The organism is Undibacterium sp. SXout7W, assembly GCF_049339385.1.
Classification (GTDB): domain Bacteria; phylum Pseudomonadota; class Gammaproteobacteria; order Burkholderiales; family Burkholderiaceae_D; genus Undibacterium.
On sequence record NZ_JBMPPF010000007.1, the window covers coordinates 57,672 to 115,342 of the forward strand.

At 47.3% G+C, this 57,671-nt stretch carries 51 protein-coding genes and 1 pseudogene (1 of these 52 only partly in view); 18 read left to right on the forward strand and 34 right to left on the reverse strand.

Annotated elements, in window-relative coordinates:
• Positions 1-118: 118 nt before the first annotated feature.
• Complete coding sequence (glnE, locus tag ACO0LB_RS08625; RefSeq protein ID WP_423048487.1) at positions 119-2,851, forward strand: bifunctional [glutamate--ammonia ligase]-adenylyl-L-tyrosine phosphorylase/[glutamate--ammonia-ligase] adenylyltransferase; 2,733 nt, start codon at positions 119-121, stop codon at positions 2,849-2,851.
• Between the two features lie 124 nt (positions 2,852-2,975).
• Here the strand turns inward: glnE and pbpG are convergent, their stop codons facing one another.
• From pbpG to ACO0LB_RS08640, 3 genes are all read right to left on the reverse strand, one after another.
• Positions 2,976-4,004 carry a D-alanyl-D-alanine endopeptidase gene (pbpG, locus tag ACO0LB_RS08630; protein ID WP_423048489.1) on the reverse strand — a complete coding sequence of 343 codons (1,029 nt, stop codon included), beginning with the start codon at positions 4,002-4,004 and terminating at the stop codon, positions 2,976-2,978.
• 208 nt (positions 4,005-4,212) lie between these two features.
• A complete protein-coding gene (locus ACO0LB_RS08635) occupies positions 4,213-4,908 on the reverse strand; it encodes a nitroreductase (protein WP_423048491.1) in 696 nt (231 codons plus the stop codon).
• Positions 4,905-5,345, reverse strand: coding sequence for an acyl-CoA thioesterase (locus ACO0LB_RS08640; RefSeq protein WP_423048493.1), 441 nt, complete (start codon positions 5,343-5,345; stop codon positions 4,905-4,907). The genes ACO0LB_RS08635 and ACO0LB_RS08640 overlap by 4 nt, the downstream gene beginning before the upstream one ends.
• Before the next feature lie 346 nt (positions 5,346-5,691).
• Between ACO0LB_RS08640 and ACO0LB_RS08645 the strand changes: the two genes are divergently transcribed.
• Entirely contained in the window at positions 5,692-6,261 is a 570-nt protein-coding gene (locus ACO0LB_RS08645) for a phasin family protein (protein ID WP_423048495.1), read from the forward strand.
• A gap of 73 nt (positions 6,262-6,334) precedes the next feature.
• Here ACO0LB_RS08645 and ACO0LB_RS08650 read toward each other — a convergent pair whose 3' ends face one another.
• The 6 genes from ACO0LB_RS08650 to ACO0LB_RS08675 all read right to left on the reverse strand — a co-directional run bounded on the left by ACO0LB_RS08650 (position 6,335) and on the right by ACO0LB_RS08675 (position 11,883).
• Complete coding sequence (locus ACO0LB_RS08650; protein WP_423048497.1) at positions 6,335-7,057, reverse strand: ABC transporter ATP-binding protein; 723 nt, start codon at positions 7,055-7,057, stop codon at positions 6,335-6,337.
• Positions 7,057-7,827, reverse strand: a complete 771-nt coding sequence (locus tag ACO0LB_RS08655; RefSeq protein ID WP_423048499.1) for an ABC transporter ATP-binding protein — start codon at positions 7,825-7,827, stop codon at positions 7,057-7,059. The genes ACO0LB_RS08650 and ACO0LB_RS08655 overlap by 1 nt, the downstream gene beginning before the upstream one ends.
• Positions 7,828-7,838: 11 nt before the next feature.
• Complete coding sequence (locus tag ACO0LB_RS08660) at positions 7,839-9,029, reverse strand: ABC transporter permease subunit (RefSeq protein WP_423048501.1); 1,191 nt, start codon at positions 9,027-9,029, stop codon at positions 7,839-7,841.
• A gap of 11 nt (positions 9,030-9,040) precedes the next feature.
• Positions 9,041-9,970 (reverse strand): branched-chain amino acid ABC transporter permease, encoded by a 930-nt coding sequence (locus tag ACO0LB_RS08665; RefSeq protein ID WP_423048503.1) that lies wholly within the window; start codon positions 9,968-9,970, stop codon positions 9,041-9,043.
• Between the two features lie 521 nt (positions 9,971-10,491).
• Complete coding sequence (ispH, locus tag ACO0LB_RS08670; RefSeq protein WP_423048505.1) at positions 10,492-11,418, reverse strand: 4-hydroxy-3-methylbut-2-enyl diphosphate reductase; 927 nt, start codon at positions 11,416-11,418, stop codon at positions 10,492-10,494.
• Positions 11,419-11,427: 9 nt separating this feature from the next.
• Positions 11,428-11,883, reverse strand: a complete 456-nt coding sequence (locus tag ACO0LB_RS08675; RefSeq protein ID WP_423048507.1) for an FKBP-type peptidyl-prolyl cis-trans isomerase — start codon at positions 11,881-11,883, stop codon at positions 11,428-11,430.
• A gap of 95 nt (positions 11,884-11,978) precedes the next feature.
• On the opposite strand from ACO0LB_RS08675, the gene radC reads away from it, so the two are divergent.
• The 3 genes from radC to rpmG all read left to right on the forward strand — a co-directional run bounded on the left by radC (position 11,979) and on the right by rpmG (position 13,209).
• Positions 11,979-12,653 (forward strand): RadC family protein, encoded by a 675-nt coding sequence (gene radC / locus ACO0LB_RS08680; protein WP_423048509.1) that lies wholly within the window; start codon positions 11,979-11,981, stop codon positions 12,651-12,653.
• A gap of 126 nt (positions 12,654-12,779) precedes the next feature.
• The gene (gene rpmB, locus ACO0LB_RS08685) at positions 12,780-13,016 is read left to right on the forward strand and encodes a 50S ribosomal protein L28 (protein WP_162021243.1); all 237 of its coding nucleotides are present in this window, start codon (positions 12,780-12,782) and stop codon (positions 13,014-13,016) included.
• A gap of 25 nt (positions 13,017-13,041) precedes the next feature.
• Complete coding sequence (gene rpmG / locus ACO0LB_RS08690) at positions 13,042-13,209, forward strand: 50S ribosomal protein L33 (RefSeq protein WP_110257750.1); 168 nt, start codon at positions 13,042-13,044, stop codon at positions 13,207-13,209.
• 267 nt (positions 13,210-13,476) lie between these two features.
• Here rpmG and ACO0LB_RS08695 read toward each other — a convergent pair whose 3' ends face one another.
• The 15 genes and pseudogenes from ACO0LB_RS08695 to ACO0LB_RS08765 all read right to left on the reverse strand — a co-directional run bounded on the left by ACO0LB_RS08695 (position 13,477) and on the right by ACO0LB_RS08765 (position 28,238).
• The gene (locus tag ACO0LB_RS08695) at positions 13,477-14,679 is read right to left on the reverse strand and encodes a DesA family fatty acid desaturase (protein WP_423048511.1); all 1,203 of its coding nucleotides are present in this window, start codon (positions 14,677-14,679) and stop codon (positions 13,477-13,479) included.
• A gap of 114 nt (positions 14,680-14,793) precedes the next feature.
• Entirely contained in the window at positions 14,794-16,110 is a 1,317-nt protein-coding gene (locus ACO0LB_RS08700) for a mechanosensitive ion channel family protein (RefSeq protein ID WP_423048513.1), read from the reverse strand.
• A gap of 63 nt (positions 16,111-16,173) precedes the next feature.
• A complete protein-coding gene (locus tag ACO0LB_RS08705; RefSeq protein WP_423048514.1) occupies positions 16,174-17,430 on the reverse strand; it encodes an RsmB/NOP family class I SAM-dependent RNA methyltransferase in 1,257 nt (418 codons plus the stop codon).
• A 44-nt stretch (positions 17,431-17,474) separates the two neighbouring features.
• On the reverse strand, positions 17,475-18,080 hold the full coding sequence (gene purN / locus ACO0LB_RS08710; RefSeq protein WP_423048516.1) for a phosphoribosylglycinamide formyltransferase: 606 nt from the start codon (positions 18,078-18,080) through the stop codon (positions 17,475-17,477).
• A gap of 90 nt (positions 18,081-18,170) precedes the next feature.
• Positions 18,171-18,590: pseudogene (locus ACO0LB_RS08715) on the reverse strand (barstar family protein); the annotation flags it as partial.
• A 2-nt stretch (positions 18,591-18,592) separates the two neighbouring features.
• Positions 18,593-18,973 carry a ribonuclease domain-containing protein gene (locus tag ACO0LB_RS08720; protein ID WP_423048518.1) on the reverse strand — a complete coding sequence of 127 codons (381 nt, stop codon included), beginning with the start codon at positions 18,971-18,973 and terminating at the stop codon, positions 18,593-18,595.
• Positions 18,974-19,074: 101 nt separating this feature from the next.
• Complete coding sequence (locus tag ACO0LB_RS08725; protein WP_423048520.1) at positions 19,075-20,253, reverse strand: patatin-like phospholipase family protein; 1,179 nt, start codon at positions 20,251-20,253, stop codon at positions 19,075-19,077.
• Positions 20,254-20,356: 103 nt separating this feature from the next.
• The gene (locus tag ACO0LB_RS08730) at positions 20,357-21,115 is read right to left on the reverse strand and encodes a 3-hydroxyacyl-CoA dehydrogenase (protein ID WP_423048522.1); all 759 of its coding nucleotides are present in this window, start codon (positions 21,113-21,115) and stop codon (positions 20,357-20,359) included.
• Positions 21,116-21,607: 492 nt separating this feature from the next.
• Positions 21,608-23,767: a sodium-translocating pyrophosphatase gene (locus ACO0LB_RS08735; protein WP_423048524.1), complete on the reverse strand. Its 2,160-nt coding sequence runs from the start codon at positions 23,765-23,767 to the stop codon at positions 21,608-21,610.
• A 311-nt stretch (positions 23,768-24,078) separates the two neighbouring features.
• The gene (gene adk / locus ACO0LB_RS08740) at positions 24,079-24,735 is read right to left on the reverse strand and encodes an adenylate kinase (RefSeq protein ID WP_423048526.1); all 657 of its coding nucleotides are present in this window, start codon (positions 24,733-24,735) and stop codon (positions 24,079-24,081) included.
• 240 nt (positions 24,736-24,975) lie between these two features.
• Positions 24,976-25,734 (reverse strand): 3-deoxy-manno-octulosonate cytidylyltransferase, encoded by a 759-nt coding sequence (kdsB, locus tag ACO0LB_RS08745; RefSeq protein WP_423048528.1) that lies wholly within the window; start codon positions 25,732-25,734, stop codon positions 24,976-24,978.
• A 21-nt stretch (positions 25,735-25,755) separates the two neighbouring features.
• The gene (locus ACO0LB_RS08750) at positions 25,756-25,941 is read right to left on the reverse strand and encodes a Trm112 family protein (RefSeq protein ID WP_423048530.1); all 186 of its coding nucleotides are present in this window, start codon (positions 25,939-25,941) and stop codon (positions 25,756-25,758) included.
• Entirely contained in the window at positions 25,922-26,965 is a 1,044-nt protein-coding gene (gene lpxK, locus ACO0LB_RS08755) for a tetraacyldisaccharide 4'-kinase (RefSeq protein ID WP_423048532.1), read from the reverse strand. The genes ACO0LB_RS08750 and lpxK overlap by 20 nt, the downstream gene beginning before the upstream one ends.
• Positions 26,966-27,183: 218 nt before the next feature.
• Positions 27,184-27,630 (reverse strand): ExbD/TolR family protein, encoded by a 447-nt coding sequence (locus ACO0LB_RS08760; protein ID WP_423048534.1) that lies wholly within the window; start codon positions 27,628-27,630, stop codon positions 27,184-27,186.
• A gap of 2 nt (positions 27,631-27,632) precedes the next feature.
• Positions 27,633-28,238: a MotA/TolQ/ExbB proton channel family protein gene (locus ACO0LB_RS08765; RefSeq protein WP_423048536.1), complete on the reverse strand. Its 606-nt coding sequence runs from the start codon at positions 28,236-28,238 to the stop codon at positions 27,633-27,635.
• Positions 28,239-29,396: 1,158 nt separating this feature from the next.
• Here ACO0LB_RS08765 and xseA point away from each other — a divergent pair.
• On the forward strand, positions 29,397-30,761 hold the full coding sequence (gene xseA, locus ACO0LB_RS08770; protein WP_423048538.1) for an exodeoxyribonuclease VII large subunit: 1,365 nt from the start codon (positions 29,397-29,399) through the stop codon (positions 30,759-30,761).
• Between the two features lie 229 nt (positions 30,762-30,990).
• On the opposite strand, the gene ACO0LB_RS08775 is transcribed toward xseA, so the two are convergent.
• Positions 30,991-31,521: a DUF3455 domain-containing protein gene (locus ACO0LB_RS08775; RefSeq protein WP_423048540.1), complete on the reverse strand. Its 531-nt coding sequence runs from the start codon at positions 31,519-31,521 to the stop codon at positions 30,991-30,993.
• A 294-nt stretch (positions 31,522-31,815) separates the two neighbouring features.
• On the opposite strand from ACO0LB_RS08775, the gene sodB reads away from it, so the two are divergent.
• From sodB to ACO0LB_RS08790, 3 genes are all read left to right on the forward strand, one after another.
• Complete coding sequence (gene sodB, locus ACO0LB_RS08780) at positions 31,816-32,394, forward strand: superoxide dismutase [Fe] (RefSeq protein ID WP_423048542.1); 579 nt, start codon at positions 31,816-31,818, stop codon at positions 32,392-32,394.
• 441 nt (positions 32,395-32,835) lie between these two features.
• Positions 32,836-33,708 (forward strand): DMT family transporter, encoded by an 873-nt coding sequence (locus ACO0LB_RS08785; RefSeq protein ID WP_423048544.1) that lies wholly within the window; start codon positions 32,836-32,838, stop codon positions 33,706-33,708.
• Between the two features lie 217 nt (positions 33,709-33,925).
• Positions 33,926-36,589: a S9 family peptidase gene (locus tag ACO0LB_RS08790; protein ID WP_423048546.1), complete on the forward strand. Its 2,664-nt coding sequence runs from the start codon at positions 33,926-33,928 to the stop codon at positions 36,587-36,589.
• 114 nt (positions 36,590-36,703) lie between these two features.
• Here ACO0LB_RS08790 and ACO0LB_RS08795 read toward each other — a convergent pair whose 3' ends face one another.
• On the reverse strand, positions 36,704-36,895 hold the full coding sequence (locus ACO0LB_RS08795) for a hypothetical protein (protein WP_423048547.1): 192 nt from the start codon (positions 36,893-36,895) through the stop codon (positions 36,704-36,706).
• A 92-nt stretch (positions 36,896-36,987) separates the two neighbouring features.
• On the opposite strand from ACO0LB_RS08795, the gene ACO0LB_RS08800 reads away from it, so the two are divergent.
• Complete coding sequence (locus ACO0LB_RS08800) at positions 36,988-37,890, forward strand: LysR family transcriptional regulator (protein WP_423048549.1); 903 nt, start codon at positions 36,988-36,990, stop codon at positions 37,888-37,890.
• 109 nt (positions 37,891-37,999) lie between these two features.
• Here the strand turns inward: ACO0LB_RS08800 and ACO0LB_RS08805 are convergent, their stop codons facing one another.
• The 3 genes from ACO0LB_RS08805 to ACO0LB_RS08815 all read right to left on the reverse strand — a co-directional run bounded on the left by ACO0LB_RS08805 (position 38,000) and on the right by ACO0LB_RS08815 (position 41,827).
• Positions 38,000-39,973: a peptidase U32 family protein gene (locus tag ACO0LB_RS08805; protein ID WP_423048551.1), complete on the reverse strand. Its 1,974-nt coding sequence runs from the start codon at positions 39,971-39,973 to the stop codon at positions 38,000-38,002.
• 266 nt (positions 39,974-40,239) lie between these two features.
• Positions 40,240-40,674: a phosphate ABC transporter substrate-binding protein gene (locus ACO0LB_RS08810; RefSeq protein ID WP_423048553.1), complete on the reverse strand. Its 435-nt coding sequence runs from the start codon at positions 40,672-40,674 to the stop codon at positions 40,240-40,242.
• A 10-nt stretch (positions 40,675-40,684) separates the two neighbouring features.
• Positions 40,685-41,827, reverse strand: coding sequence for a porin (locus ACO0LB_RS08815; RefSeq protein ID WP_423048554.1), 1,143 nt, complete (start codon positions 41,825-41,827; stop codon positions 40,685-40,687).
• Between the two features lie 239 nt (positions 41,828-42,066).
• Here ACO0LB_RS08815 and ACO0LB_RS08820 point away from each other — a divergent pair, with 239 nt between their 5' ends.
• Both ACO0LB_RS08820 and dacB read left to right on the forward strand, forming a co-directional pair.
• A complete protein-coding gene (locus ACO0LB_RS08820) occupies positions 42,067-44,100 on the forward strand; it encodes an ATP-binding protein (RefSeq protein WP_423048556.1) in 2,034 nt (677 codons plus the stop codon).
• Between the two features lie 237 nt (positions 44,101-44,337).
• Positions 44,338-45,822, forward strand: a complete 1,485-nt coding sequence (gene dacB / locus ACO0LB_RS08825) for a D-alanyl-D-alanine carboxypeptidase/D-alanyl-D-alanine endopeptidase (protein WP_423048559.1) — start codon at positions 44,338-44,340, stop codon at positions 45,820-45,822.
• Between the two features lie 155 nt (positions 45,823-45,977).
• On the opposite strand, the gene ACO0LB_RS08830 is transcribed toward dacB, so the two are convergent.
• Positions 45,978-47,414: a PLP-dependent aminotransferase family protein gene (locus ACO0LB_RS08830; RefSeq protein WP_423048561.1), complete on the reverse strand. Its 1,437-nt coding sequence runs from the start codon at positions 47,412-47,414 to the stop codon at positions 45,978-45,980.
• 88 nt (positions 47,415-47,502) lie between these two features.
• Between ACO0LB_RS08830 and ACO0LB_RS08835 the strand changes: the two genes are divergently transcribed.
• Complete coding sequence (locus ACO0LB_RS08835; protein ID WP_423048563.1) at positions 47,503-48,753, forward strand: benzoate/H(+) symporter BenE family transporter; 1,251 nt, start codon at positions 47,503-47,505, stop codon at positions 48,751-48,753.
• A gap of 35 nt (positions 48,754-48,788) precedes the next feature.
• On the opposite strand, the gene ACO0LB_RS08840 is transcribed toward ACO0LB_RS08835, so the two are convergent.
• Positions 48,789-49,220: a nucleotide pyrophosphohydrolase gene (locus tag ACO0LB_RS08840; protein WP_423048565.1), complete on the reverse strand. Its 432-nt coding sequence runs from the start codon at positions 49,218-49,220 to the stop codon at positions 48,789-48,791.
• Positions 49,221-49,569: 349 nt separating this feature from the next.
• On the opposite strand from ACO0LB_RS08840, the gene ACO0LB_RS08845 reads away from it, so the two are divergent.
• Together ACO0LB_RS08845 and ACO0LB_RS08850 are read left to right on the forward strand one after the other, a co-directional pair.
• Positions 49,570-50,604, forward strand: coding sequence for a phasin family protein (locus tag ACO0LB_RS08845; RefSeq protein WP_423048567.1), 1,035 nt, complete (start codon positions 49,570-49,572; stop codon positions 50,602-50,604).
• 462 nt (positions 50,605-51,066) lie between these two features.
• Positions 51,067-51,816: a transporter substrate-binding domain-containing protein gene (locus ACO0LB_RS08850; RefSeq protein WP_423048569.1), complete on the forward strand. Its 750-nt coding sequence runs from the start codon at positions 51,067-51,069 to the stop codon at positions 51,814-51,816.
• A gap of 144 nt (positions 51,817-51,960) precedes the next feature.
• Here ACO0LB_RS08850 and ACO0LB_RS08855 read toward each other — a convergent pair whose 3' ends face one another.
• Positions 51,961-52,566 (reverse strand): LysE/ArgO family amino acid transporter, encoded by a 606-nt coding sequence (locus ACO0LB_RS08855; protein WP_423048571.1) that lies wholly within the window; start codon positions 52,564-52,566, stop codon positions 51,961-51,963.
• Positions 52,567-52,953: 387 nt separating this feature from the next.
• On the opposite strand from ACO0LB_RS08855, the gene argP reads away from it, so the two are divergent.
• Positions 52,954-53,877, forward strand: coding sequence for an HTH-type transcriptional regulator ArgP (argP, locus tag ACO0LB_RS08860; protein WP_423048573.1), 924 nt, complete (start codon positions 52,954-52,956; stop codon positions 53,875-53,877).
• Positions 53,878-53,893: 16 nt separating this feature from the next.
• Here the strand turns inward: argP and ACO0LB_RS08865 are convergent, their stop codons facing one another.
• Both ACO0LB_RS08865 and ACO0LB_RS08870 read right to left on the reverse strand, forming a co-directional pair.
• Positions 53,894-55,180, reverse strand: coding sequence for a GGDEF domain-containing protein (locus tag ACO0LB_RS08865; protein WP_423048575.1), 1,287 nt, complete (start codon positions 55,178-55,180; stop codon positions 53,894-53,896).
• The gene (locus tag ACO0LB_RS08870; protein WP_423048577.1) at positions 55,177-56,304 is read right to left on the reverse strand and encodes an ABC transporter substrate-binding protein; all 1,128 of its coding nucleotides are present in this window, start codon (positions 56,302-56,304) and stop codon (positions 55,177-55,179) included. The genes ACO0LB_RS08865 and ACO0LB_RS08870 overlap by 4 nt, the downstream gene beginning before the upstream one ends.
• 635 nt (positions 56,305-56,939) lie before the next feature.
• Between ACO0LB_RS08870 and groES the strand changes: the two genes are divergently transcribed.
• Positions 56,940-57,230 carry a co-chaperone GroES gene (gene groES, locus ACO0LB_RS08875; RefSeq protein WP_423048579.1) on the forward strand — a complete coding sequence of 97 codons (291 nt, stop codon included), beginning with the start codon at positions 56,940-56,942 and terminating at the stop codon, positions 57,228-57,230.
• A gap of 34 nt (positions 57,231-57,264) precedes the next feature.
• Positions 57,265-57,671, forward strand: partial view of a chaperonin GroEL gene (gene groL, locus ACO0LB_RS08880; protein ID WP_186883079.1) — the 5' end (the start) only. The gene runs 1,243 nt beyond the window's last position; 407 of the gene's 1,650 nt are visible here — the first part of the coding sequence; the start codon lies at positions 57,265-57,267; the stop codon falls past the right edge of the window.

A 57,671-nucleotide genomic window follows, 5' to 3' on the forward strand; every position in this document is an offset into this window, starting at 1 on the left:
ATTCTCTCTATTGCATACTTCAATGCACCACTTCAATGCGCTACATCATGAACAATATCGTCGCGGATGACTTAAAATCAAATCATTGTTTATCTTTTTCAGCCAGGCACATCCGCATATGAGCGATCACTCCACGTCCAGCCCACAAATTCTTCAGGCATCCCGTTTTCTTCATCGCTGGTTACTGGGTGATCCGCTACGTCAGGCGCGACTGGATCAAATATCAGGATTATCCTTGAGCCAGACAATTTTTGCTGAGATTTTACAAAAAGACATAGCTGCTGGTGCCAGTCTTAACAAAGCCATGCGGCAATTGCGTAATCTTGTCATCTGCACACTAATTTCACGTGATCTGCGGGGACAGGCAGATATGCATGAAGTCGTCACGACCATCAGTGAATTTGCAGATTTCGTTGTCCAGCAACACCTGGCTGCACTGAACCTAGAAATGCAGGCCTTATACGGCATACCGATCGGGCAAGATAGTGGAACAGAACAGGCAATGATCGTTCTGGGAATGGGAAAACTTGGTGGCTACGAGTTAAATGTGTCGTCCGATATTGATCTGATTTTTTGTTACGCTGAAGACGGTGACACCCAGACCAGCGAAAGCAGTCAGCGCGGCCTGTCGAATCATGAATACTTCAGCCGACTGGGGAAAAAATTGATTGCCGCCATTTCTGAGGTGACGGAGGACGGCTTTAGCTTTCGCGTTGATATGGCTTTGCGTCCCAATGGTGCCTCTGGCCCCCTGGTTGCCAGTTTCGGCATGATTGAAGAGTATTTCCTGATTCAAGGTCGTGAATGGGAGCGCTATGCCTGGGTCAAAGCACGCGCAATGACAGGAAAAGCCGACGATATTGAGACTCTTGAGAAAATCATTACTCCTTTTGTCTACCGGCGCTATCTGGATTATGGTTCGATTGACTCGCTTCGCTCCATGCATGCACAAATCCGTGCCGAAGTCGTCCGGCAAGAAACCAAGCATCCGGAACGCAGCAATAATGTCAAACTAGGACGCGGCGGCATACGCGAAGTAGAGTTTCTGGCACAGGTATTTCAATTGATTCGTGGTGGACGCGACCTTAGTCTGCGTGACCGCTCTACACGTAACACACTCAATACACTGGCGGATAAAGGTATATTGGAACACGCGACCGTCACTAAACTATTAGATTCCTACGCGTTTTTGCGCAATGTGGAGCACAGGCTACAGTATCTTGACGACGCCCAGACACATACTTTCCCAGCCAGACAAGAAGATCAGCTCCTGATTGCACAAATGATGAACTGCGCCAGCGTTGATGAGCTATTACAGCAGCTGACCCATCACCGGCAATTCGTTGCTGAACAATTTGACGCGATCTTCAAAGAAAAAGCCAATGATGCTGGCGACAACAGCAAAGATACTCTGGAAGCAAGTTTATCCTGCAACGATCAGGATGAATTAATGAAAGCCCATCTGATATCAATCGGATTCGCTGACGTCAGCGGTGCCGCTCAGCGCCTGCTGGCCACCTGGCAATCAGCAAGGATTCAGTCGCTGTCCGAAGCAAGCCGCAAAAAAATGCTAACACTGGTAAACAATGCACTTGGCCTGATTGCGCGTCAGGGCGGTAACCAGCTCAGAACATTGAATTTGTTGCTGGATTTCCTGGAAGCGATCGTGCGTCGTTCTGCTTATTTGTCCTTGCTGATCGAATACCCCCATGCGCTCGCGCGGGTAGTACGAATGATGGAAGCCAGCGACTGGGCTGCCAAATTTCTCACCCGGCACCCTATTCTGCTTGACGAGTTGCTGGACGAGTCCTCATTGCATCGGCGTCCGGACTGGGCAGAAGCGCGGGCAGACCTGCAGGCGCAGTTAGCTCAGCATCAGGGCGATACTGAACGTCAGATGGAAACCCTGCGCGAATTTCATCATGCATTGCAGTTCCGGCTGCTGGCACAGGATCTGGAAGGTCAACTGAGCGTTGAGCATCTGGCGGACGAGTTATCACAACTGGCAGATCTGATGGTCGCAGCTACCATACAGGCAGTCTGGGAAACAATCGCCAGTCGTCATCGGCCCGAGCCGAGCTTTGCCGTCATTGCCTACGGAAAACTGGGCGGCAAAGAACTAGGCTACGCCTCCGATCTGGATGTGATTTTCCTGTATGACGATGAGGATCAGGAAGCACCTGCCAATTATGCCAAACTGGCGCAGCGCTTTATCACCTGGATGACCAGCCATACTCCGGCGGGAATTTTGTTTGACATCGATATTGCCTTGCGCCCCGATGGTGCGAGTGGGTTATTGGTTTCGTCCGTACCATCCTTCGCTCGTTATCAAGAAAAATCCGCTTGGTTATGGGAACATCAGGCGCTGACGCGAGCCCGTTTCTGTGCCGGAAATCCGACTATAGGGCAGAAGTTTGAAGCGATACGCGAAGAAATGTTACGCAAACCGCGTGATACCGATGCGCTTTGCAACGAAGTGGTCAGTATGCGTAAAAAAATGCATGATGCACACGTCAATCGCAGTGCGCTGTTTGATCTCAAACACGATGCTGGCGGCATGATTGATATTGAGTTTATAGTGCAGTATCTGGTGCTGAAACACGCACATCTGCATCCTCAGCTCACTGCCAACATCGGCAATATCGCGCTATTAAAACTTTGTGGAGAACTCGGATTGATTGATGCAGAACTAGCGCAACAAACCGCGATTGCCTATCGCCGCTTCCGCAAACTACAACACAACATCCGCCTGCACGGTGAAGACCGCGCCAGAGTAGAGGCAGATAGTGTAGCGAAAGAGTCTGATTTCACTAAGCGCTTATGGGCAAGTCTGTTCTCCAGGCAGGCATAGAGTCATCGACTGACGTAGACGACATCCCCCAAAATCACAAAGCCGGCCAAGTATATACTTGAGCCGGCTTTGTTATGCATGACAAGCAATGAACACGCTCACTCACGCGGATTGAATCTCATGGTCAAACCTGAGGTTTCACACTTTCCAGCCACTTCTTGATTCGTCCGGCATCTGCCAATCGGGAGTATTTCCCTTTGGAGTCCAGAAACACCATCACAATGGCACGCCCTTCTATCATTGCCTGCATTACCAGACATCGTCCCGCCTCGGCGATATAACCGGTTTTCTGCAAGCCAATTTCCCATGAAGGGTTTGCTACCAACTTATTGGAAGTACCGTATTCCAAAGGACGGCTACCTGCAGGTGCTACAACATATTTGGAATCTGTTGAATACTGACGAATGACAGGATGCTGATAGGCTGCATTGACTAAGCGAACAAGGTCTCTGGCGCTGGCACGGTTCTGACTGGATAAACCACTGGAATCAACATAGTGCGTTTCTGTCATGCCTAATTGTCTGGCCTTGGCATTCATTGCATTCACAAATGCGGGCAAACCACCTGGGTAATTACGACCCAATGCGGATGCAGCACGGTTTTCTGAACTCATCAACGCAATATGCAACATATCTGCACGAGAGAGCTTGGAACCGATTTTCAGACGTGAACCCGTTCCTTTTTCTTTATCGATGTCATCATTGGTGACTTCGATGGTTTCCTCCATGTCCTGCTGCGCCTCGACCACCACCAGACTGGTCATCAGTTTAGTGATAGATGCAATCGGCAAAGAGACATTCGAATTTTTCTCAAATAAAACTTTAGAACTAGTCTGATCTACAACATAGGCGACGTTGGATTTAAGATCCAGCGGATCCTGCGTATGCTGTAAGCCAGCAATATCTCCCATACTTTGCTTTTCCACAACATCATGGACAACTGCGACACGCTCGGTAATCACTTTGCGCTTGCCATGAACCAGTATGGATCGTTTGATCAGTTTGCTTGAAGATGCGTTAGCGGCAACTTTTTTATGGATGATATGTTTTTTTGCTGTGTGATGCTTATGTGCAGCAGATGCTGCCATTGCACCAGTTGCAGGCAACATCGCTGCAATAGAAATGATTAATGCTTGACGGGCAAATTTCACCATCAATGACTCCCTGAAAAATATGCCGAAAAAAATTTTATGCAGTGTAGCAAAATCAGATAATTCCGCAAAGTAATTAATAACTTAGCGCAATGTAGTGAAGTACTTACTGAATAACACTACTCTCAATTCCTTTCGGCAACAAGCACGAATCAATCAATATGCATGATTGATTCGTGCAGGATCAGGAATACATCATCAGAAGCTGAATTTATTCAACAAATTGAACAAATTCATCAACGCTTGCACGATCCGTCAGCAAGGTATTCTCGATTTTTGAGGTATCTGCATAACCAAGTGACATGCCGCAGACCAACATTTCGTTACCCGGCAAGGACAGCACTTCTGAGATCAATTGATGATATTGAGTAAATGCTGCCTGCGGACAAGTATCCAAACCCCGGGCGCGCGCAGCCAGCATGACATTTTGCAAAAACATGCCGTAATCGAGCCAGGAACCTTGTTCCATCACGCGATCAATAGTAAAGATCAAACCAACTGGCGCATCAAAAAATGCGTAATTACGACCATGTTGGGCATGCATGCCTTGTTTATTCTCACGCCCCAATCCCAGCAAGCTGTATAAATCCCAACCGACCTTACGACGACGCTCCAGATATGGTGCAATCCATTTCACTGGATAATAGTTGTATTCTTCCTGGTGCGATTTCGCTAGGTCTGCATCGTTGTGCGCAGTCAAAATGCAGTTTGATAATTGCTTTAACTTATCACCGGTTACAACATACACTTTCCACGGCTGCGTATTGCTACCAGATGGCGCACGTGCAGCCACTTCAAGCAATGCGCGGATATCCTCATGACCGACGGCAGTCGGTAAAAATGCCCGTATAGATCGGCGAGATGTAATGACTTGATCAACTAATTGTTGCGTATTGGAAATAATCATGATGAAGGACTTTGTATAGTTTGCAATAAAGCACGCATGTTGTCAGGGATAGGTGTTGGTCGGCGATGAACACGGTCAACATACACGTGCACAAAATGTCCCTGCGCCGATGCTGATGTCGCATCATTTTTGAAAATGCCAACTTCATACCGCACACTGGAGTTACCCAGTTTTGTTACGCTCACACCAGCTGTTACCATATCTGGGAAAGCCACTGAATCAAGATAATTGCATTGTGTTTCAATCACCAAGCCAATCACCGGACTGTTCTCTATATCGAGTACGCCGTGACTAATCAGAAACTGGTTCACGACAGTATCAAACCAGCTGTAATACACCACATTATTGACATGACCATAGGCGTCGTTGTCCATCCAGCGTGTACTGATATTCAAAAAATGGCGAAAATCACTTCTTTGTTTAGCTTCCAATCCCATTCTGTCTCCACTTTTACATATGTTTGATGAGTTTATCTTCCTGCCCTGAAAGTCTAGCATAAGCGCTTATGTTCATTCGCCGGTCATAATCCAGATGGATAATCCTTGCCAAGGAATTTATCTTTTTAACATTTACATTCCTTATGGCAACATTGATGGTATTCATTTGTATGTTGCAAAAAACAGATATTGCGCTGCAAAAAAATATTCTTGACTTCATCATTTTGATGAATAAAATATAAATTATTGCAATGCACAATAAATACTGCCCATGTTGTACATTGCAACTACCGCGAGCAAATAACTCAATTCCCTGTTTTGCGTTTCCCATTTTAAGGAGATTTTTATGTTTCCCGTACCTGAACAGTTTTCAGCAGCAACCAAAGCCAATTTTGATGCGCAGCTTGCATTGATCACGACTTTGACTGGCAAAGCGTTTGAAGGTGTAGAGAAGTTCGTAGAATTGAATCTGAATGCAGCCAAGGCATCCCTGGAAGAATCCACAGCAAATACCAAACAACTGCTGAACGCAAAAGATGCACAAGAGTTCTTTTCTCTGTCTTCTTCGCAAGCACAACCAACAGCGGAAAAAGTATTGGCATATAGCCGTCATCTGGCCAACATTGCATCCATTACACAAGCTGAATTTACACACGCGGCAGAAGTACAAATTGCAGAAACTAATCGTAAAGTTCTCGCATTGGTAGAAGAAATCTCTAAAAATGCACCCGCTGGTTCAGAACAGTTTGTGACATTCGTCAAAACTGCAGTGAATAACGCCAACAGCGGCTATGAAAATTTGAGTAAAACAACCAAGCAGGCAGTTGAAGCCTTGGAAGCGAATCTGAACAATACAGTAACGCAAATTTCTGAGGCAACAAGCAAGGCGGCTCCACGCGCTGCAGCTAAAAAATAAATATCGCGAAAAAAACACAAAAGCCCCGTCAGATATCTGACGGGGCTTTTTATATGATGCGGCTTAAAGTGGATTACTCACCCAAATATGCAGCCTGAACTTTAGGATCATCCAGCATATCTTTCGCGTTACCACTCATCGTGATAGCACCAGAATCCATCACATAGCCGCGATGCGCTGCCTGTAAAGCAAGTTTAGCATTTTGCTCAACCAGCAAAATCGTCACGCCCTGTGCCGATACATTACGTACCACTTCAAAAATTTTCTCAACCATAATCGGTGACAAACCCATTGAAGGCTCATCCAGCAACAAAAGGTTAGGATGACTCATCAATGCACGTGCCATCGCCAACATCTGCTGCTCACCACCCGACAAAGTTCCTGCCAACTGTGCAGAACGCTCTTTCAAGCGAGGAAATACCGCATACCACTTGTCGATATCAGCATTGATGCCTGCTTTATCGTTGCGCGTATAAGCCCCCATCATCAGATTTTCATGAATGGTCATCCGGGTAAATACGCCACGACCTTCAGGAACCATTGCCAGATGATTCGTGACTAATTCAAAGGAGTTACTTCCACGAATGGATTTACCCATGTAGAAAATATCACCTTCGACCTTGCAACTTGGCAGAGTACCGGTAATTGCCTTCAAGGTTGTGGTTTTACCGGCACCGTTTGCACCAATCAGAGTAATCAACTCACCTTTATTGACTTCGAGATCAATTCCTTTAACGGCTTTGATACCACCATAAGCAACTTTCAGGTTGCTGATCTTCAATACATTCTCAGCCATTAGTGACCTCCTCCCAAATACGCTTCAATTACTGCCGGATTTTTTTGAATCTCTGCTGGTAAACCTTCTGCAATCGGCTTACCGTAATCCAACACGGTGAGTCTGTCGCATAAGCCCATCATTAATTTCACATCATGCTCAATCAGCAAAATCGTTTTACCTTCGGCCTTGATTTTGACCAGTAATTCACGTAATGCCAGTTTTTCAGTGGCATTCATACCGGCAGCAGGTTCGTCCAATGCCAACAGTTTCGGATCTGTTGCAAGCGCACGGGCAATCTCAAGTCGACGCTGATCGCCATAGGACAGAAATTTCGACGTACGATCCGCAAATTGTCCTATGCCAACAAAATCAAGCAGTTCTTGCGCACGGCGACGGATATCAGCTTCCTCTTTACGCGCAGCAGCATGGCGAAACACAGCGCCAAATACACCTTGATGTGTGCGGATATGACGGCCAACCATGACGTTTTCTAGCGCCGTCATTTCACCGAACAAACGAATGTTCTGAAAGGTTCTGGCAATTCCCGCCTTTGCCACTTCGTGAGGTGCCGAAGGGGAATAAGGCTTGCCATCAAGTTCAAATGTACCTGTATCAGGTTGATATAAACCGGTAATAACATTAAAAAATGTCGTTTTCCCTGCACCGTTGGGACCAATCAGGCCATAAATCTGGCCTTTCTTGATATTAATCCCAACATTCGAGAGTGCCTGCAAACCGCCGAAGCGTTTATTGGCACCTTCAATTTTCAAAATAGTCTGTTGAGTCATCTTGATCTTCCTTAAGCTGGCGCGTCATTCGTTTTGGTGATTCTGTCTTCATGCTTTGGTGCTGGCCACAAGCCAGCAGGGCGATTAAGCATAATGACAACCATAGTGAAACCGTACAGCAACTGACGCAGAACCTCTGCTTCAATCCAGACCTTACCAAAAATCAGATTCTGGACTGGCTCAACAATGTGACGCAACACTTCTGGCAATGCCGCCAGCAAAATTGCCCCCAGAATAACCCCTGGAATGTGCCCGATTCCGCCCAGCACTACCATAGCCAGGATAACAATCGACTCCATTAGTGAGAACGACTCTGGAGAAACAAACCCCTGGAAAGAAGCAAACATCGCACCCGAAACGCCACCAAAAGAGGCGCCCATTGAGAATGCCAACAATTTCACGTTACGTGTATTAATACCCATCGCTTTAGCAGCAATTTCATCTTCACGAATCGCTACCCATGCACGACCAAGACGGGAATGCTGTAAGCGAACAGAGACAATCACAATCGCAATGCACAACGTCAGGAACAAGAAGTAATACGCATTCACGGATGGCATACTGATACCAGCAAACTTCACAGTTGCGTTGGAACCTGCCTCACCCGCTAAGGAAACACCGAATACGCGGATAGGATCAATCATATTGATCCCTTGTGGACCGTTCGTGAAATTGATTGGGGAGTTCATGTTATTCATGAAAATACGAATAATTTCACCGAAGCCCAATGTCACGATTGCCAGGTAATCACCACGCAATTTCAGTGTCGGTGCGCCGAGCAACGCACCAAACAACCCTGCGATCGCTGCGGCAAACGGAACAATGACCCACACCGATAAATGAATACCATCTTTTGCAATTTCAGGACCGCATACCGCCATTAAAAAGTCGCCCACAACTGGGTAGTTATTGACGAACGACTCCAAAATAACAGCAAATTGCTGTGACCCAAAAATAGCCGCAAGATAGGCACCGACCGCATAAAAGGCGATATATCCCAGATCCAGCAGACCGGCAAAACCCACAACAATATTCAAGCCCAGCGCGAGCATGATGTAAAGCAGAGCAAAATCAATAATCCTGACCCAGGAATTACCAAAATTGGAAGCTAAGAATGGGAATAACACCAGAACCAGGCCAAGTACGGCAAAGCTCGCATACGCTTTGGCCGGATTAGCTTTTGTATCAAACATAGTCGACATTGATCTTCTCCTTAAGCACGATCAGCAACACGCTCACCCATGATGCCGGATGGACGCAATGTCAGCACAATAATCAAAACAACGAAGGCAAAAATATCTTGGTAATGACTTCCGAGGATACCGCCAGTTAGATCGCCGATATAACCTGCGCCCAAACTTTCGATCAGGCCCAGAATAATACCGCCCACCATCGCACCGTAAATATTGCCGATACCACCAAGAACAGCTGCTGAAAAGGCCTTCAAACCTGGAACAAAGCCCATGGCAAACTGTGCTGAAGAATAATTTGCAGCCCACATCACACCAGCGATCGCAGCTAACGCAGCACCAATCGCAAAAGTTGCGACGATTACTTTATTGGAGTCAACCCCCATCAGGCCTGCGACTCTTGGATTCTCTGCCGTTGCACGCATGGCTCGGCCCATTTTTGTTTTCTCAACCAGCAGCACTAAACTGACCATCGCAATAGTTGCCAATGCCAGCAACAATATTTGCGTCTGAGAAATAACTGCACCACCAATCTGCACGGGAGCAGAAGGCATCACGGCAGGGAAAGGAATCGGACTACGACCCCATATCATCATAGCAAATGTCTGTACCAGAATAGAGACACCGATCGCTGTAATCAACGGAGCGAGTCGTGGAGCATTACGCAAACGACGGTAAGCAACGCGTTCAATCAGCACATTGACAACGATACAAACCGGAATAGCACCCAGAATAGCGATAATCAATTGAACGATACCTGGCAGGTCAGGAGCGACGACGCCGAGTAATTTCAGTATGCTGAGGCCAGCCATCGCCCCCACCATCAAGACATCGCCGTGAGCGAAGTTAATCAGATTCAGCACACCATAGACCATGGTGTACCCCAAAGCGACCAGTGCGTACATGCTGCCAAGTACCAGGCCATTAATAATTTGTTGGATAAAGGTATCCATATTTTGCATCTCTCTTTATGAACGAATCGAAATTTTTACTACTTTAAAACGGCATATACTCGTTGAGTACATCCGCATCACTCAGCAAAAATCATTCCTGATAACAAAAGCGGCACCCAGAGGTAGGGTGCCGCTCGAGTTCAAACGCCTGCTATCCGAAAAGACGCGTCATCATATTGGGAGCAACGATAGCGTGATCGAAACACATGATAGAACTCTCCTCTGCAACTTTTGGTAAAAGCTTTTGTAATAGTTAAAATTATTAAGTACTTCGGCAAAGTGGGCGGGATTATACATAGTTTGTATTTAAATCAGTGGTATAAAAACCACCTCAAACTACGTATTTTCCACAATATTTTTTGACCGAAATACCGCTTTTGTTATCCGAACGAATGCCGGATTCAATTGTGCGACAATCTTAAACACGATATAGCAAAATAAAATATCGAAAACAGCAGGAAAGACAATTTTTTAATCTAACTTACGTCAGACTTATTGCAGCAATAAAAGAACGATTTATATCAATTCAAGCCTTTTGGCATAGGAAATGTTACATTTTCTTCCGCACCATCCATGATTTTGACGCTACGCGCACCCATTTCCTGCAACGCAGAGATGACATTCTGCACCAATATCTCCGGTGCAGATGCACCAGCAGTGACTCCTATGCGCCGGGCACTTGCAACCCAATCGGGATTGATTTGCGAAGCATTATCAACCATGTAAGCCGCGGCACCGATTTTTTTTGCCACTTCACGCAAGCGATTCGAGTTGGAACTGTTAGGACTACCCACCACCAGCACCACATCCACTTGTGGCGCCATGAATTTAACCGCCTGCTGACGATTAGTTGTTGCGTAGCAAATATCGCCTTTTTTAGGTTCACTGATATCAGGAAAACGTACTTTTAATGCAGAGATAATTTCTGCTGTATCATCCACAGATAAAGTTGTCTGGGAAACATAGGCAAGTAAATCGGGATTTTTCACTTGCAATCCAGCAACGTCGTCAATAGTTTCAACCAGATACATACCGCCATCTGACTGACCCATCGTCCCCTCCACCTCTGGGTGACCATGATGTCCAATCATGATGATCTCACGTCCTTCGCGGTGCATCTTTGCGACTTCTATGTGTACTTTAGTCACTAAGGGGCAAGTTGCATCAAAAATTTTCAGATTGCGCTGCTCTGCCTCCTGACGGACTGATTGAGCCACACCATGCGCAGAAAAAATGACAGTATTCCCAGAAGGAACATCTTCCAGATTTTCGATAAAAATAGCGCCCTTATTTTTTAAATCATTGACGACATAAGCATTGTGAACAATTTCGTGACGAACATAAATCGGTGCACCAAACTGCTTTAATGCCCGTTCAACAATTTCTATTGCTCTGTCAACACCAGCACAAAATCCCCTTGGTTGTGCCAGAAAGATTTCTTTTTCCATATTCACAGCTTATAAAATCCCGATAATTTTTGTTTCAAAAATAAGCACCTGTCCTGCCAAAGGATGATTGAAATCAAATAATCCTCCCTCATTGTCCATTGCACGCAAAATACCTGCAAAGCGCCCACCTGAGGGTGCTGCGAACTCAACCAGATCACCTATAACATATTGCTCACCAAATGCAGAATTCTCTTTCAGAGTCTGGATGGAAACTCGCTGTACGAGTTCTGGATTACGCGGACCAAACGCCTTTTCTGGAGCCAGCTCCTGCTTAACATGGGATCCCTCTTCCAATCCCATTAAAGAAGCTTCCAGTTCGGGTGCCAGTTGCCCGGTGCCCATTTGTAAAGTGGCGGGGCTCTCATTAAACGTACTGATGATGTCTTCTCCTGCAAGAGTAGAGAGACGATAATGCAAAGTAAGATAAGCGTCGGCTGTAACGACAGGTGTGGCAGAAGTTGACATAATTTCAGGCTTGAACAAATAAGCTAGTATTGTAAGTTGTATGTGGACTTTTGTTAGCGACTCCTCATACTATTTCTGTCAATGAGAGAGGTTTTATGGCAATTAACGATTGGCCTGAAGATCAAAGGCCAAGGGAAAGACTGATTAAATTTGGTGCAAATGCTCTTTCAGATGCCGAGTTACTTGCGGTATTTTTGCGCACTGGTGTTGCTGGAAAAAGTGCGGTCGACCTGGGAAGGGACATGATCACGGAATTCGGCTCACTGTCCAAACTTTTTTCGGCAAGCGTCACTGAGTTTTCTGCAATGCACGGGCTTGGCACAGCAAAATTTGCACAATTACAAGCGGTGCTTGAATTGGCCAAAAGAGCTATTTCAGAAGAGCTGCAAAATAGTTCTTCATTATCGTCACCACAAGCCGTCAAAAATTACCTGCAGTTACTCATAGGACACAAGTCATATGAGTCATTTGCTGTTTTATATCTTGATGTTAAAAACCGATTAATCAGCTCCCAGGAATTATTTCGTGGAACGTTGGATCACGCCAGCGTCTATCCAAGAGAAGTGCTTAAAAGCGCGCTTCAACATAATGCAGCCTCGATTATTCTGGCACACAACCATCCATCGGGATCATCCGAACCTAGCAGCGCAGACATACAACTGACCAAAACATTGAAACAGGCGTTAGCGTTGATTGATATTCGTGTGCTTGATCATTTTATTATTGCAAACCCGCATGTTTACTCGTTTGCGGAGCATGGCATGATCTAAAAAATCAAATTGTTAAATTTAACAAAATAAAAAGACACAATTGTTTTTCACAAGTCATTGATATTTCACGATTTTTTGTATACACTCTTATTTTTTCCAATTTCGGAAACTATTAAGGAGTTAATCATGGCACGTGTCTGCCAAGTGACTGGGAAAGGGCCAATGGTTGGCAACAACGTTTCCCACGCTAATAACAAAACAAAACGTCGCTTTTTGCCTAACCTGCAAAACCGTCGCTTTTTCGTAGAATCAGAAAACCGTTGGGTTTCTCTGCGTTTGTCTAACGCTGGTCTGCGCGTCATTGACAAAGTCGGCATCGATGCCGTTTTGGCTGACCTGCGCGCTCGCGGCGAAAAAGTTTAAGCTAAACTATTGTTAGGAAAATATCATGGCTAAATCTGGTCGCGACAAAATCAAGCTGGAATCCACTGCCGGCACTGGTCACTTCTACACAACCTCCAAAAACAAGCGCACTATGCCTGAAAAAATGGAGATCATGAAGTTTGATCCTAAAGCACGTAAGCACGTTATCTACAAAGAAACCAAAATTAAATAATTTTGATTTTTTGTCAAAAAGCTCTGCATTTATCGCAGAGCTTTTTTTTCGCCCATTACTTTGCCAATTAACTTTCCTGCTCATGCAAAGGCAAACGACAGCATCCAATTACTTAACTTAACAATACAACGAAACCAGAGCAGCGCTAGAACACAGGCACTCGGCTATCAACATCGTCCTGCAACCTAACGATGCATGTCAGCTGATATTAAGATAAATATAAAAAATGGCGCATATAGCGCCATTTTTTACTGCGAATATTACGTATCACGAGTAAGTACGCAAGCGAAGGGAAAAATCATGTAAAGTCTGAATCCCTGAAGCCTCTGCACGGGTACACCAATCCTGTAACTGATGAACGAGTTGCTCACGACTTACGGTAGAGCGCTCCCAGATCAAGCCTAATTCAACACGCATGTCATGCATGGTTTTCAGTGCGGCGCTGTGTGCAAGCACTTCTGATAACTGCTGCTGTTGAGGAGCTTCCAGCTTGGTTGGCTCGCGCTGCAACAGCTTTCTTGCCGATTTCAGTTTGTCTGCTTCGAATTGTGCTTTTTGCTTCAGAAGCACAACTTCATCACGCCAGGTAAGACGCAAGGACTTTGCATACTTGGCCATCACGTCATAGCGATTCGTAATAACAGCCTGCAAAGTTTCCATATCAATTACCGCCTTCACATGGGCAAATTTTGGCTCTGGCGCGACTTTCTTTACTTTTGCCAGCCCAACAATTTCCATACAGCGAATATATAACCAACCAATATCGAATTCATACCACTTCGAAGACAATTTAGCTGATGTACCAAACGTGTGGTGGTTGTTATGCAGCTCTTCACCACCAATCAAAATCCCAATAGGAAAGATGTTCGTCGATGCATCAACGCAATCATAATTACGATATCCCCAATAGTGACCAATGCCGTTAATGATGCCGGCTGCTGTCACAGGAATCCACATCATCTGCACGGCCCATACAGTCACACCAATGACACCAAACAGCAAGACGTCAACGATCAACATTAATGCAATCCCCTGCCAGCTGAAACGTGTATACAAATTGCGCTCAATCCAGTCGTCAGGAGTGCCGTGACCATACTTTTGCATGGTTTCAAGGTTTTTGCACTCTGCCCGATATAGCTCAGCACCTTGAGTCAATACTTTTTTAATACCGCGAGTCACGGGACTATGTGGATCTTCTTCCGTTTCACATTTGGCATGGTGCTTGCGATGGATCGCAGCCCACTCTTTGGTTACCTGACCTGTCGTCAGCCAAAGCCAGAAACGAAAAAAATGACTTGGAATTGCATGTAATTCCAGAGCGCGATGCGCCTGACAACGGTGCAGGAAAATAGTTACGCTGGCGATCGTAATGTGCGTGACAACCATTGTAAAAATAAATACCTGCCACCCAGTGGCGCGAGTAATACCATTAGATAAAAAATCTACTACCGTTTCTATAAAAGTGTTCAAAATGACATGTACTCCGTTGTTATTGACGGTATCTCACCAGATATCGTCTTGAAATAGCTACTGATATTTTTTGGCATTGTACGCTGTTTTAGTATCAGAAATTTGATTCCGGCATCACGCATCTGGTTTTTTCTCTGACTCTGGAGTCACTTGGTGAAGCAAAGTCACCACGCGTTGTGCATACGGCAAATTAATTTCGTGCTCCTGCAGGACCTGCCATAGCGCACGGTTCACAGCAGACAATACATTCGTTTTCCCATTTTCTGGGTCGACAATCCAAAATCCGACACGCAACTCCAAACCATCTGCACCAAATTTCATTAAAAAAGCGGAAGGTGCAGGAGTTGTTGCAACCCTTTCAACCGTCGCCACTGTTGCAGCTAACAGCGGCAACAAATGCTCGATGTCTGTTTGATAGCCAACCGTGAGATCGGTAGACATAGCAACGGTGCGGTCTGTTAATGAGTAATTTTGTACTGGTGAAGAAACCAGCATTTCGTTCGGAATCACAGACTCTCCGCCATCAAGCCCCTGCAACACCGTATAGCGAGTATTAATTTGCGTAACGCGTCCATTAAATTTATCGACAGAAATCATATCTCCGATGGACATGCTGCGATCAAGCAAAATAATGAATCCCGAGACATAACTGCTGGTGATTTTTTGCAAGCCAAAACCAAGACCAACCCCCAGAGCACCGCCAAATACAGACAAAACAGTCAGATCGATACCAACGATACTCAGGCTAATCAGTATTGCGAGCAATATCAGCAATGCCCTGCCAACACGGGATAACACAACTTTTAATGAAGAATGCATATTCGGCAACAACATCAGGCGCGCTTCTAATGCGGCACTCGCCCACATTGCCACGACCAGCGTCACAATGACCGATACAGTTGCTTGCAAGATAATCGATAATGAAACTTTATTTCGCCCTATTGGCAATACCGTCTCATCAAGGACACTAAACAGTTCCTGCCAAAGTCCGGTAAAGTGAAGAACAACACCTAACCAGACCAATCCTGCAAACAGTTTTTCAAAAATAGCGAGGAAGTTGCCGATGACACCATCCCGTGCAAACGTTTGTCTGACAATATAAAAACCAAATCGTATCAACGCCAAAGAACCGGTAATAGGAAAAAGCAGCGTCAGTAAATGCGTATGCTGCCATTTCCCTAAAATCGCTTTGGCGATCACCAAAAACAGTAATGCCAGCGATGGCGTCAATACTCGATAAAAGCTCTCTACGCCAAGTTTGATGACGCCTCGGTCAGATTGATCACGAGCAAACATGCTACGCAACAAACGCGCGACATACCAGGCCAGGCCAAAGCAAATAAGCACGGTGCCGATCTGCCACAAAAAGCTGGGCTCGCGCAAATCGTCGGACAAATCAGAAAATAGGCTGGCGAGTAAGGGAGTACTCATATGCAAGGCTTCAAATGTCGGGATATCTGCTCTATGCCATTCACATAGAGCAGATGAATGAATTTATTTTTGACGTTCCAGAATGGCCGCAAAAAATCCATCTGTGTGGTGAATATGTGGGTATAACTTGAGGTAATCCCCCATTTCAAGTGGAATTTTTTGTTCCGCCAGCACCTGAGAAACAGGAATCAATGCGAAGTCAGGATGTTCTGCCAGAAATGCCTGTACGATGCCTTCATTTTCCTCATCCAGAATACTGCATGTCGCATAAACCAGTCGGCCACCGGCCTTCACCATCCGGGATGCACTGGCAAGAATAGATGCTTGTTTGACATTCAACTCAGCAACACCCTCTGGTGTCTGGCGCCATTTCACATCGGGATTTCTACGCAAAGTTCCTAATCCGCTGCAAGGAGCATCGACTAAAACGCGATCCAGTTTTGCCGCAAGACGTTTAATTTTCGCATCTTTCTCATGAGCAATAACGACCGGATGGACGTTCGACAAACCGCTTCTGGCAAGACGCGGCTTTAATTTTGCCAGACGTTTTTCAGAAATATCAAAGGCATACAAACGTCCCGTATTTCTCATCAGCGCGCCAAGCGCCAAGGTTTTACCGCCGGCACCAGCGCAAAAATCTGCCACCATCTCACCACGACGTGCGCCGACCAGTTGAGCCAAAAGCTGACTACCCTCATCTTGTACCTCAATGGTGCCATCTTTAAACAACGGTAAATTCTGAATTGAAGGCTTTTTAATCACTCGCAAACCCGTCGTAGAATACGGTGTCGGCTCAGCCAGGATAGGTGCTTGCGCCAATACAGCAATTACCTCATCACGCTGACCTTTAATCGAATTCACTCGCAAATCCAGAGGAGCGGGTGTATTCAAGGATTCCGCTAACTGTAATGCCTGAGCCTCACCGAAACTGGCGTATAGTTTTTCCCATAACCATGCTGGCACGTTGGCCTTCATGAGCACAGGCAAATGTGAGCGATCAATTTCCATAACGCGTTGCAACCAAGCTGTTTCGTCTTCAGTCAGACCACCAAGAGCATCGATGCCAGCAGCATCAGCTAAGCCTAACAAAGTCAAACGACGCATAGAAGAGCCGGAACCGGACTCGGCAAAACTGGTATAGACAGATTTATTTCTCAACAAACCGTAAATACTTTCGGCAATCACACCACGTTCGCGCGATCCAAGTCGTGGATGCTCACGAAAATAACGGGACAAAGTACCATCTGCAGGGCCTGTAAAACGTAAAATCTCACGCAAGACTTCTTCCGTGTGACCAATGATGGCTGGGGGTAATCTCATACTACTTCCTTCAGAATTCTATATTGACCAGAAATTGGTCTGATTTATTGGCTGATGCGTACACGTTGATCAACAATACTCAACTTACCTTCAATAAACTGGCGCACCGCCCAAGGATAAATAATGTGTTCCTGTAGCAGAACGCGCTTTGCAAGGGACTCTTCAGTGTCGTCGTCATGCACTGGTACTGTTGCCTGAGCAACTATGGGGCCGTGATCCAGTTCTGCTGTCACAAAATGCACAGTGACGCCATGTACTTTCACGCCAGCATCCAATGCCTGCTGGTGCGTATTTAAACCAACAAAACTTGGCAACAAAGATGGATGGATATTCAACATACGACCAGCATAATGATCAACAAAGCCAGAAGTCAGGATACGCATAAAACCAGCTAAGACCACTAAATCAGGCGCAAATTCATCAATCTTTGATTGCAATGCAGTGTCAAATGCATCACGGCTGGAAAATTCCTTGCTGACAACAACAGCGGTTGGAATACCTTTGCTGGCGGCATACTGCAAACCCGTTGCATCAGTCCGATTACTAATAACGGCAGCAATATTGACTGGCCATTTCTGTGCAAGCGATGCGTCAATAATCGCCTGCATGTTGCTGCCACGGCCGGAAATGAGGATAACAATCTTTTTCATGGCGGCATTGTACCGCTGTCGGAGGGTAAGCCCCAAATAAAAATGCCGGCAAGTGCTGACCGGCATTCTGTCGAATCAGTCAGTAGAGTGTTACTCAAAGGAGTAAAACACCCTGAAAGCAACTTTTCTCTCTGCCCAGTATTCGGCTGCATCGCGAAACACGTCAAGCAATGTTTCTCTGGCTTCTTTATCAAATTTTGGTGTGTTGGGTAACTGCTCTAATACGACAACAAAGCCAGCCTGAGGGCCGGCATTATGAATCATATCTGTCAGACAATCAAAAAGCGCATCAAAATTCTTCCCAAAATGTTTTGGAAAACCAAACGATGCCGCGATTTTCCCCAATACTTGCTGCTTGGTTATCGCATCAAGGCAATAAGCATACAAAAAATGCTGTCCAAGCATAGCAGCTTCTGCCTGCAAATCCAGAACCTGAAACGCACGAATGGACTGCACGACATTAGGTGCCACTGTGGTCAACAAACTCATCTCCCCCTCTGGTCGCGAAAGCATCATTGTTCTTTGATACGTCTGAAAGACTGATAATGATCGCCAGTGTAATAATATTCACCCGAACTGGCTGGATTACCACCAGCAATAATACGACGGGCACCACGATTTTTAGCCCGCGGAGTCTCTACCGTATATTCATGGTAGTAACCACGCTTCTGTTTTGGCAAACGTGCTTCGTAATTACCAAAGACAACACCGTCTTTTTCATACCGGAAAGGCCCACCTTGTTTAATCAATACCAAAGTAGTTTGTGCTTCCCGGGGTAGATCTGCTAGATAGACAAATTGCGCGTCATTATTGTCTTTAGCGGAAACGATGGCTGCGAATAAGCCAAGCGCCAGAAATACCAGCCATTTTTTAAAAAATGTTGGATTGATCATGTCATTAAGACCACACAGAGAGATGCCCAAAGCGTAGAGTACCGTTTTGTCGCTATGGAATCAACTATCATTGCTTATAAAGCAATGATAGTTGATTGGTATTACGCAGCCTGTGGCATGAAAAAATTCAGCACATCCGATTGCCTGGCCCTGGTATCAGCACGTCCTAAAGCAATCAATTCTCTAGTGTAGCTAGCCTCAAACAGCAAGTAGGATGCCAGCGCCGAACCACGCGCCTCTGTTGCGCCTATACCACCCAGCATCGTCCTGACAGGTAGGGGTAAGCTGTGAATGTGACGGCTGGCAATATCATCCAGACGTAACGAAGGTGCGATCACTAATAGATCAATTGGACGCAAAGGTGTTTTTTCCAACAATTCCGACGGCAGCATTGATAAGGTTTTATTAATCCGCATCAATCTTTCGATATCTACCGCAAGGCTATCTAAGAAAATACTCGACAAAGCATGACCTGCAATCTGCGCCAGACTCGGATAACGAGACTCACTTGTATGCGTTGGTGAGGGTTCGGTAAGGCGTCCAGCACCGACAATCAGTACTCGTTTCGCCCCCAGGTGTATCGCCGGAGAAATCGGTGCCAGCTGCCTCATGGAACCATCGCCGCAATATTCCATATTGCCCCCCCAATTTAACGCTACCGCAGGGAAAATAAAGGGGATGGCAGATGACGCCAGCAAATGCTGCACACTGATGAAATCACGTTGCGCGAGACGCTGACTTCTCACCCATGGTTCAATATCAGCCAATGTCTGATAAAAAGTCAGATGTTGTCCCAGGGAATAAGACGATGCAGTCACGGCAAGAGCCTGCAAACTACCATTCATCAATGCTGCATCCAGCTGGGGCAGATCCAGCATACGGCTTAATAACGCCTCCAGGGGAGAGTTATCCAGCAATGAATTGGGGGGTGATTTACGCCATTTGTTTAACAACCACCCAAAAGACCATAACGACAACCAGCGCGCGCCGCTACGTATGACGCCAAGTGAATCTGAACGATAGACTTGCGCGGCCTCAAAGTTTTCCCAAATTTGCAGCATGTCGCCGACAGCGTTCTGAAAATGATCCGCGCCACAAGCAAGCGCGGTAGCATTAATCGCACCTGCCGAAGTACCACAAATAATGCCAAATGGATTCGCTGAAGTATCCCAACCCGCTTCTTGCAAAATCATGGAAATTTCGCTCAACACCCCAACCTGATACGCGGCTCGCGCACCACCGCCAGTCAAAATCAGACCAGTTGCAGAATTGTTGTTCATTCGTGTCCGAAAAAAAGGGCAAATTGATATTTGCCCTAGTGTATTGGTTCAACTATCACTTGTCATGCTGCACAGCATCGTAATGCAGCAATCACAAGGAGAATTATTTCGGCTGCATACGGATTGCGCCATCCAAACGAATAGTTTCGCCGTTCAGCATGACATTTTCGATGATCGATTGCGCCAGCTGCGCGTATTCTGCTGGCTTACCAAGACGTGGTGGAAACGGTACCATTTTACCCAAGGCATCCTGCACTTCTTGCGGCATACCGAGCAACATTGGTGTTTCGAAAATACCTGGAGCAATCGTCATCACCCGGATGCCGCTACGTGACAAGTCACGTGCCATTGGCAAGGTCAGACCGACTACTGCTGCTTTCGATGCGCCATATGCTGCCTGACCAATCTGACCATCATAAGCCGCAACTGATGCCGTATTGATGATCACGCCACGCTCGCCTTGCTCTGTCGCGTCTGTTTTACCCATCGCATCCGCGGCGAGGCGGCACATATTGAATGTACCGATCAGGTTAATATTGACCACGCGCTGAAATACGTCTAATGGATGTGGGCCATCTTTACCAACGGTTTTAATCGCAGGGGCTACACCGGCACAATTGACCAGACCACGCAAAGTACCCATCGCAGTTGCAGCCGCGACCACAGCAAGGCCATCCGCTTCCGATGTCACATCACATTTCAAAAACTTGCCACCCAATTCTGCAGCCAGCTTCTCGCCCGCCTCTACCTGCACATCCGCGAGAACGACCTTGCCACCTTGAGCAACGATCATTCTTGCGGTAGCAGCGCCAAGACCGGAGGCACCACCTGTGATAATAAATACATTGTTCTGGATTTGCATTTTCTGTTTCTTTCAGTTGGAATGGAAAATTAAGTCTGAAGCTCGATCAATTTACTAGCGACACCAATGATAAACATGTCAACGACGTTTGCCTGATATGAATCACAAATTTTACTGATATGTGACGTTTACGTAAACGTCACATTTTAGCGCTCTCATCATTTTTCTGGCAAGTATCTTGCATTGCAGAATACCGCAGCTTCAATTTCACGCAGATCAACGCTTCGTCCTAGCAACTTACAAAGACACTTTACTTGCAAAACCTGACACAAAATTGTCCTGACAAAGCAATACAAGCTTCCTGTTTTTTGGGAAATTTCGATTGAAAGTGATGTTCGTTTCGCCCGCGGACAAGATATGCCCCGGAACCTTGACTACTACATGGCTACCCAGGCAGTCGGTGCTTGCACGGAATGCCTGGGACTCCTGCAACAAGAGCCATAAAGCAACTGCAGCAGTTTTGCACAAGCCCTGACTTGATTACAAACCCATTTATTGCACTTGGATGGCAGTGATTGGCGATATTACTGTGCGAGGCAGCAAGACCCCTGCTGTAGGAGCAGACATGTTAAGTGCATGAGTGCGGCTATTCCCAATCAAAGGTCCATTGGCGGGTAACAATGGCACGAGTAATAAAGCAACGATATTAATAATTTTAATCAATGGGTTAATCGCCGGTCCCGCGGTATCTTTGTATGGGTCGCCCACCGTGTCACCAGTCACAGCCGCTTTATGCGCATCCGACCCCTTGCCGCCGTAATGACCATCTTCTATATATTTTTTGGCATTGTCCCAAGCTCCGCCACCGGTAGTCATTGAAATGGCGACAAACAAACCTGTCACAATCGTTCCCATCAATAGCCCGCCCAAAGCAGCGGGGCCTAGCAATAGCCCGACCAGAACAGGCACAATGACGGGTAATAACGAGGGCAAGATCATTTCCTTGATGGCGGAGGTGGTCAGCATATCAACTGCTTTGTCATACTCTGGCTTACCACTGCCATCCATAATGCCTTTGATATCCCGGAACTGGCGACGAACTTCGACCACGACCGCGCCTGCGGCTCGCCCTACGGCCTCCATTGCCATCGCACCGAATAAATAAGGAATGAGTCCACCAATAAATAAACCGACGATCACTTGGGGATTAGATAAATCAAATGAGGTACTTTTCCCTGCGGTGTCCAGCGCGTGGGTATAGTCAGCGAACAAGACCAGCGCGGCAAGGCCAGCTGAACCAATCGCATATCCTTTGGTGACGGCTTTGGTAGTATTGCCGACGGCATCAAGCGGATCGGTGATGGCACGTACAGAAGGTGGCATCTCTGCCATCTCAGCGATACCGCCAGCGTTATCTGTAATGGGGCCATACGCATCCAGAGCTACCACAATGCCCGCCATTGATAGCATGGATGTTGCAGCAATCGCAATGCCGTACAAACCAGCTAAGGCATACGACGAAAGAATGGCAGCACATACTGCGAGCACCGGCCAGGCAGTTGATTTCATCGACACGCCTAATCCGGCAATGATATTGGTACCGTGACCGGTAGTTGATGCCTCGGCGACGTGTCGTACGGGTTTAAAATCTGTGCCGGTATAGTATTCGGTGATGTACACCATGAGTCCGGTAAGAACAATCCCAACCAGAGCAGAACCAGCCATCTGGTAACGCATGGCATCGTCACGCCATACCAGCCAGGTAACAATAAGAAATCCAATAAACGATAAACCAGCAGTCCACCATAAACCGGTGTAAAGAGCAGACATGATTTTTTTACCGGGTATCGCTTTGACCATCGAGCATCCAACGATGGATGCCAGAATAGATACCGCACCAAGTAACAGCGGATACACGATCGCTTCTGTCACGGCATTAGTCATCAATAATGCCCCGAGCAGCATCGTCGCGATCAGCGTCACGACATAGGTTTCAAACAGATCGGCAGCCATGCCAGCACAATCACCCACATTGTCACCGACATTGTCCGCAATCACTGCCGGATTACGCGGATCGTCTTCGGGAATACCTGCTTCAACTTTCCCGACCAGATCAGCACCTACGTCGGCACCTTTAGTAAAAATACCGCCACCCAAACGGGCAAAAATCGAAATCAGCGAAGCGCCGAATGCCAAGCCAATCAGAGGTTTGATGACATCATGCTGATTCAACGTATAGCCCAGTCCATGAGGTGCCGAAACAGTCAGTATCCAGTAAAAAATGCTGACGCCAAGTAACCCCAGCCCCACTACCAGCATACCGGTAATAGCACCACCACGGAACGCAACATTCAGCGCTTCGTTCATGCCCAGCGTTGCGGCTTGCGCCGTACGTACATTGGCACGGACAGAAACATTCATCCCTATAAAACCACAGGCACCAGACAGCACCGCTCCAATCAGAAAACCACTTGCAGTAATCATCCCTAATCCAGGAACCGCAGCAATCGCCACAAACAACACCACCCCTACCATGGCGATGGTCCGGTACTGCCTTGCGAGATAGGCTGCAGCGCCCTGCTGTATGGCCGCTGCGATTTCCTGCATGCGCGCGTTACCAGCGTCCTGCTTCAGAATCCATTGACGCGAGATCAGTCCATATACGACGGCGATGATGCCGCAAGCGATAACAAACCAGAGACTTGTTGCCATGATGACTCCTCCAATGGTGATGGAATTGCCTCTCATCACAGACTGATAACAACGCCGTTGCATGATGAAACGACATCTCAGAATCGGAAAAGCATTTCCTTAGGGAATGCAGGCTCAGATCTGCCGGCAATCAGATAACGACAAAGTAAAGCAAGAACACGTATTCATCACGCGCGATAAAAACCATTATGTTCTATCACCACACGCGATGAAGCCAACGTACTGACACCTTATCCGTTGCCCTTATTGGAGAAAATATGGTCAGAGCTGACCAAAAGAAAAGCGGACAATGTTGTCCGCTTTTTATTTTACTATTCGCTCAGCGCTGTGAATGCTGCGTCGCGTATTGCTTCCACTGCACCGACACCAGCAATTTTGCGGTATTTTGGCGCACCTGGCTGACCAGATTTTGCCCAGTCGCCGTAATATCCGACCAGTACTTCTGTTTGTTCGTGATAAACAGACAGGCGTTTTTTCACGGTTTCTTCCTTGTCATCGGGACGCTGCACCAGTTCTTCGCCAGTAACGTCATCTTTACCTTCCACTTTCGGTGGATTGTATTTGACGTGATATGTACGACCTGAACTGGTATGCACACGACGACCACTCATACGATCAATGATCACTTCATCAGCCACATCAATTTCAAGCACATAGTCAATCGCAACACCAGCTTCCTTCATCGCATCCGCTTGTGGAATCGTCCGTGGAAAACCATCGAACAGATAACCGTTGGCGCAGTCATCTTGTTTCAGTCTGTCTTTGACCAGACCAATGATGATGTCATCAGAAACCAGTCCACCGGCATCCATCACTTTTTTAGCTTCCAAACCTAATGCTGTACCTGCTGCAATGGCAGCACGCAACATATCACCAGTCGAAATCTGTGGAATATTGAATTTTTCCTTGATGTAATTCGCTTGAGTACCTTTGCCGGCACCCGGCGCTCCCAACAAAATAAGACGCATTTTATTTCCTAAGACGAGTTTGAATAATGAATTTTTTTACATGCTCTCGCCAGCGACAAAGAAAGCTGAACATTGGAGTTGACTGAGATACATGCTGAATTTTTTTCGTTTTATTTTTGTGACTACAATTTGCTTTTCTTCTTTTTGTAGTAATAACACAGTTTCTTTTCACGAAACTTACCACAATTTTTTATATTCTTGATGCTTTACCACTGATGAGATTGACGCAAAAAAAGAAATTTACTGATTTTCAGCAAAAAATCGACGGACTCTCTGTAAGTCTTCCAGTGTATCCACGCCAGGCGCCGGACTCGACGCTGTCACATGCACCGCAATTGCGTAGCCGTGCCAAAGTACACGTAGCTGCTCCAGAGCCTCGATTTGCTCAAGCGGGGACACCGCCAATTCAGGATATTTTTTTAAAAAATCGTTGCGATAGGCATACAAACCGATGTGCCTCAGAGGCGCATATCCTTCGGGAAATTGTTGCCGACTGACAGCAAAGGCATCGCGATGCCAGGGAATCGTCGCTCGCGAAAAATACAAAGCACGTCCCGATTTATCCAGCACCACCTTGACGACGTTTGGATTGAAGCCATCTTCCACATCGTGCAGAGGATGTGCAGCGGTCGCCATTGGCACCTGCTGGTTGACCAGCGATGCAGTCGCCGCGATCAGAGCAGGATCAATCAGGGGCTCATCTCCCTGCACATTGACAATCACAGCATCATCGGGCAAGTGCATGCCAGCAGCGACCTCGGCAATACGGTCAGTACCAGACGGATGATCGGCGCGAGTCATGCATACCGGAATGCCATGAGCCTCACAGGCAGCAACGATATCCTGATGATCCGTTGCAACCATGATGGCGCTGGCACCGGATTGCAACGCACGTTCTGCGGTGCGGACGACCATTGGTTTGCCACCGATGTCGGCAAGTGGCTTGTCGGGCAAGCGACTGGATGCCAGACGCGCCGGAATAATGGCAATAAAACTCATTGCATCTCCTGCTTATCTAACTTATTTGGCTTCGACTTCTTCTGCACTCAGACTGCGCGCCTGATCGGCCCACATGATAGGAATATCGTCCCGAATGGGAAATGCCAGTTTATCGCCGTGGCAAATCAGTTCTTGGGTAGCTTTTTTATAGACCAAGGGTCCTTTACACAAAGGACAAACCAATACATCAAGCAAGCGCGCTTCCATGCTTTTTCTCCGAAATTTTCTGTATGAGGGTGGCAGCAAAATGCGTATCAAGGTGTGCATCAACAGGCACAACCCAGATGCGGGGATCATTTTGCAAATGCGCAATCTGCCGACATTTTACTGCATCCTTTTCGGTGATCAGAATGCAATCCACATTCAGCGCACTAAATACGTCGGCATTAAATGCGTAATGATCAGGCAAAGGCATCGCAAAAAAGGTCAGGCCAGCCTGTGTCAACATATCAAAAAAACGTTGTGGATGGCCTATACCAGCCGCGGCGCACACACGCTTTGAGGACCAATAAGTCAGTGTTTGTTGCTGCTGAGGATGCATTAACTGGTAGGTTCGCGTTGCCCGCAATTCCATGCGGATTGCAGCATCGGAAACACCAGGAACAGATGACACTGACACATCAGGCGTCGCGTTGAGCACAGTAAAATCACGACGACGCTCTACCGGCTCGCGCAAGGGACCCGCTGGCAACATCCATCCATTACCGACACCGCGCTTGTCGAACAATACAATTTCAATGTCACGGCCCAACGCATAGTGTTGCAGCCCGTCGTCTGCAATCAATACATCTGTCTCAGGATGTGCCGCCAGCAAACAACGTGCTACTGCAACCCGATCACGCCCAACGGCTACAGGGCAGCCAGTACGCTCAGCCATCAACAGAGGTTCATCCCCCACTACTGCGGCAACCGACGACGCATCCAGGAGCGTTACGCCTTCTGCGCTGGCAGCATATCCACGCGAAATCACCGCAGGATGCAGGCCGGCATCTTTGAGTTGCTGTACCAGCCAGATGACCAATGGTGTTTTACCGGTGCCGCCGATAAAAATATTGCCAACGACAATCACCGGTATCTCCAGCTTGGTTATGGCCTTATAGCCAAGCACGAACAAACCAAAACGAAAACCGACAATAAACCGGAATAAAACAGACAATGGCCACAACAAAACAGCGACTGGTCCACGCGTCTGCCAGGCACGTAACAACAGTGTTTCCAACCAGATACGCATGAATCTCCAGGTACAAAAGAAATCGGGGAGTACAGATACTCCCCTATAGTATGATAATCACTTGCCTGTTCGCCCAGATAAAACCAGCACAAGAGCTCAGAGAAACCAGATACTCCCCCATTCCCAGCTCATAAGCCCGGTGTATATGGCGGGTATCCGCGAACATCTGCTAGCATTCATTGCTGGCAGCATTGTTTGTCAGTATCGAGTACTGACCATTATTTTGACTGTGCAGATGTCTGGGCTGCAAAAGTAACTTTTGCCAGACCTGCAATCCTCGCTGCTTCCAGCACATCAATCACAGATTGGTGTGTTGCTGCGCGATCAGCATTAATAATCACCACCGGATCACGCTGCTCAGTCTTTGCGCCATCAAGATTCCCAGCTGCACGCTTCAAATCCTGCGCTAGGGTGGCAGTATCAAGATACGACACTGGTTGATTATTAATTTTATAACGACCTTGCGCATCAATACCGATATCAATCTGATTCGGCTTATCTTGCGCCTTTTCAGCATCCGCAGTCGGCAATGTGATCTGTAATTCAGTAAAACGACTATAAGTCGTTGTGACCATCAAAAAAATCAGAATGACCAGCAATACGTCAATAAAAGGGATCAGGTTGATTTCAGGTTCTTCCCTGCCCCTGCCTTTACGAAAATTCATAGTTACTTCCTGGCGCTGTGCACAACATCAACAAACTTGACCGCCTGCTGCTCCATGTCGACGACCAAACTATCGACCAGAGCGCGAAAATGGCGATAAGCCACCAGTGCTGGCATTGCGATCAACAGACCAAACCCTGTGTTATACAAAGCGACAGAAATACCGTGCGCCAGTTGCGCCGGATTCGCACCGGTTGCCGTCTGCGAGCCAAAAATCTCAATCATCCCGACCACCGTACCAAACAAACCCATTAAAGGAGCCAGAGAAGCAATGGTGCCCAGCGTTGTCAAAAACCGTTCCAGTTCATGCGCAACTGCCGCGCCTGCTTCTTCAATCGATTCTTTCATGACCTCACGCGGGGCGTTCACATTCCGCAAACCCGATGCCAACACTTTTCCCAAAGGCGAATTGCCCGCTAATTGTTCAATCACTTCCTGTTTGACCTTGCCGGCCTGATATACGCGGATCACTTCATCGAGCAATGTCGATGGCAAAATCTTACTTCTGTGCAGGGAAAAAGTACGTTCAATGATCAACGTCAGCGCAATCACTGACGAAATCAGTAACAAATAAATAGGCCAGCCAGCGGCTTGAATAATGGAAAACAAATTAGCTCCTTAAAGATTCCCGGATTCAACCCCGCAATGTAGCGCGTTGTTAGCCTGCGGGCAAGAGTAGATCATAGAAATGTCGGCAGTCTGCTGTATGTGCGATGTTTTGCACAAATTCTGTGCGCAAAACTGTGGATAAGTCCGTTGACTCTGCTTAAGCTTATGATTTTATTCAAGTTTATGGATTAGCTTAAGTTTTAGGCAGCCACATTTATTGTCTTAAATATCATTTATCTTACTGATGAGCTGGGCATTTCTGCACATTTTATGTGGACAAGATTGTGCACAATGCCCGCCTTACTCGCTAAGTAATTGATTTATATACTTATTTTATTCAAGCTTAAAAATGAGGCAAATCCTCTTTTTATGTCGATGACGACATCAATTCTGATCGACAAGCATAGACCGTGTATAAGTCAGGTGGTTTTGCACATATTATGTGGACAAGATTGTGCAGAATCTGAAGAAGAGCAGATAAGCTGCTGATTTTAATGAATATTAATTCAATGCTTAAAAAACAGGCAAACAGCTATTTTTTGCATGAAACGTGACAAATGCCGGGTTGAAAGTAGTTTAATGACAACAAACAAGATACCCTCATTGGATAACTCGGAGTTTTTACACAAATTTTGTGGATAACCATGTGAAAAACACGGAGGTATCAAGTTAAGCGTTTGATTTTAAAGTATATTTATTCCGTGCAAAAGATTTAAGCAATCACCTGTCTCGTAAGCAACCCTTTGATAGCGGCATGAATAGAAGGCAATCACTGTGAGTAATCTCTATTTTTTGCACATTTGCTGTGGACAAGATTGTGCAAAAACTGCTTAAAGCAGGATAAGTAATTGATTTTAATCATTATTTAACTTCTGCTCAAAAAACAGGCAAAGTACTATTCTTTATAAACTACCAATAACATCTGGAAATTACGCACATTTTCTGTGGATAAGTTTGTGTACAACCACCTATAACAACGTAGAACATCTTGATTTGAAAGGAAATTATCATTCTACTCAACTCTCTTGCAGAGCATTTTTCAATACAAATCAATCACTTAGCGCAATGACTTTCATTTCTTTTGACATATTCACCGGACGGTGACATCCTGACGCCCCATTCTCGCCTCTGTGGACAGCTTTTGCGCCGTTAAGCCTTATGAATATTGAATATCGCCAGACAAACCCTGTATCCATGCCTTCCGTCATCACTGTTTCAGCGCTAAACCAAGCGGTGGCACAGTTATTGGAACGAAACATACCGCTGACATGGATATCTGGCGAGATTTCTAATTTCACCCGGGCAACTTCAGGGCATTGGTACTTCACGCTGAAGGATGCGGGGGCACAAGTGCGTGCCGTCATGTTCAGAGGGAGAGCGCAATATGCTGATTTTATGCCGCGTGAGGGCGATAAGGTCGAGGTTCGCGCTACGGTCAGCTTGTATGCCCCCCGGGGGGATTATCAAATCAATGTCGAAGCCATCCGACGTGCCGGCATGGGCAACTTGTATGAGGCCTTTCTACAATTAAAAGCTCGCCTGCAGGCTGAGGGCTTATTCGACCCAGAACGCAAACGCCCGATTCCACGCTTCGTCAAATCAATCGGTATCGTCAGTAGTCCACAGGCTGCTGCATTGCGCGATATTCTGACTGCATTACAGCGCCGGACACCGCACATCCATGTGATTCTGTATCCCACGCCGGTTCAGGGAGACGGTGCTGCAAACAAAATTGCGCAAGCGATTGCCACCGCGTCTGCCCGTGAGGAATGCGATGTGTTGCTAGTGTGTCGAGGTGGAGGCAGTATTGAAGACTTATGGGCATTCAACGAAGAAGTTGTTGCCCGCACCATTAGTCATTGCGCAATGCCAGTCATCTGTGGAATAGGCCATGAAACCGATTTCACCATTGCTGATTTTGTGGCCGATATCAGAGCAGCTACGCCAACTGCAGCCGCAGAACTGGCTGCAACACCACAAATAGAATGGCTGGAAAGTCTGCAGCAGACACAAGTGCACCTGGCACGCAGCATACAAAGAAAATTATCGAATCAATATCAAACTCTGGATTGGATGAGCAGGCGCCTGATCAGTCCGCTCAATGCGATTCAGTCCAAGCGCGAAAGGCTTCATGCAGCAGCGCAGCGCATGCGCTATGCAATTGCGATGCCTCGTCACAAGGCACAGTCGCAGCTGACACAGTTACAAACGCGTATCCGGGCACAACGTCCAGATGTCAATTCGACACGTAACATGCTGGTCGACATGCAACGCAGATCTGGTATGGTCCTGGAACAACAAATCAGCAGATACAGACATGCCTTGAGCCATTCCCAGGCACAGCTGGATATGCTCAATCCTCAGCGGACGCTGGAACGCGGCTATGCGATCCTGACCAACGCCAAAGGTAAGCTGGTGCGCTCACAAAAGGATTTACAGCCCAATAGCCTGATCAAGGTACGATTAGCCGACGGTATCACGGAAGTAGGTATCAGCAGCGTGCAGGCGACGCTGGATTCGTAATCTGAAAAGAGGTACTTAAAGGATGTGCTTAAAAGAAGTACTGAAAAGAGAGACTAGTTACGGCCTCTCTTCCAATTTTTCATACGTTATGCATAACGTATGACAGAAAATACGATCACGCTCGTCACCAGAACAGTGAAGTCCCGGCGACATAGACATTTGTGCTGTTTAGCATTGTGCTGTTTGGCGTACTGCTGCGTACTATTCACAAGGTCAGCAAGATCGACAATTAATTCGCTTTGTAGAACAAATAATCAGCCTGATACTTGACTAATTTCTTCGCACCAACGTTATCCGCAGCACAACTATCAGACGGCGCAATGCCACCAACTGTATTCAGACGCTGGATATAGGCAATATCTGTCATCGCACCATTACCGGTAGAGGGATTAGCTTTGACCAGTTGCAAAGGAATGGCCGTCGCCGCGCCCGGAGCCACTGCTACCTGCTTTCCAGTCACTTTGCTGCCATCATTTGACTCCCATGTAGGGCCGCCATAGTATTTGCCGACGACCTTGCCAGCCTTATCGGACAAAACGGCATTCGGACCAGCAAAGGCCCACTCATAAGCGCCAGGCATCGCGGCCTTGACACGGCATTCATATGTCAGGTCACCGGCACCGACAGCAACCATAACCAGCTTGTGTCCGCCTGGCACCGTCACCGCTGCGGGTGCCTCAGGAACCTTCATAGCGGAACTGCAGGCAGCCAGAGCAATAACCATGGACGTACTGGCGAGTAAGCGGGATGCTGTGTTCATTCAAATCTCCTGAAAATAATAAATAAATATGACGTCAAATTGGCTTGAAATTAAGCACCGTCATATAGTCATACGTCCGCGGATAGAAAACGGATTCAGGTAATTGAATATATTTTTATTTGCTCAGTTACCGCACCGATCAAGTTTGATGAAAAATACATGATGAATAACAAAACGGCATTCAAGCGCATAAAAAAATGCCTACATTTTTTGAAAATCATCACAAAGCTGCACACTTGGCATTAAGCCATTACAATGACGTTTTTCCCGAACCACGAATAAAAGGACGCAAAAATGGAACATACATTACCAGCATTGCCTTACGCCTTAGATGCACTGGCTCCGCACATTTCTCAGGAAACACTGGAATACCACTACGGTAAGCATCACCAGACTTATGTCACGAACCTGAATAACCTGATCAAAGGTACAGAGTTCGAAAACGCCACACTGGAAGAAATCGTCAAAAAATCTTCTGCTGGTGTTTTCAATAACGCCGCACAAATCTGGAATCACACGTTCTACTGGAACGGTCTGAAACCAAACGGTGGCGGCGCACCAACGGGTGCATTGGCTGACGCGATCAACGCCAAATGGGGTTCTTTTGATGCATTCAAAGACGCCTTCACAAAATCCTGCGTCGGTAACTTTGGTTCTTCCTGGACATGGCTGGTGAAAAAAGCAGACGGCACTCTGGATATCGTCAACACGTCCAACGCAGCAACACCACTGACAACAACAGACAAACCACTGATCACCTGCGATCTGTGGGAACACGCTTACTACATCGACTATCGCAATGCTCGTCCAAAATACCTGGAAGCATTCTGGGCACTGGTAAACTGGGATTTCGCTGCTGCTAATCTGGCGTAAGCAGATCTGGCTATCGGATGACTGATGCATCGTTGATGTATTTTTGATGTATTTTTGATGATTATTGACATCCCATAGCGCGGATAGAACAGATGAAAAAAAACCTGCGCGGCAGTTTGCCAGCAGGTTTTTTTTCATCTATCGCAAAAGTTGTTTGTGAGAAGATCAGGCTTCATATTGATCAGGACTGACGCAACATTGTCCCGGCAAGCCAAACAAACTCCCTGCGCTTTGGGCAATATTATTTATGCATTGCAAGTAAGTTCGTTAAGTGATGTTCGTTTCGCCCACAGGCAACATGTTGCCTGAAGCCCTGGCTACACCATAGCAACGGAAGCAGTAACGGTTTGGAGCAAAACGCCATTGAGGTCATTTTGCGTCAATCCTGTTCAGCACTTTTTTATTCGACATTGTTACCTATCTGATAGCAAAGCTCTTAGCATGCACTCACAAACCTCCCTTTTCCTGCGCTCGCTTCCAGCCATTTTTATCTTTATCTGGGCTTCTGGCTATGTTGTTGCAAAATACGGCTTACCTTATGCAGAACCATTAACCTTTCTGAGCCTGCGTTATCTAGGTGTCATTCTGTTCATGCTGGCACTGGCGCTGATCATGCGCGCGCCCTGGCCCGAGCGTAAAGCCTTATTGCCAATTGCGATCGCCGGCATATTAATGCAGGCAATGTATCTGGGCGGCATCTGGTGTGCAGTCAAACTAGGAATGCCAGCGGGCGTAGCTGCGCTGATCGCTAATACCCAACCTATCCTGACCGCGATTATGGGACCCATGATAGGCGAGCGTATTCGCGGAAGACAATGGTTTGGATTAGGATTTGGAATTGTCGGCGTAGGGTTAGTCGTCGCCAATAAAATCTCTGTCGTCGGCCTGTCACCAGTTAGTGTCATGCTGGCGACGATGGCATTATTTTCGATGACGATTGGTACGCTGTATCAGAAAAAAACCTGCCCGACATTTGACGTCCGCACAGGGCAAGTGATTCAGTTTGGCGCCTCCCTGTTAGTTACCGCGCCACTGGCATTGTTTCTGGAAACGCAGACCATCATCTACACACCTCAATTTTTTGCTGCAATGGCATGGTCGGTATTCGTTCTGTCGGGCGTCGGCATCTCTGTTCTGTTCATCATGATACGACTCGGCGAAGCCACCAAAGTCACCAGCTACATGTATCTGGTGCCTGCAGTCACCGCAGCCATGGCATGGTTGATGTTTGGTGAAAAATTCACCATCACAGCCGTCGTCGGTATGGCGATTGCGCTGGCTGGCGTGGCATTGGTCGTCAAACCGGCACGCTAAAGTCGCTTTCCTGACAACCAGACGGTTCCCGCATTTTATTTTTGGGGGACTGTCTGATGAAACTCCCACAATTCATATCAAACAACTTTGTTTTTCGGGAACTAAAGCGCATAGGCAGCGTCTATGTGCCTTGCATTATCCATGCAAGGTGTTGGCCTCCACCCTTTGGTCAGCGTCACGACATCTGCTTTATCATTATTACAAAAAGGCTCAGTCTATGTCTTCCCCGATTCTCACTTTCAGTATGACGCTGGCTCTAGGCGTCAGCACCAGCTTTCTGCTACCTCAAACACTCGCCCATGCGGCATCAGAAAATACTATCAGCAAAATCAAACCTGCAGAACTGACGCTGGAACAAGTATTCCGTGCCAAGCCTTACGCTGGTCAAAGTGCCAAACAACTCCACTTCAGCACAGATGGCCGCTATCTGGCGTATGTATGGAATCCGTTTGGAGAAAACGGTACGGATTTGTATGTGCATGACACCCTTTCAGGAGCAACCCAGCGGATTACATCCCCTGCCATTATGAAAGCTTATGATGCGCCAGAGGATTGGGATCGCTTTGACAAAAAAGCACAGCAAAAAAATCGTGAAGAGGCAGAACGTCAGGCAAAAGCTGAGGCGCAGGCAGCCTATCTGCGTGGAGAAAAAATAAATCTGAAGCAATGGGAAGAAGCTGCACTGGCAGATATTCAACGCGAGTTGGCAGAGAAAAAAGCGAAAGCAGATGCCAAAAAAGCCGAAACCGAGGCAGAAGCTGCAAAAGAAAAAGCCGCCGCCAGCAAATCTGGGATCGTGACAACGGCCAAAGCAGACAATGACAAAAAAGAGACCAGGACAGACAAAGATAGTGATAAAGCCAAAGAAGTCTGGGAACTGCGTGATGAACTCAAGAAAAAACTGGAAAAAGAAAAACTGAAACCGACAGACCTGTATCCGGGAGTTGATGATCTGGTCTGGGCAAACAAGAAAAATGAACTGGTTTTTCAATATCGCGGTGATCTCTTCCGACTCAACATGGCAGACGGGAAAATAGAACGACTCACGCAAACCGACAAACCTGAACGCATCGTCGCCTATACCGCTGATGACAGCGGCTACATCTACATGGATGAAAAGCGCTTATACCTCGCACAATTTAGCCACAGTGCAATACGGCAACTGAATCGTGAACTGATACACCCGGATGATACAGAAAAAAAATACCGGATCGCACAAACGATACTGAGCGAAGACAAGCAATGGATGGCGATCATTGCCGAAGCACCTGAGACCAACGCTGACACAGGCAAGCCCGTGCCATCATCCGAGCGCCAGGTAGAAATCATGAATTACAGCGAACGCTTTGCGACTGCGAAAAAGGTAGCGCGTGAAGTCTCTGACGATAAACGCAAAGAACCAGCTACCGCCTTATACATCCGCCGTGTTGCCGATGCCTCCGCACGTCAGCCTCAGGCTGTGTTTACAAATGATGGCGGCGACGTGTGGTTTGAAATGAGTAAAGTCAGCTGGGCAAAAGATGGCAGTCGTTATACGTTCTCGACGTGGGAAAGAGAAAAAGAATTGCTGCGTATTTATGTTGGTCAGGCTGAAGAAGGCGTCAAACCGCGTATGGTCTTTGAGCGACGTGGCAACGTTGGTCATGAGGTAGTGAATGTCGTCGCACCGCAATTCACTCCTGATGGGCAACAACTGATCGCCATACTGGATGAGCAAGGCTACCGCCAGCCTTATATTATCGATACGCAGAATGGCAACGCCAAAGCCATATTACATGGCGATTTTGAGGCACACACCATTACCGGTTTTAGTCCCGACAGCAAATACATGTTTGTGCTGGCAAACAAGGATGATTTTGCTGCCATGAATATTTTCCGTATAGAACTGAGCAGCGGTAATATGCAGTCGCTCGGTAAATCCGGCGACTTTCACCGCAACCCGGTACTGGCTGACACAGGTGAAAAAATCGCTGCCATGGCTGGACAATGGTCTTCACGTCCAGAGCTAAAGCTGGTCGATATGCGCAGTAACCAGTCCCGCACCCTGACGCAAAGCCACGATCCGCAATGGGCAGCAATTGATATTCAACGACCTGAGCGTTTTAGTTACAACAACCGTCATGGCGATAAAATTCAGGCCTACATTTTTAAACCATCCGGATGGCGTTCATCGGACAAGCGCCCGGCGATTGTTTATACCTACGGCGGGCCATTGAATGATCGCCACATCATCGAAACAGATAGCTTCCAGCAAACTGCCTACATGTTTGGCATGTACATGGCCAACAAACATGGCTATGTCACGGTTGCGGTTGATCCACGTGGACACTCCAATTATGGTCGTAAGTTCAGCGATGCCAACTGGGAACAGGCAGGCAAACCTCAGACCGAGGATCTGGAAGATCTGGCGAAATATCTGCAAAAAAATGTAGGCGTCGATGGTAAGCGTATTGGTCTGACAGGGTGGAGTTTTGGCGGTTTTCAGACGCAGTACACCATGTACACCAGTCCGGACACCTTTGCTGCAGGCATCGCTGGTGCTGGGCCGACAGAGTGGGAAAATTACAATAGCTGGTACAGCGGCCGGACCATAGGCAAAACCGAACGCAGTAAACCAACATTACGTAAATATTCGTTATTGCCATTAACTTCAGGTCTGAAAAAACCATTGATGCTGGTACACGGCATGCAAGATCCGAATGTGTTGTATCAGGATACCGTCAACGTCTATCGCGCCCTGTTGGAGAATGGCAAGGCGTCGTTAGTGGATTTATTTCTTGATCCTGATGGTGAACATGCGATGGGCGGTGCTGTCAAACCTCATGCCTGGCATAAAAAATACGAAGCTTTTTTCCTTCAGCATTTAGGTTCTGCGCGTTGAAAATTTTCATATTGCTGCAACGGGAATATCAGTAAAAATCTGAAACCACTGCCACGTATCGATGCCGTATGTTCAATATGTTTAATATATTCAAACGGCTTTATACGTAGATACCTACACTTCCGGATAACGGTTACCCCAATGGGTATCCGTACCCGGATTTTTTTCGTTCAGAAATAAAGCAGGAATTTCACTACGTCCCACGCTCAGGTCGCGTAAATCCAGCTCACTCATTTCCCTGATTTCATGCAAGGCCCGCATCTGTTTGTTTTTGCAGAACAGTCTTTTCAGTAACTTGAATAACATATTGAGAACTCCGTGGAATGAGAGCTCTATCTTGCTATCTGGATTAAAATCAGGGAAATGACATTTTATAATTGCTACTATCAGGAAAACTGATGAGAGAACTAAGTCTGGATCAAGTAAAAACCCTGATTTCTATCATCGATCTGGGTACATTTTCTGCTGCAGCCCGAGCCCTGCATTTATCCCAGCCCACGATCAGTCTGCATATCAGCGAACTTGAGCAACGCATAGGTGCACCGCTGTTAATACGAGGCAGCAGACGTGTCATGCCCACTGCCGCCGGTTCAACACTGGCAGAAAGAGGAAGGCGAATATTGCGCGATGCGGATCTGGCGCTGGAAGCAGTACGACAACAAGTCACAGGCAATACAGGAAGTGTACGACTGGGAACCTCGACAGGTATCGTCGTTCATTTACTTCCTCAGGTATTAGAAACACTGGAGAAGAATTTTCCACAAATTGAAGTCGAAGTCAGCATACTTGGCTCAACAGAAACCATGGCGCGCCTGACACAGGGAACTCTCGATATTGGCCTGGTCGCCACCCCACAAAAACCAGGTAAGGATATCGTGATCAGTCACTGGCGCAGTGATCCTATGATGGCATTTGTGCCAGCACGCTGGAACGCACCTAAACGTATTACGCCTGCGTGGCTGGCAGAAAAACCGTTAATTTTTAATGACGCCACTACGCATATGTACCATCTGACAATGGACTGGTTTGCAGCAGCTGGACACGCACCACGCGGACGCATAGAGCTTAATTATAATGAGGCCATGAAGAGTCTGGTTGCAGCCGGTTATGGCGCAGCATTATTACCCATGGAACATCTAGAAAAATCGGGCTTGCATCCCCAGATACAAATTCTACCTGTCGTCCCAAAACTAATGCGCCATATCGGCATCGCTCACCGGCGTGTGTCAATGATTGATGGAGCGACACGCAATTTATTGCACACGCTGGGTTTATACAAACAGACAGCCAATCAGAAATAACTGTTCTCAGACTCAGTTCAATCACTGTGGCAGCATTAGTGAAAATCAGTGATATTCGGCACGAAGAATCGACGTACCGTTTTACCGGCATCGATATGACTGAGTACGGTTAACTGACTGCTGGTCTGGTTTTATGGAACACCACAGGGCTATAGGGTACAGACGATGGTGGTGGCGCTTGCAGGATATGTTTTTTCATCGCGCCGATGATATGCATTTCACAAGGTTTGCAATCGAACTTAAGCGTATATTTCTCTTCTCCGGTGACCAGTGTCATCGGCTCTGCCTTCACTTGCCCCTGAACACCTTTCACTCCCTTTGCCTGTTTGGGGCAAAGATTAAAAGAAAAACGAAGACAATGTTTGGTAATCATCAGCGATACGTCGCCCGCTTCTTCATGTGCTTCATAGGCAGCAGCGATCAACTGCACGCTGTGTTTTTTGTAAAACTCACGTGCCTTACTGTTGTACACATTCGCCAGATAACTGAGTGTTGTCTCGGGATAGGCCACTGGCGGCTCTATCGCCGGCGTACGTTCCGGCCGGTGCCACGCGGCGCTACGAGCCTGCTCGTGGGCAGCAACCGCATCACGACGCAAAGCGTTAATCACTGACGATGGCACAAACCAAAACTGCTGCAAACGAAGATCGACACTGGCGGCCTCAAACATCGTATTTCCCAGTTTGGCGAGGCTATCACGCAAACTGGCTTCCGCCTTGTCTGCCTGTTGCGCCGGTTCCAGCATTAAGTCGATACTCACCTCCGAAGTCACGCCATCTTCATCTGTCAACGATAAGCGCAATCCCTGATCCAGATCAGACAGCGTCAGCCAGACAGGAATACGGCGCTCCGCTGATTTTTTTGTCAGCGCATGCTCCCAGCGTTGGTCTCGATTACGGTTCACCAGCATGCCGACTTTCAGGCCGGCAAGCTCCGAGACTTTTTCATTCGGAAACACGCGCCAGATGTCGCCATTGTCATTCTGACCTTTGTGCTCCACCGTATTGGCCTTTATGCCCATCACTTCGCGCTTGAGCATATAGTTCAAGCCATCGCCATTGGCCATCGGCTCATTGGTTTCAATCTCAAACCATTGCGTGCCGATCTGAGTCACATAACCCAGATGTAAGCCGACGTATTTAGGAGAATCAAAGGCACCGATATCATCAAGGCGTCCATTGGCAAAATAATCGGTATGCCCACGATGGAAATTTTTATCTACATTGGGCGTAAATGCGATCTGACTACGACCACTCGATGCACGCGAGAACTCAGGACGACGTTCCAGAATATCATCCAGTAACAGACGATAATGGGCCGTGATATTTTTCACATAGCCCATGTCTTTATAGCGTCCTTCGATTTTTAAGGACTGTACACCAGCATCCAGCAATGCCTCCAGATTACGACTTTGATCGTTGTCCTTCATCGACAACAGATGTTTCTCATACGCAACGACGCGCCCTTCGCCATCGGTTAAGGTGTACGGCAGACGGCACGCCTGCGAGCAATCTCCACGGTTGGCACTACGACCGTTATCCGCGTGAGAGATATAGCACTGTCCTGAAAACGCGACGCATAGAGCGCCGTGAACGAAATATTCTAACGGTGTGCGTACTTCTGCTTTGATCGCCTTAATCTGCTCTATCGTTAATTCACGTGCCAATACCAATTGTGAGAACCCAACATCGCCCAGGAACTTCGCCTTTTCGACACCACGGATATCGCACTGGGTACTGGCATGCAACTGTATTGGTGGAATATCCAGCTCCAAAATTCCCATGTCCTGTACGATTAAGGCATCGACACCGGCATCGTAGAGCTGATGAATTTGCTTGCGCGCGGGCTCCAGTTCAGACTCGTGCAGAATGGTGTTCATCGTCACAAAAATGCGCGCATGATAACGATGTGCAAACTGCACCAGTTCTGCAATTTCGCTGAGTTCATTGCTGGCATTATGACGTGCGCCGAACGATGGACCGCCAATATACACAGCATCTGCGCCATGGATAATCGCCTCCTTGCCAATTGCAATATTCTTGGCAGGAGATAACAGTTCAGTTTGATTGACAAGCAGACTCATGGCGATAACCGGTGGCGGGGAAAGGGCGAAATTATAACGAAATCAAAGGCTTATGTCCTGACATCGCGTATTTGGCATACAGCTTCATGATAAGGTGACAAAAAAGTCCCCGATAATATCGTTGATACATCTCGAAGCCTGCCCTGAACAGCATCCGACAAGACATAAGTAATCTGCAACGTTGCGGAGCATGCAGCACACATCATCGTGGCTCAAACGTGACTCACACGTGGCTCATGCGCTGGTCAGGTGTGACTCTGTGTGACTTAATACAGCCTGAGCAGCACCTTGACACTGCCGTCGACTGCGCTTTTATCCACATAGCCAATGGCATGCTGATTCGCGATCACCTGTTTTTTTACTGCCAAACTATCACCGACTTCTGCTGGCGGCTTTCCCTGTCCGGTAAAAATCATTTTGGACCAATATGCCGTCATTTGTGGCGTATTTTTACCAACAATACGCAGATAAAACTCATCTCTCGCCGGTGCTCCTTCAATCTGATCCAGCGGCAACGCAAACATTCCTCCCGGGAATGTTGCTGATTTACCCAAGAAAATTTCAGCGACCTGATATGGACTCAGTTCCAGCCCAGTATTTTTTACCGAAGTAATCACCACCAGATCGGCAAACGCAACCGACGATAGCAGACAACATATCAGCATCAGCAGTTTTTTGGGGGAGAAAATACGATTCATCATTCGCCTCCCCTCAGAATACAAAATCAATTGCTGCACTCAGGACGTTAACACGGCCTCCACGCTGAAAATCAGGCTGCAAATTTTGCAAAGTCCCGGGTGAACCTTGCCCAAGACGAATATGATCCGCCTGTAACTTGAAATCCAGATTACGCATCAGATCCCAACGGACGCCTGCGGCAATTGTTTTTTGCGCCAGAGGAGCAACGCCCGTATCACTCAAAGGACGAAGCTCAGATAGGCTAACAAACGGCGTCCACCGCCCAAGTCGATAAGCGGCACTGACATTCCATGCCGCGCGGATCGCTTTCACGCTCCGGGCGTCGTAATTCACAACCCGTACCGCTTCTGCGTTGATCAGCCATTGTCCGGGATCGTAAGACACACCGACAGACATAAATTTGCCCAGAGGCGGCGATTGATTGTCAACATGTCGCTCCTGATAAGCCATATGCAAACTGGAAGGACCATATTCCAGCGTATCAAATACGCCCCAGACATCGCTGGAATGAATATGCGCGCCACGGGTATTCACCACGGTTTTTTTTCCGTACAACAGCGTGAGATTATTCGTCACATCTTGAAAATGCTGGCGATACGAGATATCCACGCCATCGCTGTTGGTCAGCACCAGCAAACGATAAACTTCAGCAGAAGGACGTATCCACGGGTTGCTGTATCCGACTTTCCGCGATGATGACGCCATGTAACTGGCGAGCGCGATACGACCAAAGCGCACACTCAGATCGGGTGATACCGCATACCGGATATTGGCCCAATTCACAAACGGCGTATAACTGTTATCCCAGCGATATTCAGATACTATCTGCAATACTGCAGACCACTGGGGATTGAGATTGGCAGTCACCTGAATACCCAGTCTGGTGTCGATGTCAGGATTCAAATCCCTGTTGTATCCTGAGCCTTTCGGTTGCAGGTTATCAAATACAAAATCGGCACTTTTTTCGTTGGAATGCGAAAATCCAACAGTGCCAAAACCGTTCAGACTCCATACTGGCGTTGACAACTCCCCTGTACTCTCTGTAGTGACAGCCGAGTTTTCTGTGGCTGCGATAGCCGTTCCAGACAGACAATATCCAATGATGGTAAGCAACATCACGACAAACCAGCATTTAGTTTTTTGCAAAAAAAACATCTGTTCTTCCCATCACTTTTTATGTGTGTCTGAATATTTGTGTCAATTTATTTGTGTTGGAATATCAAGTTTGGCCATGTAGATCAATGAAGTATTTTATTGCAAAACACACCATATCTATCATGAGTGAATATCAGTAGTACTACTCAACAATGTATACATGACACACTGAAAGCTTCTCAAGTAGACTCTTACTTCGCTTGTACTTTTTTTATTTTGTTATTTATCCGGACACTGACATGTCACTACGCACCAAGTTTCTGCTATTAGCTGCGCTGATACAAGCATTACTGGTAAGCCTGTTGATATGGAACAATCTGCGCTTGCTGGATACCGCCATCACCAAAAATGCTTACCGCATGGCAAATGAATATGCCGTGACGCTGAATTTTTCACTGACACCATACTCTAGTACAGGTCGCCTGCCAGAACTACAAAGCTACGTGAAAGAAATGCTGTCCGACCCACATGACAACCTGACGCGCTATCTGATGGTAGTGGATACTAACTATCAACCGTTGATTAAAGTCGGTACGGTTCCCGATAATGCCACGCTGAATCATTTCTACAGCGGTAATCAAAGTGCCAAGGCTGGCTTACAAATGCAATTGCAAGACTCCGTGATCCATGTCAGCGCCCCTATTCTATTAACCAAAAACAATGTTGGCAAAGTCTATTTTGGCCTTTCGACTGAAGACCTGACTGCGGCACGCCTGAATGTTCTGAAGCAAGGTATTGTGATCGGCATCGTCAGCTTTTTGCTGGCACTTATGTTGTTTTATCTCTTCACGCAAAAAATAGGAAGACGGCTGCGCGCCCTGACCGAGCAGGCGCAAAAAATGGTAGCGGGTGAACTGGGCACGGTCATGACCGAAAAAGACAATGATGAAATACAGGTCTATGCCGACTCACTCAATACCATGAGCATCAGTCTGCATCAACGGGTACAACAGTTGGAGATGTCTGAACAACGACTTGCACAGTCGGAAGCACGTTTCAAAATCCTGTTTGACATGGCGCCTGTAGCACTTGCGGTGAGCAAACTCGATGGCACATTGCTGGACGTGAATATGGCAACCACGACGCTGTTTAATGCAGAATTTAATATTGAATTTGATACTGAATTTCATGTTGATTTCAATTCACGGATACCAGCCAAATCAATGAATCTGCAAGACAACATCTGGTATAGCAAGAAAGAAGCTCAAAGAGTCTGGGAAATTTATCGGCAACAAGGCTCCTTGCGCGGCGACATTGCCACCGTCAAATTACGTAATGGAAACGTACTGGAACTCTCCGTCTGGTCTGCTTCATTTTTGGTGGGCGATCAACAGACTATTATCTGGGCGTTACTGGATCACACCGAAGAACGCAAGGCAAAACGTGAGCTGACAACACTCAACAGCATGCTGGAAGATCGTGTCAAAGAACGCTCACAAGCGCTGGAATTCGCCAATAGGGATCTGACAGCGGCGCTGGAAACTTTGCAGCAAACCCAACGTGAATTGATCAATGCAGAAAAACTGGCGTCATTAGGCTCACTGGTTGCCGGTATTGCACATGAACTGAATACCCCCATCGGGAACAGCTTACTCACCGCCACAACGCTGAGTGAAAAAAGTCTGGCGCTGGAAAATATCTTCATGCAGGGCAAGCTCACTCGCAGCGCCATGGCACATCATCTGCATGAGACGCGGCAAGGTTGCAAGCTGTTGGCCGAGGCATTGACCAAAGCGGCGGATCTGATTGCGGCATTCAAACAAATTGCGGTGAACCAAAATCATGAACAACGACGAATTGTCAGCCTCAACCATATGGTGACCTCTATCGTTGATGCATTCGGCCCCAGTTTTGAGAAAGCACAATGTCAGGTACAAATACAGATACCGGAACAACTGGAGCTGGATACCTACCCCAGCAGCCTTCGCCAGATATTTGAAAACCTGATCAACAATGCCTTAATTCACGCATTTGTCGAGCATACCCGCGCCAAAATTTCTATTAGTGCAGTACAGCTGGCAACAGATAAAATCGATATCATTTTCAGCGATAACGGCGCGGGAATGACTGCCGATGTGCTTGATCATTTATTTGATCCCTTCTTTACTACCAGAATGGGACAAGGCGGCGCAGGACTTGGCATGAGCATTGTCTATAATATAGTCACCGGCATTCTGGGCGGCAGCGTCAGTGCTGATTCTGAAACACATCGTGGCACGACGATTACCTTACGGATTCCGATGATCGCGCCGATACACAACAGATCGCTGTAGACTGTCATCAACCATCTTCTGCAATATCAATTGCCACATACCGTCGTCATGCACAGTCATGCGCAACCACAGACTATTGCAAGCAATTGATAAGGCAAATACGGAAGAATTTGAATCCGCTCGGCAGTAGCACATCACCATTCTTCAGCATAAAAAATACTGTCGCCCGACTTGCCTAGCATTCACACTTACCGAACTGAATTTATCCGCATGATGATACGTCGCGCTATATCAACTATGTCAGCTATATCCCCTGTTATTTCAAGGCTTATTCCACGTGCAACTCCCGTTCTTGTAATCGTTGCCTGCGCGATGCTGCTCTGCTTACCTGCGATTGCCCAGCAAACCCTGCCTGCGAGTGTACAAAAGAGCCTGCTGCAGGCAGGTATTCCGATGAACGCGCTGAGTCTGGCGATACAAGCGGTGAATGTGGATAGCACCACCAGCCAGCCTAGTCTATTGATACAAGCAGATCAGGCGATGAATCCGGCATCGACCATGAAGTTACTGACCAGCCTGGCAGGTCTGGAGGAGCTTGGGCCGGCGTTTCGCTGGAAAACACAATTTCTGGCGGATCAAACCGTCAAGAAAGAAGTTCTGAACGGTAATCTGTATCTGCGCGGTGGTGGAGACCCCAATCTGACATGGGAAAAATTCGCTGTAATGCTGCGCGCCTTGCGTTATCGCGGCATCAAAAAAATTCACGGCAATCTGGTGCTCGATCGCAGTTATTTCCAGCCAGAGCGCATGGATATTGACGCTCCCGCATTTGATCAGCATCCGGATGCCTATTACAACATTATCCCTGATGCCTTGCTGATTCATGGCAATATCAGTACGTTCACCGTTGAATCTGGCAAAGACAAAATTGATCTTCGCCTGCAAACGCCGCTGGATAAAATCCGTATCAATAATCACCTGTATCTGACGGATAAAACCTGCCCAGAATGGGAGAGCGAATGGAAATCACCTGCTATCGACATGCAGCGAAAGGACGCGCTGGAGTTGACATTCAGCGGTGGTTTTCCACAGCAATGTAAGATCACCCACCACCTGAATCTGCTGGATCGCAATCTCTACATCAGCCATATGTTTCGCACTCTGTGGCAGGAGATGGGGGGTAGCTGGCAAGGGCAAGTCATAGACGGCATCACGCCATCCACCACGATTTTGCTGGAAGAACATCAGTCTGATAGCCTTGCCGACACCATCAGGATCATCAATAAATATTCTGACAATATGATGGCAAGAATGTTATATCTGACGTTGGGAGCCGAATCGCCGGATAAAAAATCCGCAACCAGTCTGGCGATGGCAGAAACACGGATCAGAAATTGGCTACTCAAGCAAGGCATCAATACCGCCGGCATGGTTCTGGAAAATGGCTCGGGTCTATCACGCAACGAACGCATCAGTGCTGCGCAAATGGCTGCGATCTTGCAACTGGCGGCTCGTAGCAACTGGTATCCGGAATTTGTCAGTAGCCTGCCTATTGGCGGGCTTGATGGCACGATGCGCAAACGACTTACCTCGTCGGCGGCAGAACTCCGTGCCCGCATCAAGACTGGCACTTTAAAAGACAGTGTTGCTATCGCAGGTTACGTCAAGGATTTGCACAACCATACATGGATCATCGTCGCGATGGTCAATCATGAAAATGCTATTCAGGCCAGACCCGCACTGGATGAGCTGATTAACTGGCTGGCTTCTGGCCGCCCCTGAACAAAGACAGGACAACACCGCAGGCTCATGATCTGCTGGTCTGATGAGCTGATGATTTGACCAAAAGCAACGGCATCCATTGTTTTATCTTTATCTGCATCACCACACGTATCGCCGTTGTTGCAGGTGGCACTGTTGCAAGGATACTGAGTATGTCAAGAAGCAGACGCCAATTGCCCCAGCAAGCGCATTCCATTGTCCATCTGCTTGTCCCATGGACGGGCAATATTCAGACGCAAATAATTCGCATATTTTCCTGAACTGGAAAACAATGCGCCGGGAGTGAAGGCAATGCCCCGACTAACCGACTGGCGTAACAAGGCAAGCGTATCAATATGCTCCGGCAACTCCAGCCACAACCACCATCCTCCAGCCGTACTGACGATCTGAGTACCAACGGGGAAATATCGCTGTACCGCAGCAATCACTTGCGGAATTGACGCAGATAAACGCTCACGCAGCTTGCGCAAATGGGAAGGCAGCGCGCCTGATTGCATAAATTCAGCCAGCACCGCCTGCTCCAGTAAAGGTGTAATCAGCGAATGACTCAGCTTTAATGAGGTGATCTTTGCCTGATACCGACCACCCGCAATCCACCCAATACGAAATGCCGGAGCGATACTTTTACTACACGAACCACAATAAATGACTCTGCCCTGCTTATCCCAGGCTTTGATCGGTTGCGGACGTTCTGCCTGAGCAGATAAATCCCCGAATACATCATCTTCAATCAATGCCAGATCGTATTGCTCTGCCAGTTTCAGTAAACGCTTTTTGTGTTTATCCGGCATCACGCATCCGAGAGGATTTTGAAAATTAGGCATCGTCACAATCGCACGAACGCCATTCTGATGTTCCAGTGCGTATTCCAGTGCTTCCAGACTCATTCCTGTGTCGCTGACGCAAGGAATCTCTATCGCTTTAACACCAAGATTTTCCAGCATCTGCAATAAGCCAAAATACACGGGAGACTCGACGATCACGGTATCTCCCGCCTGAGCAACCGAACGCAAGGCAACGCTCAGTGCTTCTGTGCTGCCATTGGTCATCAACAAATCAGCGGGTGTCAGATCAACCCCGCAGGTAGCCAACCATTGCACAAGACTGTTTTTCAAGGAAGGCAACCCCGAACCCGCCGGATAGGCGCCAATCTGCATCGGATGCTGACGCAACTGCCGCTGAGCAATTTTTGCCAGTAATTCACAGGGATACCATTCAGCCGCCGCGCTAGCCAGATGCAATCCCAGTTCCAAAGGCTGCGCCGTCAGTGAATAGAGTTCGGTCATCCGGTGTTGCAGAGAAATCAGCTTGTCGTACTCCACTGCCGGTGGGTGGGCAGCGGCAGATTTCAGCGTACTGCCTTGCTGGACGTGTGACTCGCTCCAGTCGGCAACATACATCCCTGATTTGGAGCGAGCCTCGACCAGCCCCTGTGCTTCCAGATAACGATAACAGCGTATGACCGTAGATACGCTGAACTCATGCTCCTCTGCACAAGCTCTGACTGAAGGCAGGCGCTCTCCGGGTTGATACTGACCGGCTTTAATTTTCTTTGACAGTAACGCTGCCAACTGACGATAACTGTGCTGCATAACAGTTTCCATTTTTTAGAATCTGTACAGCATAAAGTAGAGTCCTGCTGTATGCAAACCAGGCTCAGAATCACATTACACTGCCTGCATGAAAACACATACCACCTACCCTGCTCCTGCAGATACCCGTATTCATGCCATTGCGCTGGATCTATTTCCAGCCCTGTTAGCTGGCCTGATCGCTGTACTGATCTCATATGCCGGCCCGATGCTGTTAATGCTGCAGGCAGCCCAGTCTGCACGACTGAGCGCAGCAGAAACCAGCTCATGGCTCTGGGCAGTTTCTATCGGCTCAGGCGTCTGCGGCGTGTGGATGAGTTGGCGCTACAAAATACCGGTCATCTGTGCCTGGAATACGCCCGGTGCTGCATTGCTCGTCACAGGGTTAGCAACTGTGCCATATCAACAGGCGATTGGAGCCTATATCATTGCCGCTGCGCTGATGTTGATCATCGGTGCCACAGGTTTATTTGAAAAGCTGATGTCACTTATTCCTAAAAGCCTTTGTGCTGCCATGTTGGCAGGCATATTGCTGCGCTTTGGGATTGATGTGTTTGCCAGCGCACGCAGTGACATTGCTGGCGCAAGCGCGCTCGTTGCGACGATGTTTATTGCTTATCTGTTGTTTAAACGCCGCTCTGCCCGTTATGCCATTGTCCTGACCTTGCTGAGCGGAATGATCTTGTGGGCTATTCTGGGTTGGGGTGGTACTTCGGTCACTCCGCAGGCAGCCTCCTCAGCGACATGGTTGATGGGTATGACCAAACCTGTATGGACTACACCCGAATTCTCGATCAGTGCCATGATCAGCCTGGGACTTCCATTGGCCGTACTGTGTCTGACAGGCCAGCAAGTTCCTGGCGTGGCGGTGTTGCGTGCCGCTGGTTATCATCATGCGCCTGTCAGTCGCATCGTGGCAGGAACAGGGCTCGCAAGCTTGTTGCTTGCACCGTTTGGCTCACATGGCGTCAATCTGGCCGCTATTACTGCTGCCATCTGCACAGGTCCGGAAGCCCATCAACAGCCAGAAAAACGCTGGCTGGCGGGTATTGCCTGTGGTGTGTTTTATTTGCTGATTGGCAGTTTTGCCGGGTCTCTGACGGTGCTGTTTTTACATTTACCACATGCGTTGGTCACCACCGTTGCGGGTCTCGCCTTGCTGGGTGCGATCCAGAATGGGCTGGTCAATGCCTTTGCAGAACCCGCAGAACGTGAACCAGCCTTGATTACCTTCATCGTCACCGCCTCGAATCTGACGCTGTTTGGCCTTGGGTCTGCATGCTGGGGAATTGCGCTGGGGATCATCAGCTATCTGTTGTTACGTCCCCGGCAAAAGTAGCATGAGGAGCAATCACTGATCAGATCACACGACGCTCATTCTGCCGTCTTGTGATCTGCCACATTGCAATCTGCTGCCTTGCAGTCTGTATCGCTGCCCTCTGCATATTTGTACTCGGTATATTTGCGCGCATCACCACGCACTTTATCTGCCGGGTATTTTTCTGCATTTAACGCAATTTTTTCGTTGCTGGCGGTAATCAAATCAATTTCCAGTGTATCTGCCAGCAGCACAAGGTAACAAAGCACATCGGCCATTTCATGACGCACCGCCAGGCGCGTTTTTTGATCCAGCTCTGTCAGATGTCCTGATGGTAACCACTGAAAAGGCTCGAGTAATTCAGCAGCTTCCACGCATAGCGCACTGGCAAGGTTTTTCGGTGTGTGAAACTGAGACCAATCCCGGTCTGTCGTAAATTGGCGCAAGGTTTGGCGTAAATGCTCCAGGGAGTCAGCAGATGTGCTCATTGTTGCTTCCGATCTCAAAAACTGAAATGAGCCATATTGTACGCTTGGCAGTAAAGACACCCCGCAGGCAAAGAATACGCCCAGTATGAATTCTGGACTCAGGATTGGCAGAATAAGAGCCTGAAATACCACTCACTGCAAACCACATGCCATCACGCCAGACAGTCTCAAGCGCAATCAACCAACACCTGTTTTATCAGAAACATCCTCTTGCATCGCAAAAATAATGCTTACAAAATAAGCAGCACAGGATAGAATACTCAAAAAATGTTGCGATGCGTCATTTTCAGTATTTTGTAAACAGACTGCTTGTGCCGCCGCCCCCTACTCATTCACCCAGGAGAAATCCATGTCTTTGATTCCGGAACAAATTTCGGCCGCAGCACAGACACAGTTGTCTACCCAGCTCGATGCTATCCAGGCACTCTCCAATGCAACATTTGGCGGTCTGGAAAAATTAATTGCCTTACATCTCAATACAGTAAAACAATCACTTGATACGGTCAGCGCTGCAACACAGCAACTGCTGACAGCCTCCACACCGCAAGAACTTCTCGCGCTGACAACAGCAAAAACACCGGCACCACTGGATGCATTTCTGTCGTATGGTCGTGAAATAGCAGATATTTCCATCAACGCACGAGCAACATTTTTTCAGGCAGTCAGCGCCTCAGGCGCTCCGGTAGTAACGACGCTGGAATTCAATTTTCCACCGCAGAAAGAAACTGTAGCCAAAAGCACTGCCCCAACTAAAACCAGCAAAAAAACATCCTCCACTCTGGTGATTGATGTACCCGTTGTAGCACCAGTCAGTAAAGCTGCAACTCCTGAGCAAAAGCCCTCATCTGAGCAAAAACCTGCTACCGAGAAAATCGCTTCCGTGGTTGTCGCTGAAAAGCAATTACCATTACTGACAGAAACTGAGTCAAGCAAGCCAGCAACAGCGGTGGTGTCAGCAAGCACTCCGGTCATTACAAAATCATCCATCTCGCCTGTCAGCACTCAAACAACAACGACAAATAAAACGACAGCCGGTGCGACACCAACAGCACCCGCAGCAACAACGCCTGCCAAACCCGTGGTCGCTGCCGCAAAAACGACGAAACCGGTTACAGCGAAACCAACACCCGCGCTCAACGCTAATGCGGCAGCGCCTGTTAAAGCAGCCGCTATCAAACCAGCAGTTAAGACAGTGACGCCTCCTGTTGCAGCCCCGGTTGCTGTAAAAGCAGTTCCCGAAAAAAAATCTGCGGTCAAGTTCCCTTTCCCGCCAAAGCAAAAAACCCAAAATGGCAAGCCTGCTCTGGCCGGCACCAGTAATCAACCGGCTTATAAAGCAAAAGCAAGCGCAGCCACTGGGGCAAAAAAGCCAGTACGTCAATAAAACGCTGAATCTATCAGGATGGTCTTGAGAGAAAGAGTCGTTAAGTTAGGTAAGGACTACAACAAATCTTGAGATAACATTCTGGCTACACGATGGCGACGAAGGCAGTACGCGCTGCCATTAGGCTTGTACGGTACTGCATAACAAGCCGCCATCACGCCACTGAACCGGTTTGCGTCAGTTCTGATTCAAACGCATTGAAGCAGGCTGGTATCAACAGATATCAGCCTGCTTTTTTTTGTTAATCATCTTGAAAGCAAACACAATCCGTATCGGTATTCATGTATTGTTGATGTATTGTTCATGTACTGTCTATAAAGTGAGTGCATTGCCTGGTTAGCTATATTCACGATCACATTTCGTGCAGCATAGGTAACGTAGCGATATATGTTCATCAACTTACCGTCAACATATCGTCAAAAAAATCACTTGATTGCTAACGCTAAGAGAATGAGTTACCGGTTGCAGATCATAAAAAATACCATTCTATCGCTCAGCATATTATCTTCCGGTATTGGAGGAGCATGTGCTGCGGAAGAAATGATCAGCGTTGCCTGGCGTATCAAACCACCGCATCAATACCTGGAAAACGGTATAGAAAAAGGTATTCTTCTCGAAAAAACGAAAAAAATATTCGCGCAAGCCAATATACCTGCGCATTTTATCGAAGAACCGGCCAAACGTATCTGGAGTAATTTTGCCAGTGGAAAGAGTAACTACTGCTCATTTGGCTGGTACAGGACACCAGATCGGGAACAGATCGTACAATTCAGCGTTCCATTTCACACCGATCCACCGCATACGCTGATCGTCAGTTCGGCGGCAATTACGCAGGTATCGGCACATAAAAATATCAACACATTGCTAGCTGATAGCAATCTGACTCTTGGAGTTGTCGATGCCGTTTCTTATGGCACCGAACTTGATGCATTGATTAAAAACAGTAAAAATAAAATCGAACGTAGCACTACCCTGCCGATGATTATGGCGCGCATGATCAGTGCGAATCGTGCGTCATTCATGTTTATTGATCGCGAAGACTGGGAATATCTGAAAGAAACCGAAGAAAGCCTGCGTCAGACAACTCAGCTTGATCTGCTGGGTATGCCTGCCGGACTGAGTCGTTATATTGTCTGTAGTAAAGACGTTTCCGCAGATAAGATGCAGAGAATCAATGCCGCCATACAAAAGCTCGCCAACGTCAAAAAATAAAACCTACGCCATTCAATTCGCCGTCTCTTGGAAATGACAGGTCACCGAAGCCACTATCGTCTTGTATGTCAAGATCATCGGATGATTAGATTTATTCAACCTTTTCCTTCATTTACCGCTCGCCATATTTGCCTTCGATCGCATTCAATGGAATAACAAACCTGCTGCCAGTAACCACATCATGATGGCAATTCCGCCGTCCAGTATGCGCCAGGCGACAGGCTTTGCGAACCAAGGCGCCAGTAATCGCGCGCCATAGCCGAGTGCGAAATACCAGATACTCGCATTGGCGATAGCTCCCAGGGCAAACCACCATCGCCCATCGCCTGGCTGTTGTGCACCCACTGCACCAAGCAATATGACCGTATCAAGATACACATGCGGATTCAGCAGAGTCACTGCCAATATCGCCAACAACGCGCGCACGGCACCGTCGCTGATGGGCAAAGCTTGTGGCTGTAAGGACTGATGCGTCCATGCAGCACGCCATGAACGTACTCCATACCAGCATAAAAACAGTATGCCGCCCCATTTCGCGAGAATGAATCCCGAAGGATGCCGCCCGATCGCATCGCCAATACCAGCAATTCCGGCAACGATCAGCAATACTTCGCAGACGATACAAGTAATGACCGTAAGTGCCACATGCTGCCGTCGCAACCCCATCCGCAAAACATGTGCGTTTTGAGAACCTATCGCCATGATAAGACCGGCACTTAAGCCCATGCCTTTTAAAAAATACGTGAGCATTCTTTCTCCAATACTGTCTCGTTCAATATGATTTACACAATCATGTGTCTTCCTGTTACCGATACAGAGAGCACCAAACCAAACATGATTGTGCTTAAACAAAACTTACGCAAAACCGCACCAGCGGCGTGATGGCTGACTTTTGTACAAACGTCGTACAAAGCCCATGCCGCCTTCGTCACAACGGTGTAGCCAGGGGGCAGACAAACATGTCGCCAGTGGACGAAATATCACTTACAAGTGATGCCTCCTAAAGCACAGAAAACTTGTCTGGCCTTACCAGGACAATGTTGCGCAAGTTCTATTAGCAATGTCCATTGTCAGTCCAGAATCAGATAATATGAAGTTAATTTAAAATATTTACCAACTCTTTAAAATTTCTTTATTATGCAAACCTATCCTTGGTTAGACAGTAAACAATGTGAAGCTTTTCTTTGCGTCATTGATACTGGTAGCTTTGAGCTGGCGGCGCAGCTTCTGCACCTGACCACCTCTGCGATATCCCAGCGTGTCAAGGCACTGGAAATACAACTGGGCACTACCTTGTTGGTGCGCAGTCGTCCGTGCCGGGCAACTCATGCCGGACAAACACTTGTACGACATTTGCGACGCACGGCAGAAATGGAACAGGATTTACGCAATGACTTTGCGGGAGAAGAAATGTCAGCAATACGTGTTGCGTTAGGTGTCAATGCTGACAGTGTGGGTAGCTGGCTATTACCAGCACTGGCCGAGTTTCTGATTGCCGAGAATATCCTGCTGGAAATCAGCATTGATGATCAGACTCATACCCATGATTTGTTGGAAAGTGGCATGGTGCTTGGCTGTATTTCTGCAGAAGCACAGGCGATGCGCGGCTGCGAAGCACATTTACTGGGCGTCATGCGCTATCACGCTGTCGCCAGCGAGATATTTTGTCAACGCTGGTTTGAAGATGGAATACAGAGAGATGCCTTCAGAAAAGCACCTGTGATGACATTTAATCGTAAAGACAAATTGCAGTCAGATTTTTTATTGCAAGAGTTCGGACTTGGCGACAATAGCTACCCACTGCATTTTGTACCCGCTACGGCAGCCTACAATCAGGCAATTTGCCTTGGTATGGGATGGGGGATGATTCCGGAACTCATGTTGAAAGAACTCACTAACATACCGGATAGTCCCTACAAACTACAAAAACTGCTGCCCGACAAGCCTGTGGATATTGCCTTGTATTGGCACCACTGGAAAGTACAGACGCCGCGACTGAATCGCTTATCCGCCCTTCTGCGACAGCAAGCAGGACTTTTTTTGAGAGTTGATGAACATTGAATGCCAATTATGGTGTTCAGGCAACATCAGGAACAGATGACGCTACTTGTTCAGAATCCTTCAAGGTGGGTTGCACCTGATTCCGGCCATTGTTTTTTGCAAAGTACAGCCACTGATCAGCTCGTTGTACTAAAGTTTCCAGCGTATCGTTGGCAGACTTTTCTGCGACCCCGAAACTGGCACTGATGCTTAATGCTTTACCACCAAAATTCAAATCCGCCAGATTGCTTTCCACGCTACGGCGCATACGTTCAGCGGCTTCTATCGCTGCGTGCAATGGTGTTTCGGGCAACACCACAACAAATTCTTCGCCACCATAACGGACAACCCAGTCGGTTTGTTCACGTAACTCGTCTTTTAAACACTGCCCAAAAGCAATCAGTATCTTGTCACCGACAGCGTGCCCATGCTGATCATTCACTGATTTGAAAAAATCAACGTCGCAGAAAATAACCGATAAAGCTCGTTGATAACGCACGGCACGACGAATTTCGCCCGGCATGCGCTCATTAAATAACAGTCGGTTATAACAACCGGTAAGGCTATCTGTCACCGATAATTTTTTCAGCGAATTCATTGCAGTTTGCAGCTGGATAGTACGCTCCTGCACAAGAGCATCCTGTTGTGAAATATGCTTTTGGATACTGTCTTGCATCGTCTGGAAGCCATTAATGACCAGAGCGATTTCACTATACTGATGATCTGGGGCCAACTGTAATTCAAGGCGGTTCGACATTTGATTAGCGTGCAGATTCTTGACGAAATCTGCCAATTGACGCATCGGCCGCTCCAGATCCTGACGCAACACCATGACGACAGCCCCCAGAATAAACGCCGTCAACACCAGCATACCAAGAAATATGATCAGAAAATGGTGAACCAATTCCTGATGCAATATGTTGCGGTTGATGATCAACTCCATTGATCCAATAATTTTGCTGGCATCTGTAGGTGCTGGAATGTCAAACAAAAACTGCTGCCCCTTGCCGATAAGATTAGCATTACCGGTGGAGAACTCCTGACCAGTAACCGATTTGATCTTCACGTAACCCACCAGCGTGTTTTTTGTGATCAAAAGAATCTGTTTCTGGATTGCCTTTGGCTCAATATCCCAGACGGCCAGCGCAAGCAAAGGCAAGTGCGTACTTGCCACATCCCTGACTGTTACATCGAAATTTTTTTCTATGGATTTATAGTTTAACCACGCTTGCAAGCTACTGAATACGACTATACACAGAAATACCCATTTGAATACTCTGCGTATCAACAGATTGGTGATGGGTTGTAAAGGTCGCGCAGTCATTTTCGTCCCTCAGTCTGCTGCAGCAACTGACGAAAACTGAATTCATATTTTTTGACAGCGGGATTAAGCACTTTACTAAATTTGCGGAAATTGATTTTATGAAAATTCAAATCAGAAAACTGTGACTGAAAACGCTGTGCTTCCTGCGTACTGAACAGAATAAACATCGGGCGCTCCAACTCCAGGCCTTCATCCTGAAAATCTTTGCCATGATGGTAATCATGCAACATCACCAGTGCAAATGCGCCAGCGATGAAATGTCCACCTGCCAGCCCGGTCATGCGACCTGAAATCAGTGCCTGCAAGGCTTCTGCTGACGTATTAATTCCACTGAAGAATGCATCTTGCCCTGGTTTTCCTCCTGAGGCAGCCCATGATTCCATTGCACCAAATGCCATCAGATCATTGCCTGCCCAGATCAACTTTGCCTGAGGATAACGCTTGTATAGCCAGGTACTTTGTTCCCTGGCCTTTTCGCGACTCCATTCGCCGTAAACCTCTTGATCGACCAGCACGTTTCTGGCCTCGGCAACAGCGCGGCGCATACCTTCATTACGCTTGAGGGACGTTGGAGTAGAGCGATCTCCTGCGATGACCAGCAAATGCAATTTCCCATCGCTGGAACGCATATTGGCCATCTCACCACGCTCAATCAGTGCACGCGCAGTCAGATAACCTGCCTCTTCGGCTTTAGGCTCCAGACTACCGAGCCATCCTTTAAATATCTGACGAGGACCCAGTATTCTCTGGCGCTCTTCAGGATTCAAAATATTACTGAATGCAAGAAACGTTTTGATATGAGCCGCATCTAAAATGCGGATTACTTCAGCACCCGTGCCGTAATCATTCGACACAATAACGTAGTCAGGTTTATTCTGAGCAGACCTTGCTGCCAGTTGCCTCGCAAAATCGAGCGCGCGCAAGTGATCGCGCTCAGCATAAAGAACTTCCAGTTTGACGTTCAGATTATCGGCAGCAGCGGCCATACTATTGGTCGCCGTTACCCAATATATTTCATCGGATTTACCAGGATTGATAAATGTGACGGACATGGCAAGCACGGATATCGGTAGTACCGATAATAAAAAAGCACACACCATGCGTAGCAAACAATACGGCCACATTACAATCTCCACCCATTTGATCCAGCATTTTCCTGTGCAAGCCATCAACGATCGAATGTCTTTTAGTGAGAATTGGCGTTGAAATAACAATATCTTCACCACCTGAATACCTCAACGCTACGAGAGATGCGTGGAGGATAGTGCGCAAATATACAGATGTTGAATTATATCGCGCCCAATCATTACTACTGAATCTATTCCAATAAGACCCGATATGGATTGATATTGAACTCATCCTAGCTTCATGAGATTCATCCAATAAAAGTTCAATCGTAATTGAATATCAATATTGCTTTGCATCTATTTTTTTGAGGGCTTCATTGTATCCAGCTTTCACCATAAAATTAGTTTATTCACAAAAACTCACACTATTTGCGTCGCTTTATTGAACTCCCTGCCCTCGTCGGCGTGAAATTGCACGATATCGACTTCCCTCAGAATATTATTTCACCATCTATTTTCATATTTAAGCTGTTGTTTTTAAAGGAAATTTAAATTACCGTGATTTTTGTTCCTTGAAATGCGACAACCTCGCCCATATAATTAGCACTCGTTGGGTTAGAGTGCTAACAAATCTTTTTCCCCAGCTTTTAATGAATTCCCTAGTAATTACTCGCAAATTTAAAGGAGCTTGTATGAACCTTCGTCCCCTGCACGATCGTCTGATCGTAAAACGTCTGGATCAAGAAACAAAAACTGCATCCGGTATCGTTCTGCCTGACGCAGCCGCTGAGAAGCCAGACCAAGGTGAAGTTCTGGCCGTTGGCGCAGGCAAACAACTCGATAACGGCACAATCCGCGCACTCGAAGTCAAAGTTGGTGATCGCGTATTGTTCGGTAAATATTCTGGTCAGGCTGTCAAAGTTGACGGTAACGAAGTTCTGGTCATGCGCGAAGAAGATATTTTCGCCATCGTTCAGAAATAATCAGTATTTATTTTAAAGAATTCGGAGAAATAATATGGCAGCTAAGCAAGTAATTTTTGGCGATGACGCACGTGCGAAAATCGTTAATGGCGTAAATATCCTGGCAAACGCAGTAAAAGTCACTCTGGGCCCTAAAGGCCGTAACGTTGTTCTGGAACGCTCTTTCGGCGCGCCAACAGTCACAAAAGACGGCGTTTCTGTTGCTAAAGAAATCGAACTGAAAGACAAACTGGAAAACATGGGCGCGCAGCTCGTGAAAGAAGTGGCTTCCCGCACTTCCGACAATGCTGGTGACGGCACAACAACAGCAACAGTGTTGGCACAAGCCATCGTTCGCGAAGGTTTCAAATACGTTGCAGCGGGTTTCAACCCAACAGACTTGAAACGCGGTATCGACAAAGCAGTAACCGCTTTGGTTGCTGAAGTAAAAACACTGTCCCG

Bases quoted from the DNA above. Each gene is read 5' to 3' on its own strand.
- glnE (WP_423048487.1), top strand. From the start codon at position 119: ATGAGCGATCACTCCACGTCCAGCCCACAAATTCTTCAGGCATCCCGT.
- pbpG (WP_423048489.1), bottom strand. From the start codon at position 4,004: ATGGTGAAATTTGCCCGTCAAGCATTAATCATTTCTATTGCAGCGATG.
- ACO0LB_RS08635 (WP_423048491.1), bottom strand. From the start codon at position 4,908: ATGATTATTTCCAATACGCAACAATTAGTTGATCAAGTCATTACATCT.
- ACO0LB_RS08640 (WP_423048493.1), bottom strand. From the start codon at position 5,345: ATGGGATTGGAAGCTAAACAAAGAAGTGATTTTCGCCATTTTTTGAAT.
- ACO0LB_RS08645 (WP_423048495.1), top strand. From the start codon at position 5,692: ATGTTTCCCGTACCTGAACAGTTTTCAGCAGCAACCAAAGCCAATTTT.
- ACO0LB_RS08650 (WP_423048497.1), bottom strand. From the start codon at position 7,057: ATGGCTGAGAATGTATTGAAGATCAGCAACCTGAAAGTTGCTTATGGT.
- ACO0LB_RS08655 (WP_423048499.1), bottom strand. From the start codon at position 7,827: ATGACTCAACAGACTATTTTGAAAATTGAAGGTGCCAATAAACGCTTC.
- ACO0LB_RS08660 (WP_423048501.1), bottom strand. From the start codon at position 9,029: ATGTCGACTATGTTTGATACAAAAGCTAATCCGGCCAAAGCGTATGCG.
- ACO0LB_RS08665 (WP_423048503.1), bottom strand. From the start codon at position 9,970: ATGGATACCTTTATCCAACAAATTATTAATGGCCTGGTACTTGGCAGC.
- ispH (WP_423048505.1), bottom strand. From the start codon at position 11,418: ATGGAAAAAGAAATCTTTCTGGCACAACCAAGGGGATTTTGTGCTGGT.
- ACO0LB_RS08675 (WP_423048507.1), bottom strand. From the start codon at position 11,883: ATGTCAACTTCTGCCACACCTGTCGTTACAGCCGACGCTTATCTTACT.
- radC (WP_423048509.1), top strand. From the start codon at position 11,979: ATGGCAATTAACGATTGGCCTGAAGATCAAAGGCCAAGGGAAAGACTG.
- rpmB (WP_162021243.1), top strand. From the start codon at position 12,780: ATGGCACGTGTCTGCCAAGTGACTGGGAAAGGGCCAATGGTTGGCAAC.
- rpmG (WP_110257750.1), top strand. From the start codon at position 13,042: ATGGCTAAATCTGGTCGCGACAAAATCAAGCTGGAATCCACTGCCGGC.
- ACO0LB_RS08700 (WP_423048513.1), bottom strand. From the start codon at position 16,110: ATGAGTACTCCCTTACTCGCCAGCCTATTTTCTGATTTGTCCGACGAT.
- ACO0LB_RS08705 (WP_423048514.1), bottom strand. From the start codon at position 17,430: ATGAGATTACCCCCAGCCATCATTGGTCACACGGAAGAAGTCTTGCGT.
- purN (WP_423048516.1), bottom strand. From the start codon at position 18,080: ATGAAAAAGATTGTTATCCTCATTTCCGGCCGTGGCAGCAACATGCAG.
- ACO0LB_RS08720 (WP_423048518.1), bottom strand. From the start codon at position 18,973: ATGATCAATCCAACATTTTTTAAAAAATGGCTGGTATTTCTGGCGCTT.
- ACO0LB_RS08725 (WP_423048520.1), bottom strand. From the start codon at position 20,253: ATGAACAACAATTCTGCAACTGGTCTGATTTTGACTGGCGGTGGTGCG.
- ACO0LB_RS08730 (WP_423048522.1), bottom strand. From the start codon at position 21,115: ATGCAAATCCAGAACAATGTATTTATTATCACAGGTGGTGCCTCCGGT.
- ACO0LB_RS08735 (WP_423048524.1), bottom strand. From the start codon at position 23,767: ATGGCAACAAGTCTCTGGTTTGTTATCGCTTGCGGCATCATCGCCGTC.
- adk (WP_423048526.1), bottom strand. From the start codon at position 24,735: ATGCGTCTTATTTTGTTGGGAGCGCCGGGTGCCGGCAAAGGTACTCAA.
- kdsB (WP_423048528.1), bottom strand. From the start codon at position 25,734: ATGAGTTTTATTGCCATTATTCCGGCGCGTCTGGCATCCAGTCGCTTG.
- ACO0LB_RS08750 (WP_423048530.1), bottom strand. From the start codon at position 25,941: ATGGAAGCGCGCTTGCTTGATGTATTGGTTTGTCCTTTGTGTAAAGGA.
- lpxK (WP_423048532.1), bottom strand. From the start codon at position 26,965: ATGCGTATCTGGTTGGAAACACTGTTGTTACGTGCCTGGCAGACGCGT.
- ACO0LB_RS08760 (WP_423048534.1), bottom strand. From the start codon at position 27,630: ATGAATTTTCGTAAAGGCAGGGGCAGGGAAGAACCTGAAATCAACCTG.
- xseA (WP_423048538.1), top strand. From the start codon at position 29,397: ATGAATATTGAATATCGCCAGACAAACCCTGTATCCATGCCTTCCGTC.
- ACO0LB_RS08775 (WP_423048540.1), bottom strand. From the start codon at position 31,521: ATGAACACAGCATCCCGCTTACTCGCCAGTACGTCCATGGTTATTGCT.
- sodB (WP_423048542.1), top strand. From the start codon at position 31,816: ATGGAACATACATTACCAGCATTGCCTTACGCCTTAGATGCACTGGCT.
- ACO0LB_RS08785 (WP_423048544.1), top strand. From the start codon at position 32,836: ATGCACTCACAAACCTCCCTTTTCCTGCGCTCGCTTCCAGCCATTTTT.
- ACO0LB_RS08790 (WP_423048546.1), top strand. From the start codon at position 33,926: ATGTCTTCCCCGATTCTCACTTTCAGTATGACGCTGGCTCTAGGCGTC.
- ACO0LB_RS08795 (WP_423048547.1), bottom strand. From the start codon at position 36,895: ATGTTATTCAAGTTACTGAAAAGACTGTTCTGCAAAAACAAACAGATG.
- ACO0LB_RS08800 (WP_423048549.1), top strand. From the start codon at position 36,988: ATGAGAGAACTAAGTCTGGATCAAGTAAAAACCCTGATTTCTATCATC.
- ACO0LB_RS08805 (WP_423048551.1), bottom strand. From the start codon at position 39,973: ATGAGTCTGCTTGTCAATCAAACTGAACTGTTATCTCCTGCCAAGAAT.
- ACO0LB_RS08810 (WP_423048553.1), bottom strand. From the start codon at position 40,674: ATGATGAATCGTATTTTCTCCCCCAAAAAACTGCTGATGCTGATATGT.
- ACO0LB_RS08815 (WP_423048554.1), bottom strand. From the start codon at position 41,827: ATGTTTTTTTTGCAAAAAACTAAATGCTGGTTTGTCGTGATGTTGCTT.
- ACO0LB_RS08820 (WP_423048556.1), top strand. From the start codon at position 42,067: ATGTCACTACGCACCAAGTTTCTGCTATTAGCTGCGCTGATACAAGCA.
- dacB (WP_423048559.1), top strand. From the start codon at position 44,338: ATGTCAGCTATATCCCCTGTTATTTCAAGGCTTATTCCACGTGCAACT.
- ACO0LB_RS08830 (WP_423048561.1), bottom strand. From the start codon at position 47,414: ATGCAGCACAGTTATCGTCAGTTGGCAGCGTTACTGTCAAAGAAAATT.
- ACO0LB_RS08835 (WP_423048563.1), top strand. From the start codon at position 47,503: ATGAAAACACATACCACCTACCCTGCTCCTGCAGATACCCGTATTCAT.
- ACO0LB_RS08840 (WP_423048565.1), bottom strand. From the start codon at position 49,220: ATGAGCACATCTGCTGACTCCCTGGAGCATTTACGCCAAACCTTGCGC.
- ACO0LB_RS08845 (WP_423048567.1), top strand. From the start codon at position 49,570: ATGTCTTTGATTCCGGAACAAATTTCGGCCGCAGCACAGACACAGTTG.
- ACO0LB_RS08855 (WP_423048571.1), bottom strand. From the start codon at position 52,566: ATGCTCACGTATTTTTTAAAAGGCATGGGCTTAAGTGCCGGTCTTATC.
- argP (WP_423048573.1), top strand. From the start codon at position 52,954: ATGCAAACCTATCCTTGGTTAGACAGTAAACAATGTGAAGCTTTTCTT.
- ACO0LB_RS08865 (WP_423048575.1), bottom strand. From the start codon at position 55,180: ATGACTGCGCGACCTTTACAACCCATCACCAATCTGTTGATACGCAGA.
- ACO0LB_RS08870 (WP_423048577.1), bottom strand. From the start codon at position 56,304: ATGTGGCCGTATTGTTTGCTACGCATGGTGTGTGCTTTTTTATTATCG.
- groES (WP_423048579.1), top strand. From the start codon at position 56,940: ATGAACCTTCGTCCCCTGCACGATCGTCTGATCGTAAAACGTCTGGAT.